Annotated in this window: 47 protein-coding genes and 1 other RNA gene (2 of these 48 only partly in view); 25 read left to right on the top strand and 23 right to left on the bottom strand. The window is 56.7% G+C overall.

Annotated features, from left to right (window positions below; translation table 11 throughout):
- From LCM31_RS14565 to purM, 9 genes are all read right to left on the bottom strand, one after another.
- Positions 1-665: the 5' portion of a type IV pili methyl-accepting chemotaxis transducer N-terminal domain-containing protein gene (locus LCM31_RS14565; RefSeq protein WP_224871247.1), read on the bottom strand. Its footprint begins 163 nt before the window's first position; the window shows 665 of its 828 coding nt (coding positions 1-665); its start codon is at positions 663-665; its stop codon lies beyond the left edge, outside the window.
- 152 nt (positions 666-817) lie between these two features.
- On the bottom strand, positions 818-2,041 hold the full coding sequence (locus tag LCM31_RS14570; protein WP_224871249.1) for an alginate export family protein: 1,224 nt from the start codon (positions 2,039-2,041) through the stop codon (positions 818-820).
- 142 nt (positions 2,042-2,183) lie between these two features.
- A complete protein-coding gene (locus LCM31_RS14575; RefSeq protein WP_224871251.1) occupies positions 2,184-3,062 on the bottom strand; it encodes an ABC transporter ATP-binding protein in 879 nt (292 codons plus the stop codon).
- 41 nt (positions 3,063-3,103) lie between these two features.
- Positions 3,104-4,093, bottom strand: a complete 990-nt coding sequence (locus LCM31_RS14580) for an ABC transporter permease (RefSeq protein WP_157520374.1) — start codon at positions 4,091-4,093, stop codon at positions 3,104-3,106.
- Between the two features lie 121 nt (positions 4,094-4,214).
- On the bottom strand, positions 4,215-5,591 hold the full coding sequence (locus LCM31_RS14585; RefSeq protein ID WP_224871253.1) for a CmpA/NrtA family ABC transporter substrate-binding protein: 1,377 nt from the start codon (positions 5,589-5,591) through the stop codon (positions 4,215-4,217).
- 761 nt (positions 5,592-6,352) lie between these two features.
- On the bottom strand, positions 6,353-7,819 hold the full coding sequence (locus LCM31_RS14590; protein ID WP_224871255.1) for an OmpP1/FadL family transporter: 1,467 nt from the start codon (positions 7,817-7,819) through the stop codon (positions 6,353-6,355).
- Between the two features lie 235 nt (positions 7,820-8,054).
- On the bottom strand, positions 8,055-8,840 hold the full coding sequence (locus tag LCM31_RS14595; protein ID WP_224871257.1) for a DUF3108 domain-containing protein: 786 nt from the start codon (positions 8,838-8,840) through the stop codon (positions 8,055-8,057).
- A gap of 70 nt (positions 8,841-8,910) precedes the next feature.
- Positions 8,911-9,576: a phosphoribosylglycinamide formyltransferase gene (gene purN / locus LCM31_RS14600; RefSeq protein ID WP_224871259.1), complete on the bottom strand. Its 666-nt coding sequence runs from the start codon at positions 9,574-9,576 to the stop codon at positions 8,911-8,913.
- A 6-nt stretch (positions 9,577-9,582) separates the two neighbouring features.
- On the bottom strand, positions 9,583-10,644 hold the full coding sequence (purM, locus tag LCM31_RS14605) for a phosphoribosylformylglycinamidine cyclo-ligase (RefSeq protein WP_224871261.1): 1,062 nt from the start codon (positions 10,642-10,644) through the stop codon (positions 9,583-9,585).
- Positions 10,645-10,944: 300 nt separating this feature from the next.
- On the opposite strand from purM, the gene LCM31_RS14610 reads away from it, so the two are divergent.
- Together LCM31_RS14610 and hda are read left to right on the top strand one after the other, a co-directional pair.
- Positions 10,945-12,039, top strand: a complete 1,095-nt coding sequence (locus tag LCM31_RS14610) for a DUF2066 domain-containing protein (RefSeq protein ID WP_224871262.1) — start codon at positions 10,945-10,947, stop codon at positions 12,037-12,039.
- A 5-nt stretch (positions 12,040-12,044) separates the two neighbouring features.
- Entirely contained in the window at positions 12,045-12,779 is a 735-nt protein-coding gene (gene hda, locus LCM31_RS14615) for a DnaA regulatory inactivator Hda (protein WP_224871264.1), read from the top strand.
- On the opposite strand, the gene LCM31_RS14620 is transcribed toward hda, so the two are convergent.
- From LCM31_RS14620 to LCM31_RS14635, 4 genes are all read right to left on the bottom strand, one after another.
- Entirely contained in the window at positions 12,769-14,094 is a 1,326-nt protein-coding gene (locus tag LCM31_RS14620; protein WP_224871266.1) for a catalase family protein, read from the bottom strand. The two genes, hda and LCM31_RS14620, sit on opposite strands and share 11 nt — an antisense overlap.
- Complete coding sequence (locus tag LCM31_RS14625; protein WP_224871268.1) at positions 14,091-16,112, bottom strand: di-heme-cytochrome C peroxidase; 2,022 nt, start codon at positions 16,110-16,112, stop codon at positions 14,091-14,093. The genes LCM31_RS14620 and LCM31_RS14625 overlap by 4 nt, the downstream gene beginning before the upstream one ends.
- Before the next feature lie 310 nt (positions 16,113-16,422).
- Positions 16,423-18,327: a DUF885 domain-containing protein gene (locus LCM31_RS14630; protein ID WP_224871270.1), complete on the bottom strand. Its 1,905-nt coding sequence runs from the start codon at positions 18,325-18,327 to the stop codon at positions 16,423-16,425.
- A gap of 208 nt (positions 18,328-18,535) precedes the next feature.
- The gene (locus tag LCM31_RS14635) at positions 18,536-19,117 is read right to left on the bottom strand and encodes a superoxide dismutase (RefSeq protein WP_010131551.1); all 582 of its coding nucleotides are present in this window, start codon (positions 19,115-19,117) and stop codon (positions 18,536-18,538) included.
- 351 nt (positions 19,118-19,468) lie between these two features.
- Between LCM31_RS14635 and LCM31_RS14640 the strand changes: the two genes are divergently transcribed.
- The 7 genes from LCM31_RS14640 (at position 19,469) to LCM31_RS14670 (ending at position 25,233) form a co-directional block, all read left to right on the top strand.
- Positions 19,469-20,230, top strand: coding sequence for a hypothetical protein (locus LCM31_RS14640; RefSeq protein ID WP_224871273.1), 762 nt, complete (start codon positions 19,469-19,471; stop codon positions 20,228-20,230).
- Between the two features lie 195 nt (positions 20,231-20,425).
- Positions 20,426-21,934 (top strand): fumarate hydratase, encoded by a 1,509-nt coding sequence (locus tag LCM31_RS14645; protein ID WP_224871276.1) that lies wholly within the window; start codon positions 20,426-20,428, stop codon positions 21,932-21,934.
- A 189-nt stretch (positions 21,935-22,123) separates the two neighbouring features.
- Positions 22,124-22,435 carry a transposase gene (locus LCM31_RS14650; RefSeq protein ID WP_224871278.1) on the top strand — a complete coding sequence of 104 codons (312 nt, stop codon included), beginning with the start codon at positions 22,124-22,126 and terminating at the stop codon, positions 22,433-22,435.
- A 622-nt stretch (positions 22,436-23,057) separates the two neighbouring features.
- Positions 23,058-23,267 (top strand): cold-shock protein, encoded by a 210-nt coding sequence (locus tag LCM31_RS14655; protein WP_224871281.1) that lies wholly within the window; start codon positions 23,058-23,060, stop codon positions 23,265-23,267.
- A 199-nt stretch (positions 23,268-23,466) separates the two neighbouring features.
- Positions 23,467-23,988, top strand: a complete 522-nt coding sequence (locus tag LCM31_RS14660; protein ID WP_224871283.1) for a GNAT family N-acetyltransferase — start codon at positions 23,467-23,469, stop codon at positions 23,986-23,988.
- Positions 23,989-24,426: 438 nt separating this feature from the next.
- Positions 24,427-24,756: a hypothetical protein gene (locus LCM31_RS14665; RefSeq protein ID WP_224871285.1), complete on the top strand. Its 330-nt coding sequence runs from the start codon at positions 24,427-24,429 to the stop codon at positions 24,754-24,756.
- 117 nt (positions 24,757-24,873) lie between these two features.
- Positions 24,874-25,233, top strand: coding sequence for a DOPA 4,5-dioxygenase family protein (locus LCM31_RS14670; protein WP_224871287.1), 360 nt, complete (start codon positions 24,874-24,876; stop codon positions 25,231-25,233).
- A gap of 100 nt (positions 25,234-25,333) precedes the next feature.
- Here the strand turns inward: LCM31_RS14670 and mnmH are convergent, their stop codons facing one another.
- Both mnmH and selD read right to left on the bottom strand, forming a co-directional pair.
- Positions 25,334-26,446: a tRNA 2-selenouridine(34) synthase MnmH gene (gene mnmH, locus LCM31_RS14675; RefSeq protein ID WP_224871289.1), complete on the bottom strand. Its 1,113-nt coding sequence runs from the start codon at positions 26,444-26,446 to the stop codon at positions 25,334-25,336.
- Complete coding sequence (gene selD / locus LCM31_RS14680; RefSeq protein WP_224871291.1) at positions 26,443-27,510, bottom strand: selenide, water dikinase SelD; 1,068 nt, start codon at positions 27,508-27,510, stop codon at positions 26,443-26,445. Before selD ends, mnmH begins: the two co-directional genes overlap by 4 nt.
- A gap of 214 nt (positions 27,511-27,724) precedes the next feature.
- On the opposite strand from selD, the gene LCM31_RS14685 reads away from it, so the two are divergent.
- Positions 27,725-29,806, top strand: a complete 2,082-nt coding sequence (locus LCM31_RS14685) for a protein-disulfide reductase DsbD family protein (protein WP_224871293.1) — start codon at positions 27,725-27,727, stop codon at positions 29,804-29,806.
- 52 nt (positions 29,807-29,858) lie between these two features.
- Complete coding sequence (locus LCM31_RS14690; protein ID WP_224871295.1) at positions 29,859-30,476, top strand: thioredoxin family protein; 618 nt, start codon at positions 29,859-29,861, stop codon at positions 30,474-30,476.
- Positions 30,477-30,565: 89 nt separating this feature from the next.
- Here the strand turns inward: LCM31_RS14690 and bioA are convergent, their stop codons facing one another.
- The 3 genes from bioA to LCM31_RS14705 all read right to left on the bottom strand — a co-directional run bounded on the left by bioA (position 30,566) and on the right by LCM31_RS14705 (position 35,232).
- Complete coding sequence (bioA, locus tag LCM31_RS14695; protein ID WP_224871297.1) at positions 30,566-31,837, bottom strand: adenosylmethionine--8-amino-7-oxononanoate transaminase; 1,272 nt, start codon at positions 31,835-31,837, stop codon at positions 30,566-30,568.
- Positions 31,838-32,038: 201 nt separating this feature from the next.
- On the bottom strand, positions 32,039-34,492 hold the full coding sequence (locus LCM31_RS14700) for an ABC transporter permease (RefSeq protein WP_224871300.1): 2,454 nt from the start codon (positions 34,490-34,492) through the stop codon (positions 32,039-32,041).
- On the bottom strand, positions 34,492-35,232 hold the full coding sequence (locus LCM31_RS14705) for an ABC transporter ATP-binding protein (RefSeq protein ID WP_224871302.1): 741 nt from the start codon (positions 35,230-35,232) through the stop codon (positions 34,492-34,494). Before LCM31_RS14705 ends, LCM31_RS14700 begins: the two co-directional genes overlap by 1 nt.
- 84 nt (positions 35,233-35,316) lie before the next feature.
- Here LCM31_RS14705 and LCM31_RS14710 point away from each other — a divergent pair, with 84 nt between their 5' ends.
- The 6 genes from LCM31_RS14710 to LCM31_RS14735 all read left to right on the top strand — a co-directional run bounded on the left by LCM31_RS14710 (position 35,317) and on the right by LCM31_RS14735 (position 40,703).
- Positions 35,317-35,991, top strand: coding sequence for an arylesterase (locus tag LCM31_RS14710; protein ID WP_318247452.1), 675 nt, complete (start codon positions 35,317-35,319; stop codon positions 35,989-35,991).
- 260 nt (positions 35,992-36,251) lie between these two features.
- Complete coding sequence (gene ttcA / locus LCM31_RS14715; RefSeq protein ID WP_224871375.1) at positions 36,252-37,208, top strand: tRNA 2-thiocytidine(32) synthetase TtcA; 957 nt, start codon at positions 36,252-36,254, stop codon at positions 37,206-37,208.
- A gap of 298 nt (positions 37,209-37,506) precedes the next feature.
- Positions 37,507-37,701 carry a hypothetical protein gene (locus LCM31_RS14720; RefSeq protein ID WP_224871307.1) on the top strand — a complete coding sequence of 65 codons (195 nt, stop codon included), beginning with the start codon at positions 37,507-37,509 and terminating at the stop codon, positions 37,699-37,701.
- A 297-nt stretch (positions 37,702-37,998) separates the two neighbouring features.
- Positions 37,999-39,474, top strand: a complete 1,476-nt coding sequence (gene putP, locus LCM31_RS14725; protein ID WP_224871309.1) for a sodium/proline symporter PutP — start codon at positions 37,999-38,001, stop codon at positions 39,472-39,474.
- 66 nt (positions 39,475-39,540) lie between these two features.
- A complete protein-coding gene (locus LCM31_RS14730; RefSeq protein ID WP_224871312.1) occupies positions 39,541-40,053 on the top strand; it encodes a macro domain-containing protein in 513 nt (170 codons plus the stop codon).
- Between the two features lie 185 nt (positions 40,054-40,238).
- On the top strand, positions 40,239-40,703 hold the full coding sequence (locus LCM31_RS14735; protein WP_224871314.1) for an Mpo1 family 2-hydroxy fatty acid dioxygenase: 465 nt from the start codon (positions 40,239-40,241) through the stop codon (positions 40,701-40,703).
- An 84-nt stretch (positions 40,704-40,787) separates the two neighbouring features.
- On the opposite strand, the gene LCM31_RS14740 is transcribed toward LCM31_RS14735, so the two are convergent.
- Entirely contained in the window at positions 40,788-41,273 is a 486-nt protein-coding gene (locus LCM31_RS14740; RefSeq protein WP_224871316.1) for an Lrp/AsnC ligand binding domain-containing protein, read from the bottom strand.
- Positions 41,274-41,525: 252 nt separating this feature from the next.
- On the opposite strand from LCM31_RS14740, the gene ald reads away from it, so the two are divergent.
- Positions 41,526-42,671, top strand: coding sequence for an alanine dehydrogenase (gene ald, locus LCM31_RS14745; RefSeq protein ID WP_224871318.1), 1,146 nt, complete (start codon positions 41,526-41,528; stop codon positions 42,669-42,671).
- Between the two features lie 246 nt (positions 42,672-42,917).
- Here ald and LCM31_RS14750 read toward each other — a convergent pair whose 3' ends face one another.
- Both LCM31_RS14750 and LCM31_RS14755 read right to left on the bottom strand, forming a co-directional pair.
- The gene (locus LCM31_RS14750; RefSeq protein WP_224871321.1) at positions 42,918-43,634 is read right to left on the bottom strand and encodes a 16S rRNA (uracil(1498)-N(3))-methyltransferase; all 717 of its coding nucleotides are present in this window, start codon (positions 43,632-43,634) and stop codon (positions 42,918-42,920) included.
- A gap of 4 nt (positions 43,635-43,638) precedes the next feature.
- Positions 43,639-44,493, bottom strand: coding sequence for a 6-carboxytetrahydropterin synthase (locus LCM31_RS14755; RefSeq protein WP_224871323.1), 855 nt, complete (start codon positions 44,491-44,493; stop codon positions 43,639-43,641).
- Positions 44,494-44,820: 327 nt separating this feature from the next.
- On the opposite strand from LCM31_RS14755, the gene ffs reads away from it, so the two are divergent.
- The 3 genes from ffs to LCM31_RS14770 all read left to right on the top strand — a co-directional run bounded on the left by ffs (position 44,821) and on the right by LCM31_RS14770 (position 47,833).
- Positions 44,821-44,917, top strand: an RNA gene (ffs, locus tag LCM31_RS14760) — signal recognition particle sRNA small type.
- A gap of 259 nt (positions 44,918-45,176) precedes the next feature.
- Positions 45,177-47,114, top strand: a complete 1,938-nt coding sequence (locus tag LCM31_RS14765) for a M2 family metallopeptidase (protein WP_224871325.1) — start codon at positions 45,177-45,179, stop codon at positions 47,112-47,114.
- Between the two features lie 248 nt (positions 47,115-47,362).
- The gene (locus LCM31_RS14770) at positions 47,363-47,833 is read left to right on the top strand and encodes a Dps family protein (RefSeq protein WP_222232926.1); all 471 of its coding nucleotides are present in this window, start codon (positions 47,363-47,365) and stop codon (positions 47,831-47,833) included.
- Between the two features lie 72 nt (positions 47,834-47,905).
- Here the strand turns inward: LCM31_RS14770 and LCM31_RS14775 are convergent, their stop codons facing one another.
- Complete coding sequence (locus tag LCM31_RS14775) at positions 47,906-48,820, bottom strand: LysR family transcriptional regulator (protein WP_224871327.1); 915 nt, start codon at positions 48,818-48,820, stop codon at positions 47,906-47,908.
- 274 nt (positions 48,821-49,094) lie between these two features.
- Here LCM31_RS14775 and LCM31_RS14780 point away from each other — a divergent pair, with 274 nt between their 5' ends.
- A complete protein-coding gene (locus LCM31_RS14780) occupies positions 49,095-51,068 on the top strand; it encodes an acetoacetate--CoA ligase (RefSeq protein ID WP_224871329.1) in 1,974 nt (657 codons plus the stop codon).
- A gap of 140 nt (positions 51,069-51,208) precedes the next feature.
- Here LCM31_RS14780 and LCM31_RS14785 read toward each other — a convergent pair whose 3' ends face one another.
- A complete protein-coding gene (locus LCM31_RS14785) occupies positions 51,209-51,364 on the bottom strand; it encodes a DUF3149 domain-containing protein (RefSeq protein WP_222232923.1) in 156 nt (51 codons plus the stop codon).
- Between the two features lie 340 nt (positions 51,365-51,704).
- Here LCM31_RS14785 and LCM31_RS14790 point away from each other — a divergent pair, with 340 nt between their 5' ends.
- The 3 genes from LCM31_RS14790 to LCM31_RS14800 form a co-directional block, all read left to right on the top strand.
- Positions 51,705-52,091, top strand: coding sequence for a hypothetical protein (locus tag LCM31_RS14790; protein WP_222232922.1), 387 nt, complete (start codon positions 51,705-51,707; stop codon positions 52,089-52,091).
- A gap of 257 nt (positions 52,092-52,348) precedes the next feature.
- Positions 52,349-54,091: an autotransporter assembly complex protein TamA gene (locus LCM31_RS14795; RefSeq protein WP_224871331.1), complete on the top strand. Its 1,743-nt coding sequence runs from the start codon at positions 52,349-52,351 to the stop codon at positions 54,089-54,091.
- Between the two features lie 3 nt (positions 54,092-54,094).
- On the top strand, positions 54,095-57,671 hold the 5' portion of the coding sequence (locus LCM31_RS14800) for a translocation/assembly module TamB domain-containing protein (RefSeq protein WP_224871333.1). The gene runs 404 nt beyond the window's last position; the window shows 3,577 of its 3,981 coding nt (coding positions 1-3,577); its start codon is at positions 54,095-54,097; its stop codon lies off the right edge, out of view.

Below are 57,671 nucleotides of genomic sequence, written 5' to 3' on the forward strand. Positions count from 1 at the left end.
TGCCCCTGGGTCTTCAGCAGGTTGCGGGTAATTTCGGTGGTATTGAGCGGGCTGTCCAGCAAGAAGGTCAGCATCTGCTCAAATTCCGCGAGGTCCTCGTACAGTAAGCGCGTGCCCTCGCTGCCCGCCACACCCCAGTATTGGGCTACATAATTCTTTGCGATGCGCTGGGACAGCATGCGCTGGCGGCCGGAAACGTTCACCAGTTCGGCACTACTGTGGTTAGCCAGTGCCTGCAGGCGCATTACATAGGTGTGTGCAGCGGGTAGCAGCGTATTACTGCGTCGAAATAGCTCTGCCGCGTTGAACTTGCTCACGGGTTCGCGCGCAATTTCTGCGAAGCCTTTCCATTCCTCCTGTACCAACCTCAGCGTACTGATTACCGGTGCTGCCGGTTTAAAGTTCGCCAGCTGGTTCAGGTTGCGCTCAAACTCCGACATCGAACGCTCGAATACCTGGCGGTGCTTTTCTACGGAAGGCTGAATACCCTGCAGGATATAGGTTTGGGTGATGCGCTGCGAAAGCATGCGCTGCCTGCCGGCGATGTTGATGGCATCGCCCATATTGAATCCTGGCGTTGACGTCGCGTACTCGGGGTCTGCACTTGCCGCGAGTTCGGCACCGCTGAAAATAACGAGCAGGATCAGGGATAAAGCGAATTTCATAGTCACTTTCCTGAATCGGAGGTTTGATTGGGAGAAAAAGCCCCGGCCTTGCGGCCGGGTAAGTGCTCAACGTGTGGGTATGAACCCAATAGTCAAATCAAAGGTGGGCTCCGCATCCATGTTGAGCATACGGAGCCACCTGAAAGGCCGTCTTAGAATTTAGCTGCAGCGGTCAGCCATAGTTTGTCGGTGTCTACGCTGAAGTCATCCGCACTGTAGTTGCTGTACTTCATGCTCAGGTTTACACCGGCCAGCTTGCCTGCAACCAGGAAACCGGCTTCGCTGCCAAGTTTGTCCATGCCGGATACGCCGCTGTCATTGGAGCTTAGCTGGTGGTAGTTGAAAGCCAGTTTCACACCACCCAGGCTGGTGCCGACAGACAGGTAAACGTCTTCAACACCGCCGGCAATGTTGCCGGTACCACCACCGAGAAGCTTGTCATTCCAGCCTTGGAACTTGTGCAGAGTGGCCAGCGGGGTGATGAACTGGCCGTCGGCACCATCAGCACCCAATACTTCGTAGCCGCCGGCAATGTTCACGGAACCCAGTTGGTAGCTGCCTTCTGCCAGCAGGTAGTCGGCATCGTAGTCGGCCGGGTTATCCGCTGCGGAGGACTGCGTGGCGTATTCCAGCGCATATTTCAGACCGCCCTGGCCACCGGCAAAGCGCATACCGTAAGTATCGGTAGAGAAGTGGATGGCATCTTCATTGTCGATCAGGTAGGCATAGCCACTCAGGGTGCCCGCGGAAAGGCCTGCATATTTTGCGTTCAGCAGGTAGGTGTCATTGGTGTGGTCGCCGAGCGGGCTGTCTTCACCAAAAATACGATTCACGTTGTTTACGTGAGCCAGGAACAAGGTGGTGTCTTCCAGGCTGGTATTGGTTACGCTGAAGGCGTCGTAAGTCTGCTCATTCTGACGGAAGCCTACGCCACCAACAAAGCGCTGGTTGTCCAGCAAGATGCGCTGGCGACCGTATTTCACACTGGTGTCGCCGGTAGCGTAAGCGATGTACGCCTGGTTTACTTCGGTGCCTTCCGGATCGGCAACGCCGCCTTCAAAATCGGTGATGTGGGTGACATCGTCCATTTCTACCAGGGTACTGAAACCTTCGTAAGAGGCAGAAGAGAAGGTCAGTCGGGTTTGCAGGCTGGTGAGATCAACGTCAGCGCCATCAACGTCTACCATTTCGGTGCGTGCACGCAGGCCCAGAGTGACGTCGGCTTGCGCCAGGGCATCGGCAAAGCTTGCAACTTGCGGGGCCTCTTCTTCGGTCATTTCCTGAGAGAATGCCGGTGAGGCAATCAGGGCACCCATGGTCAGAACCAGCAGGTTTTTGGTCAGAAGCGGTTGAATGGAAGGTTTTTGGTTTTTCATATTGTGTTCCTATCAAGGAGAGTAAAAGTGTTTGGTGATTGCCCTGAGGAAACGTTACCGCGTGTTAACTTTTGGGCTCCCACTCAGGCACTGCAAAAGCCTGGGCGGGAAAGCGAAACTTCTTTGCTGTTACAAGGCGGATTCAGGCCGCGTTATCGACGGTTTCTTTGATATCCCCGGCTGTTTGCGCTGGTGCAGTATTTGGCTTGGCCGGTACGGATTTCTTGGTCGGCACGTCCGGTTTACTGTGTCGTTCGTGTAGGAACTTCAGCACCTTGGCCCGGTATTGGTTGTAGAGAGGGTCATCTGCCAGTTCCAGGCGATGGCGCGGGCGCTCCAGGTCCACCTGTAGAATTTCACCGATGGTGGCGGCCGGGCCATTGGTCATCATTACGATGCGATCAGAAAGCAGTACCGCCTCATCCACATCATGGGTGATCATGATGACGGTATTATTGAGTTCCGCCTGGATTTCCATCAGCGAGTCCTGCATGTGGGCACGGGTCAGTGCGTCCAGTGCGCCAAATGGCTCGTCCATCAGCAAAACTTTGGGCTGCATGGCCAGAGCACGGGCGATACCGACTCGCTGCTTCATACCACCGGAAATTTCATCCGGCCGTTTGTGCATGGCGTGGCTCATGTGAACGAGATCGAGGTTGTGTTCGATCCATTCGCGCATTTCAGCTTTGGATTTGTTTTTACCAAATACCTGCTTTACCGCCAGCTCCACGTTTTCATACGCGGTAAGCCAAGGTAGCAGAGAGTGGTTTTGGAATACGACAGCCCGCTCCGGGCCTGGCTCGGTTACTTCTTTGCCGCTCAGGATGACGCCGCCCCGGGTCGCTTGATAAAGGCCCGCCACAACATTCAAGACTGTTGATTTACCACAGCCGGAGTGGCCGATGAGGGACACGAATTCGCCCTGGGCAATCTTCAGGTCCACATCGCGCAAGGCGGTAAACGGACCCTTCGGGGTCGGGAATTCCATGTCGATGTGGCTAATGTCCAGAAGTACGCTCATTGTCTCGTTCTCCTTAAAAATTGATTCGTCTGGTGCCGGGGTTAGTTCGCTGTTTTGTCCCAGGAAACCAGCTTTTGCAGTGCCAGCATGCCGCGGTCGAGCAGGAAGCCAATCAAGCCGATGACCAGTACTGCGGCCATGATGCGGGCCAAAGAGTCGGAGCTACCATTCTGGAACTCGTCCCATACGAATTTTCCGAGGCCGGGGTTCTGCGCGAGCATCTCCGCGGCAATCAGTACCATCCAGGCCACGCCGAGGGAGAGACGCATGCCGGTAAAGATCATGGGTACGGAGGCTGGCAGAACAATTTTTTGCACGTGTCGCAGGGCGGGCAGGCGCAGTACTTTACTCACATTCACCAAGTCTTTATCAATACCGGCAACACCGACCGCGGTGTTGATAACCATTGGCCACAGGCAGCACAAGGTTACTGTGATGAGTGAATTCAGAAACGATTTGGCTACCAGTGGGTCTGGCGACGTATACAGTGCGGAGACCACCATGGTCACCAGCGGCAGCCAGGCCAGTGGCGATACCGGCTTGAAGATCTGAATGATCGGATTGATTGCGTTGTTCAGCGCCTGGCTCAAACCAATGGTGATACCCAGTGGAATGGCGATAGCTACTGCCAGCAGGAAGCCGCTCATGACGGTTACCAGACTGGTAATGATCTGATCCAAGAAGGTTTCTTTACCTGTGTAGGCGCGGATTTTGGGCTGGTAGTTTGGGTCTTTTGCTACACGTTCCGCATTGCGCTTTTCCTGGCGCTCATAGAAGGCCTGCTCTTTTTCGCGGGAGCGCTGGTGCTCATCATGCAGGGCATTGAACTGCTCCATGACTGCAGCGGGACCGGGAAACTTACCCAATGATGTATCAATATTTTGTGCAGTGACGGACCACAGCAGCAGGAAAGCGAGTATGCCTGCGGCGGGCAGTGCCACCAGTCGGATGGCATTGCTGAAAAAGGTTCCGTCCAGTTGCGGCAGCTTTAGGCCGCTGAATTTTGTGGCGATTACAGTAGCGGTATTCATTCCTGTTACCTCAGCACACGAGTTGAGCGTTAGGGTTGAGCGTTAGACAGAAGCCTGAAAAATTTATTGTTTTGAGGTAGGCACTGGCCTGTTCGGCAGGCCAGTGCTTTTCGAGGCTTGATTACAGTTTTTGTCCGGACTTCAGGCCAATATCGAATTTCTCGATGTAAGCATTTGGCTCTTTGCCGTTGTAGACGATACCGTCGATGAAGTGGGTCTGCGGGTTGCGGAAGCCATCTTCGGTTTCGAAGTCTGGGAATTGCGCTGCAGTAGCCAGCTTCTCTTCAATCAGGGACTTGGCGGCTGCCTGGTAAATGTCAGGGCGGTAAACCTTGGCTGCCAACTCCTTGTACCAGTCGTCAGGCTTGTCTTCGGAGATCTGGCCCCAGCGGCGCATCTGAGTCAGGTACCAGATAGCGTCGGAGTAGTAGGGGTAGGTCGCGTTGTAGCGGAAGAACACGTTGAAGTCTGGTACTTCGCGCTTATCGCCTTTCTCGTATTCAAAAGTACCGGTCATGCTGTTGGCAATTACGTCATAGTCAGCGCCCACGTAGTTAGACTGGGAGAGAATCTTTACCGCTTCCGGGCGGTTCGCGTTGTTGTTCTCGTCCAACCACATAGCGGCGCGAATCAGAGCGCGGGTAACACGAACGGTGGTGTTGGGGTATTTCTCAGCAAACTCTTTGGTGATGCCGAAAACCTTTTCCGGGTTGTCTTTCCAGATTTCGTAGTCGGTTACTACTGGTACGCCAATGCCTTTAAATACTGCCTGCTGGTTCCATGGCTCACCTACGCAGTAGCCGTAGATGGTGCCGGCTTCCAGAGTGGCTGGCATTTGCGGTGGTGGAGTTACGGAAAGCAGGGCGTCTGCATCTATCTGGCCGGAAATGTCGCCCTTGTGCGGTGCGTAGTAGCCCGGGTGGATACCACCAGCGGCGAGCCAGTAGCGCAGCTCGTAGTTGTGCGTGGATACCGGGAATACCATACCCATGTTGAAGGGCTTGCCTTCATCTTTGTATTTTTCAACAACCGGCTTCAGCGCGTCTGCCTTGATCGGGTGTACCGGCTTGCCATCCGCCTGCTTGGGGATGTTTGGCTTCATCTCTTCCCAGATGGCATTGGAAACGGTGATGCCGTTACCGTTCAGGTCCATGGAGAAGGGGGTGATGATCTCGGCTTTGGTGCCGAAGCCCATGGTCGCGGCGATTGGCTGACCGGCGAGCATGTGGGCGCCGTCCAGGCGCCCATCGATTACGCCGTCCAGTAATACTTTCCAGTTGGCCTGTGCTTCGATGGTTACATAAAGGCCTTCATCTTCGAAGTAGCCTTTTTCGTAAGCAATGGCGATGGGGGCCATATCCGTCAGTTTGATAAAGCCAAACGTCAGTTCTTCTTTTTCCGGGTAGCCGAGCTCCTCGGCGGTAGCAGGCGAAATACTGAAGCCCACTGTCAGCGCCAGAGACGCTGCAAGAGTTTTAAATGGCTTGTTCCAGGTCATGGTTAGTTTGCTCCAAGTTTTGTCAGCGATGTAGTTGTAAAACTCTGTATTGAGTGGCCAATGAATCTGGTGACTGCAATTCAGGCCAAAAAAAAGCGCTCACCGACTGCCCGTTACTTTTGACGGGATCGGTGAGCGCCTCTGCTCAAAGACAAGCACCGAGGTGCCTTGTCTGACTAATTTTTTCTGAGCTATCGGTAGCTCGTTGACTGGCAGCTGGATGTGAGCAGCCGGTCATTTCTGGTGCGCGTGGTTAATTACGCGCTCACCCTGACCGTTGCAGACTCCGTGCCAACTTTTCCCACGGTATGTTTATCCAGTCGGAAATTTGGTGGTTTTTGGGGAGGATATATTTGGGGTAAGGAACTACTCGCATCCGTTCAAAGTCCTTGTTTTTACTGGGCTTACTGAACTGAATGCGCCGCAAACTATTTGGCAGCAGAGTGCTGCCTGCCCAATTTTTTAGGCGATTGAGTTAAAGGGAATGCTGCGCCACTGCGTCAGACGTTATGTGTACTTGGGGTTTTGGCCGGTTTGGCTCAGGCGACCGTTTCAGTGCAGGGGAGCGAATGCGGGGATAGATTTGGTGCAGGCTGTTGATCGTGGAGGGGCACAAACGGTGCGCGGGTGGGATTGTTTTGGTGCGAGTGCCTAATCGTTGCACATCCCGGGGTGGGCTGGCTCGAGGCGTTTTAACTGGGAATAAAAAAGGCCGGGTGCTGCCACCCGGCCTTTTGAACTTTCAAGTTCTAATCGAGGGATTAGAAGCTGTAGTTCAGAGATGCGCCTACCAGCCAGGCTTCCAGGTTGGTGGTGCCACCGTCAAAGTAGGTGCCGAGGCCGATGTCTGGAGTCAGCGGCAGGGCCTGGAACTCCTTAATGGGCTCGTCGTCACCCCAGAGGTAGGCCAGGCCACCGTCGACGCTCAGCTGGTCGTTGAACTTGTAGGTACCGCCGAAGGTAACCCACTGACGATCGGCGTCCGGGATGGACAGGGTACGCCAGGTTACCGGCAGACCCAGGCCGCCATTCAGGCCCACAGCAGCGGATTCGATGCGGCCATCTTCGTTAAAGCCGTCGCGGGCTGCACCATTGTCATAGGCATAGCCTACACGCCAGGTGATTTCTTCACATGGGTAGTATTCGGCACCCAGGCTGTAACGCCAGCCGCTCTGGAAGTTTTCTTCCTTGATCAGCAGCGGGTTGTAGCGGTCTACAAGCTCGTCGTTGACGCGCTGATCCGGGAAGAACGCCTGCAGGCGCTCGAAGTCGTCCCAGTCGGTCCACAGAGCGCCCATGGCGATACCCCAGTGCTCATCGAAGCGGTGGTAGACACCGATTTCCAGAGTGTCGGGGAGGTCCAGAGTCAGTCGCGCGCGCTCGTTGTCAAATGGACGTCCATCGACAAAAGAGGGCAGTAGATCGGAGTTTACGTCCGCGTCGATTTCTGGACGCAGCTCGGACTGATAGGAAACACCCACGTGGGTGTGGCCATCCTTACTGCGCCATAAGCCGCCGATGCTCCACCCTACATACCAGTCATCGCCATCGGCATCGAGGATTTTGGCATTGGAGACGGGGAAGCCCAGAAGCTGCTCGGCAGCATCTTCCAGTACGAAATTGTTCGGCACCTTCGTCTTCAGTGTGGCATCGCCATACAGGAAGTTCGCAGAAAGCCCGATACTGAACTGGTCGGCGAAGTCAAATGCAACGGATGGTGCGATAGTGACAGACAGCAGTTCAGTTTTGTCGGCAATATGTGTTACCGGCCAGCTGGAGTTGAAGTCGGTTTCCAGGCCGTAGTCGGTATTCATGGCAATGCCGAATGACCAGCAGTCGTCCAGCGGAATCGCCAGATAGGCGTTAGGCACAAACGCGGAGCTGGCGTAATCGTCTGCCTTATCGAAAACAGACGCTGCCAGCACAGGGCCTTGCTGGGTCAGCAGGTAATAGTCGGTGTTGCCCGCGGCATCAATTTCCGGGTTTACGTAGGTCACGCCTACGGAGAAAGCCATTTCATTGAACAGCGCAGAACCTGCCGGGTTACGTGCCAGAATGGCGGCGTTATCGCCAATGGCATTTTCCGCGGCAAACGCGCGGCCCAAACCGGAGGTACTGGATTCCTGGAGGGCGAAACCAGCTGCAAATGCACCACTCGAATAAGTACCGGCGGTTACGGAACAGATCGCTGCGGCTAATGCGGCTTTACGCAGAGTTTTAGTGTTCATGAGGTCCCACTCAATTACTGAAATGAATGCCAGTTGGTGTGGAAGCCCACTCCGAAACTTGGCTGAGAATCTATTCCGGAAAAAGTTTGCATGCAGCAAACATGTTCCTAGTAGATGGAGTCTAGCAGTGTCAAATTTACCTACTAGATAAATGCGGCGTCTTTATAGAGACGAATTGCGGAAAAATCTACGCTTTGACGTAATTTTTTTGGAGAGTGTGGGAAAGTTTTAAAAATTATTTTTTGTTGGAAATTTCTTTGCCATCAATGAGTAATTTTGTCAGGGTGATCTGGTAGCTTTTGCCATTTTCTTCGCGTTGCATCAGTTTTACGAGTGCATAGTTCCACTCAGGCGCGAACCATATGTTTGTGGCGCGCTGTGCACCTTCGTCGCGAATGCGTTGCACCTTTATTGTTTCGATGTCGCCCATCGGTGTTTTGACGGTTTCCTTGCCTGCCACTTCAAATTCGTACTCGCGAATTTTTTTTCCATCGGCCACCAGATACTTCAAAGGTTGCTTGCCATTGGCAACGTCAATGGCCAATTGCATCTGATAACTTATCTTGTCTTGAATATTTTCCGGTGCTTTTTCGATGCTGCGGGACTTGTTGTAAATATTCACGACACGCTTGCCGTCATCTTCAAAGCTGAGCGCAGTGTGCCGATCGCGGCCGAGGCCGGATTTTTGATAATCGTAGTGCTGTGGTATCAGGCGCAGCCCTTCTTGTGCAAAGCGGGAGTACTCTTCGATTTTTGCAAACATGGAGTGAGCGGAGAAATCCAGGCGCCAGCTTTGCGGGTTGCCGCTGAGTGTGCGTTCCGCCTTGACGGCAAAGCCGCTGAACTTGGCTTCGTAGGTGGCAGTGAAGGGAAGTAGTACGCGGGGTGCCGCAGGCTGTGCGCTTGTCTCGGCAACAGTCGTCAGGCTGCCCAGCAGGAAGGAGGTGAGTACGATAGTAAATAAAGGTAAACGGAGAGAAGTAGACGCAATAGAACGAATAATGCGGGCGCAACGATTCAAGAGATAACCTCCGGCCTGTTATTGGACTTCCATCGATATGGATGCTCTCAGGCCGGAAGTTGTTCCGGCCTTACAACCGCAACCCGCTGCGAGGTAATAGTTCTCCGTCGAATTCGGCGCGGTCGCCGATCATACGAAGACGCCCCTGGGCAAACCACTGGGCTACCTGCGGGTAGATTTTATGTTCCTGCACCAGCACCCGTTGTGCAAGCACCTCGGGCGTGTCACCGGCCTCGATGGGGACGGCAGCCTGTAAAATAGAAGGACCGCCATCCAGCTCCTCGGTGACAAAGTGCACGGTGGCGCCGTGTTCATCGTCGCCAGCCTCCAGTGCACGCTTGTGCGTGTGCAGGCCCTGGTACTTTGGCAGCAAAGATGGATGAATGTTCAATAGACGTCCACTGTAGTGGCGTACAAAGTCCGGGGTAAGGATGCGCATAAACCCGGCCAGTATTACGAGGTCCGGTTCGTAGCTGTCGATCAGCTCGACCATGGCTTGGTCAAAACTGTCGCGGTCGGCAAAACCCTTGTGGCTCAGAACCTCAGTTGCCACACCCGCGTTTTGCGCGCGGGTGAGTCCGTAGGCATCGGCTTTGTTGCTGATGACAGCTTCAACGGCGTATTCGCATTCCGCGTTTGCCGCCGCATCGAGGAACGTCTGCAGGTTGCTGCCGCTGCCCGAAATAAGGACGACGGCGCGACACTTGCGTGTAGGGGAGGAAGAGTCGGCAGACATATAAGATTACAGGCCCGCCAGCTCAACCGCTTCGCCACCGTCGGCGGCTTCAATGCTGCCGACGATGAAGGCGTCTTCACCCAGTTCCTGCAGCTTGGCAACGGCCTTGTCGGCCTGCTCAGCGGGAACGCAGATCACCATGCCCACACCACAGTTGAAGGTGCGGTACATCTCGCGGCTTTCGATGTTGCCGGCTTCCTGCAGCCAGCGGAATACCGGGGGCAGGTCCCAGCTCTTGGTGTCGATAACGGCACGGGCGTTGTCCGGAAGTACGCGCGGCAGGTTTTCCAGCAGGCCGCCACCGGTAATGTGGCTCAGTGCATTTACCTGTACTTCCTTCATCAGGGCGAGCAGGCTCTTCACATAGATACGGGTCGGCGCCATCAGGGATTCGGCCAGGGATTTGCCTTCCAGGTCCTTATTCAGGTCGGCACCACTGATTTCCAGCACCTTGCGGATCAGGGAGTAGCCGTTGGAGTGCGGTCCAGAGGCGCCGAGGCCAATTAGCTTGTCACCGGTCTTAACCTTGCTGCCGTCGATAATTTCGGACTTTTCCACCACGCCCACGCAGAAGCCTGCGAGGTCATAGTCTTCGCCCTCGTACATACCGGGCATTTCGGCGGTCTCGCCGCCCACCAGTGCCGCGCCGGCCAGTTCACAGCCTTTGCCGATGCCGGTGACCACATCGGCGGCGATGTCGACGTTCAGCTTGCCGGTGGCGTAGTAGTCGAGGAAGAACAGCGGCTCAGCGCCGGCTACTACCAGATCATTCACACACATGGCGACCAGGTCGATACCGATGCTGTCGTGGATGCCCAGATCCATGGCCAGGCGCAGTTTGGTGCCGACACCGTCGGTGCCGGATACCAGTACCGGCTCTTTATAGCCGCTGGGCAGCTGGCACAGGGCGCCGAAGCCCCCCAGACCGCCCATGACCTCCGGGCGCGTGGTGCGCTTGGCCACGTGCTTGATACGCTCAACCAGAGCGTTACCCGCGTCGATATCGACACCGGCGTCTTTATAGCTGAGAGAAGGGCTTGTGGAGGAGTTGGGCTTGGAGTCGCTCATGGTTCAACCTGATAAGGGCCTAGATAAGAAGGGCGCGTATTCTAGTAGAAAATTACCTGAATGTGCGAACTGAAGGCTGGGAGAAACAGCCGACACTGATACAATAGCCGGTAATTGAATGCCGAGGTTCGTCTTCGGCGTGGGAACGCACTGCGAGATTGCCCCCCTAGGCAGCGAATTCTGCTGAGGGATGACGACCAAATGTGCGTCTGATATGTAATAACATGTCTGGACCAGTATTAACGTCTGTGACTAAAGAGTGTCTGTGACATATAAAGAGGTAAAGGGGACCGCGAGCCAATGCCATCGATCATAACCCCCCGGGTATTACTCTGTTTCGCTTTCATGCTGGCGGTATTACTAGCCCTGCCAGCGTCTGCCCGCGTCATGCCAGACCTCTACGATGTCAGTGAGGCGGTTGCCAGCCGCGGTGCCAGTGACCGCGCTAGCGCCACAGCGCGTGCCCTGGAGCGAGTATTTATCCGGGTAACCGGCGATCTGGAAATTGCCAACAATCCCAAGATTGGTCCGGTACTCAAACAGTCCCAGAAGCTGGTGCAGAGCTACCGCTACGAAAGTGATGGCAACCAGCTGTACCTGAACCTGGCGTTTGACCCGCAGGCGGTCGGCGACCTTGTGCACAAACTGCAATTGCCGCTGTGGCCCAACAATCGCCCGGGCACCCTGGTGTGGATGGCGGTGGATACCCTGCAGGGCGGACGCGATGCCCTGCGCCAGGAAGACTACCCGGAGCTGTTCGGCCTGCTTGACGGTCTCGCCATGGAGCGCGGGCTACCTCTCGACTTTCCCGTCATGGATTTGAACGACCAGCGCAGCATGCCGCTGGGCAGTCTGTGGGCACAGGACGAAGGTGCCGCCGAGCGTGCCGGCGTGCGCTACCGCCCCGATGCCACCTTGATGGGCCGCCTGCTACAGACTTCCAGCCAGCGCTGGCAAGCCAACTGGCTGTTGATCCACGGTGGTCGCAGCTATGCGTTTGATGCCAGCGGTAGTTCCATGGAAGAAGTGGCGTTGCGCGGTGTGAACGGCGCGGCCAATTTGCTGGCAGAGCGCTATGCGGTGCGTAGCTCTGATACTGGCGTAACCAGCGCGGTGCTGGTGGAAATCTCCGGTATCCGCAGCTTCGCCCAGTACTCCGCGGCGACTTCCTACCTGCAGGGCCTGGCCCAGGTCAGCAGTGCAGACGTGCTCGCCGTGAATGGCGACCGCCTGACCCTGGCGTTGACCACCAGCACCCAGCTGCAAACCCTGCAGAATGTCCTCTCCCTGAACCGCAACCTGCAGTCGGCTCGCGACGACGGACTGGTCGATCTCTCCGGCTACCGCGCGCCGCTGGGCAGTGCGCAGAATCCATTGCGATACAGCTGGCAGTAAGATTCGTGGCAGGTAGCAGTCAATCCGGTGGTGTGCCGCAGCAGCTCCCTTTGGGGGTCTCCCTGCGCGACGACGCCACCTTTGCCAACTTTTTCCAGTCGCCGGACGATGGCAATCGTCAGGTGGTGGGTATGTTGCAGGCCTTTGCCAGTGGGCAGAGTCCGGAACAGGCAATGTACCTCTGGGGCGAGTCTGGCAGCGGGGTGACGCATTTGCTGCAATCTGCCTGTCAGGTGGCCGAGGCCACCGGGCGCCGTTTTCAGTACCTGCCGTTGACGGATCTTATTCACGCCGACCCGGAGCCGATTGTCGAAGGGCTGGAGAATCTGGATCTCGTATGTATCGATGATCTGCAGGAGATCGAGGGCCGCGCACATTGGCAGACCGCGCTGTTTCATTTATACAACCGCCTGCGCGATAGCGGCCGACAGCTGTTGCTGGGTGCCCGGCAGTCGCCGCGCGGTCTGAATCTTACCCTGGCGGACCTGAAGTCCCGCCTACAGTGGGGCCTCACCTTCCAGTTGCATCCCCTGAGCGACAGCGACAAGCTGGGCGCATTGATCCAGCGCAGCAAGCTGCGCGGGTTCGACCTGCCAGAGGATGTGGCCCAGTACATCCTGCACCGCGCGCCGCGGGATACCCGCGCCCTGTTTGCCTGCCTGGAACAGCTCGACCGCGCCTCTTTACAGGCGCAGCGCAAGGTCACCATCCCTTTCGTCAAGCAGGTCCTTAATATTTGACCGCGCCGTAGCCTTCACACTGGCTACTGACCTCACTGCCATCCTCCGGGCGGAAGTGCCCATCGAAGCACCGCGGTAGCGGCCAGCGCGGCTTGCGAATGCGCAAGCCCAGGGATTCGTCGCAGGCTTGATCGCCCCTGTTCAAACACCAGTTGCCCGGCTCCGCTCGCGGTGCGTCATTGCGCTGATGGCGAAACTGGGAAACCGCGTTGTATACCAGTCGGCGCGCCCGGTTCAGGCTGCCCAGTGGCTCCCACGCGCCAACGCCACGCCAGGGGTTCATCGACAGGTTTTCACAAAACGCCTGCTGGGCCTCGCCGGTAAATTCCTGTGGCGGAATATGTACGCGGGCCACGGGAATAAACGGAGATTGTGATTGCTGCCAGATCACGGTGCCGTCATCCAGCGGCATGTCTGCCTCGCTCGCCCCTACAACTTTTGGTTGCAGCATAAATTCGAAGCAGGCACTGCCTGTGTTCAGGGTGTCGGCCATCTGCTCGGTAAGAAAATTGTCGTCACTCTGCTGAACGGTGACAGGGTAGCGGCTGCCAGGACAGGGGCGTGAGGAGAATTTTACCGGGGTATTCCCCAATCGATAGGGCAGCATGGAAAAGTACTGCGCATCCAGCGGGTTATTGATGGTCGAGGATACGGTCTGGTAGGCACGCAGGGTTTCGATTGGGTGAAGCCGCGGCGGCCATAGGCCCATAAACCAGCCGCCGCGATCCATCTTCGCCAGGTACTGCATATTGTCCGCGTAATCGAAAATGTTGCGATTAAAAAACGCCGGCATGTTGGTCATGATGAAATCCTGGTTGGTGCTGCCTGCATCCGCCAGTTCCGGCGCAATGGGCGTGCCCGGGGTATTCATCACTTTCACCGCCATACCGCGGGCGTCACCTTCTCCATCGGACTGTACCTGCATGTCGCCATTGGAGAAGCGAATCCACGCACGGTAACTGCGGCCGGGTTCACTGAAAATGGAGTGGCGGAAGCGCGGTGGGATATCGCCGTTGATCTCGAATTCCGCGCGCACGCAACCGGTGGCTTTGGCGTGGGCGTCTCTCCGGTAGTGGTTCCCGTAGCGCGGGCTGTTGAGCGCGTGCGCTGCTTTAGAAATTTCCCTTGCCGATTGAATTGCCGACGCAATGGCGGCCTGCTCGGCGGCGGAGATTTCCATTCCCAACGTATCCAGCTTGGCAGGCTTCACTTCATGCGCAGTTTCTTTAGCGGAAGCGAATAATGTTGTGGACGCGCAAAACATCGCGGCGAGTATTGGTGCAGTAATACCTTTGTGGGAGCGCAGTAACCTCATCGTGTTACCTCGCTCTTGGCAAGTTGCGGTGCCGCATCGTGGCGGAAGGGGGTGCACGCCTGGTCGCCGATGGCACTGGCCGGCGGTTCCGGGTATTGATCCCAGTTTTGTGGGTCGCCACCTAAGCGTTCCGAGAAGTCCGGATTGCCCATCACCTTCAGGTACTCCAGCAGTGCCAGTCGTTCGCCCTCCTTGAAGCGTCGACCGATACGCCCGGGCACGTCGGCATCGGTGAACTGGTGGCCGCTATTACTGTTACCTTTTTGCGTGGTATCAAATTCGAAATTACCGCGGCGCATCTCGGTCATATAGCCCAGCTTCTGTGGATTGTATTCCCGGTGGCCGACACCGAAACGTACCGGGCGGACCTCTCTCGGTGAGAGCAGGTCATAAATAGTGGGCACCGAGCCGTTATGCAGGAAGGGCGGGGTGGCCCAGACACCGTGCAATGGGCGGGCCTTGTACGCGGCTTTATTGACGATGCGGAAGGGCACATTCAGCCCGTCGTAATCGGCGATGCCATTGGCGTCGCTGGATATACCGCTGTTTTCGTACAGCACCGGCACCAGTTCATTGATGAGCAGTTGCAATCCGTCACCGGCATTCACACGACGGTTAACGGTGTCGTCCGGGTCGTTTGGATTTTTGGCCACCAGTGGACCTGGGTCGTAGGTGTGATCGACAAAGTTGTTCGCTGCGGTGGGGTCGGTTCCGATCACTTCCACATCAATCCAGGGCACCGCCCAGATGGACTCGCGCCAGTCTTCGCGCAGCGGGTGGTCTTGCTCGTCATAACTGATCTGGCCCGACATATCCCACTGCCAGTTTACGTCGCGCTGCTTGCCGGGGTTGTCACCGGGCTTGGCGGCGACCGCCCACTGGTATGGCTTGGATGGGTGCGGGCCGTGGCAGTGGGCACACTGATCGGCGAACAGTTCCTTGCCTTCGCTGGCCTGAGCGATATCAATTTCACCCAACACATCTTCCGGCCACTTGGGCGGCCGCAGTTTGCGCAGGGTGGTTTCCACACAATGCATACCCTTCACATCGATGGTGGTTTGGCCGAATTCGCCCTCGGGAAGTAGGTTCCCTTCTTCGTCCACCAGTTTTACCGGCGCCATCACCCCGAGGCCTTCGCCCACGTTGCGCGCCATGGCCTGGTTGGTAAAACCGGTATATTGCACCCAGTCAAAACGCCATATGTCCCACAAAAACGGGTAGCTCACCGGTGCATCTGCCGGCTGATAATTCTCTTCAATATTCAGGTTGTAGCCGAACACCACATTGCCGATACGCCCCACCGCATCGGTGCGGCCGCGGCCTTCGGTCACCGGGAAGTTTGCATCGCGCCCCGGGCCTTTGGCGAATTCAAAGAAGCGTTTGCGGTATGCGGAAAAATCCTGCTTTAGCTGTGCCCGTGCCTGTTTATCATCGCCGGCGACTTCATCGGCAAAGCGCGACCACTTCAGGGGATTGAACGCTGTTTCCAGTGTGGTGGCACCCAGGGAGAAAATGAATTCCCCGGGGGCACTTGTGGACATGCCGTGAATAGCTTGGCCGCCATCTACGCGCAGCGCGGTACCCTTGTAGTGCAGTTCACCGGTGTGGCACAGGGCGCAGCCCAGGTCCAGGCGCTCGGAATCGTCAAAGATATTGGTGTGGCTGCCCATACCTACCGGGTAAATACTGCCAGCGTTGGATTTGGGGCTGAAGGTGGGGTCGATAATAAAACCCCAGCCACGCATGTTTTCTTCGCTGGCCAGCTTTTCTTTGGAAAATGGTTGCTCCAGTGCCTGCAGCCACTCGAAGTGCAGCCCCTGCAGTTCCGTTCCCTGTGGAGTGTTGTAAAACAGTTGGCGGTCTTCGTCCGTCCACCCCTGGTCCAGATAGCGCACTTCAGAAATATTTTCTTCGGTGATATTGGGTTCAAAGAACTTGTGCGCGAGGGTGCAGCCGGTCAGAGTGAGCCCGCAAATAGCAGACAGGGCAAGGGGTAACTTGAGACGACGAAAATCCATTTGCGTGTATTCCCAGTGAGAGCAATCGAGTTGTACTTCGGCGGTGGCGGCGTATCAGCGAAGTGCAGAGCGCGACCGCAAAGCCACACATTGTAAATTGCGCCAACGGAAATAAAAGAGGGGAAAAGGGGGGAAAGGGAGAAAAGGGGCGTGCTACCGCTTAAGGTGCCCAAGAAATGTAAAAAGAGTGCAAGGAAGAGGGAAGAAAGGGGGCTTGGAGTGGGGGAGTGTGAATCAATGTCACAAATGGGAGTTTGTCGGCAGTGCGGCCACCGCCACCCGGTGGGGGTGACGGCAGCGCACGCAGGGCTTAGTCCGCCTGTTTGCTGTTTACCCAGTCGGTAACCAGCTCTTCCAGCACGTCCAGTGGTACCGCACCGTTGGCCAGCACCACATCGTGGAATTCGCGGATATCGAATTTATCGCCCAACTGCTGTTTGGCGTTTTCGCGCAGTTCCAGGATTTTCATCATGCCGATCTTGTAGGCGGTGGCCTGACCAGGCATCACGATGTAGCGTTCAATGGCTTTCACTACATCCTCTTTGGGGTTGGGGCTGTTTTCTGCCAGCCAATCAATGGTTTCCTCGCGGGTCCATTTCTTGCTGTGCAGGCCGGTATCCACCACCAGGCGGCCAGCGCGCCACAGTTCCATCGCCAGGCGGCCGAAGTCGGAGTAGGGGTCCTGGTAGAGACCAATTTCCTTGGGCACCAGTTCGGAGTACAGACCCCAGCCTTCGGTGTACGCAGTGTAACCACCGAACTTGCGGAAGCTCGGAACGTTTTCCAGTTCCTGCATGATGGACAGCTGCATGTGGTGTCCTGGAATGCCTTCGTGGTAAGCGAGCGCTTCCATCTGGTACACCGGCATGCTGCTCATCTTGTACAGGTTGGCGTAGTAGATACCGGGGCGAGAACCGTCCGGCGCCGGACGCTGGTAGAAGGCTTTACCGGCTGATTTTTCACGGAAGGGCTCTACCGCTTTTACGACCAGGTCTGCCTTGGGTTTGGTGATGAACAACTCATCCAGGCGCCCTTTCAGGTTGTCGATCATCGCAGTCGCTTCTTTCAGGTAGCGCTGCTTGCCTTCCTCGGTTTCCGGGTAGTAGAACTCCTTGTCGGTACGCATGAACTCAAAGAATTCCTGCAGCGTGCCTTCAAACTTCACCTTGGCCATGATCTCGCGCATTTCATCGTGAATGCGCTTCACATCTTCAAGACCCTTCTGGTGGATCTCTTCGGCGGTCATATCGGTGGTGGTGTACACATTCAGGCGGTGCTGATAGAAAGCATCGCCGTCGGGGAGTTTCCAGGCACCATCGTCGGTGGTGGCTTTCTGTTCCAGTTCGCCCAGGTAACCGATGAGTTTTTCATAGGCCGGCTTTACGCTGTCGAGCATCGCGGTTTTTGCTTGTTCTATGAGCGCGGTTTTTTCCTCGTCGCTGATTTCCAGCTTGTCCACCTTGCCCTTGAAGTCGGCGTACAGGGTGCTGTCTTCGCCATCGTCATAGGGCGCGCCGGTGATCAGGTTTTTACCGTCACTGATAATGTACGGGAATACAAACTTGGGCACGATCACGCCCTTGTCGGCGCGGGCCTGCAGGTTTTCGATCAGCTGGTCGAAGTGTGCGGGCAGGGCGTTCAGGCGGGAGATGTAGGCTTCCGCATCGGACGCATCGTCGATGCGATGCTGGTTGATCAGCATGGATGCCACGCTGGTGTGAGCGGCGTACATCTGGTTTACCGGGTAAGTATGCAGTCGCCACTTCCAGCCCTCGATATTTTGCTCCAGGTTGCGGATGGCAAGGTCTAGAGACAGGCGGGTCGCCTTATCGAGTTTGTTCGGGTCGATCTTTTTCAGCGCTTCCAGCTGGCTCTTATAGATCTCGTGGGTTTCTTTTTCAAACTCCGGCGAGAGATTGTCCCATTTGCCGTAATCTTCTTTCATGCCCAGGAAGGTTTTGAATTCCGGGCTGCGGCTTACGTGTGTCTGGAACTGTTGTTCAAACAGTTCATTGGTCTGCTGGATAACCTCGGCGTCGCCCTCAGATGCCGCAGCACTGGTTGCAGTTTCTGCGCTCTCGGTAGCTGCCTGCTCGGTTACCGGTGCGGTCTCGTTAGCAGCAGTGTTCTTCTCTTGACCGGCTTGTTCACGGTCACAACCTGTCATGGCCAGCGCGCTTATGGCGGCTGCTAGCAGAGTCAGCTTGAGCTTCATGGTATGTCTCAATGTTAATGGATGAAGGGTGGAACGAATTTTTAGCGTTCAGTGTTTTAACGAGAAGGGGCGCCAGTTGCAAATTTTTGTGGCGTTCTGGTCACTTTTTGCGCGGAGGGGGTGTGGTAGGAGTGGGAGTAAATATGTATCGGAAATAAAAAACGGGCCCTTAAGGCCCGTTATTCGCATCACTGGGTTGAGTCAGTGATTAGGCAAAGTTCTGGTTCACGAAGTCCCAGTTCAGCAGTGCCCAGAACGCTTCCATGTACTTTGGACGCGCGTTGCGGTAGTCGATGTAGTAAGCGTGTTCCCAAACGTCGCAGGTCAGCAGCGGAGTAACGCTGCTGTCGGTCAGCGGGGTTTCGGCGTTGGAAGTGTTTACGATGGCAACGGAGCCGTCGGACTTCTTCACCAGCCAAGTCCAGCCGGAACCGAAGTTGTTCACAGCGCTTGCGGTGAATTCTTCTTTGAACTTGTCGAAGGAACCGAAAGCGGCGTTAATGGCTTCAGCCACGGCGCCAGTGGCTGCGCCGCCACCGTTGGGGCTCAGGCAGTTCCAGTAGAAGGTGTGGTTCCAGATCTGGGCTGCGTTGTTGAAAACACCACCGGAGGAGGACTTGATCACTTCTTCCAGGGATTTGTCAGCTTCCGGGGTACCGTCCAGCAGGCCGTTCAGCTTGTCGACGTAGGTCTTGTGGTGTTTGCCGTAGTGGTATTCCAGGGTTTCCTGGGAGATGTGCGGCTGCAGTGCGTCCATAGCATAGGGGAGTTCGGGCAGAACGTGTGCCATGTGGTATTCCTTCCTTTGTCTGGGACCCATACCGACCCAAGTACGGTAGTAGGTCAGTTATTGATGGGCCGCATTCTACACCTGCTTGATGTCATTATTAAGCCATCGGGCAGGTCAAAAGACTGCATTTGGGGTCTAACACACGACGATTTTTCTGTGGATAAGCCAATTCACCGCAATTGAGCCTCGATGACGGCTCGGTCGTGGATTGTGCGACGGCGGGGTTTTCCTCCGGGTATGTCCTATTCTGATAACTGGACCCGCTTACTTTTTCGTCAATTTTTGGTATAACTGCCGCAGTTTTCATCTTTACATTCGGTCGCCCAGACCGAGCCAACGCAGGACAACAGCATGCAACGCAGAGAGCCCACATTTGATGGCAACAGTTCATCCTCTATGGACCCTCAGATCCCGAACGGTCCCATTGGTGGCCGTCGACACGCCCCTGCCCAGCCGACCGCGCCGTCTGCGGCACCTGCTGAAGAGACCAGTGGTGGTGGCGGTTCTTCGTTCCTCGCCATTGTTGCGCTGATGCTGGCACTGGCCGGTCTCGGTGGTGCAGGCTTCCTGTATACCCAGTGGCAAGCCACGGTCGCGCAGCTGAAAGATGCCGATGCCCGTATCGTGCAGCTGGAGAAGCGCTTTGAAATGTCGGGTGAAGAGTCTGCCGCGTCAGTAGAAGTACTGAATGCGAAGGTTAAAGAAAACGCCTCCGAGATCCGCAAGCTGTGGGGTGTTTCTTACGATACCAACCGTAAGAGCATTGCCGCCAACAAGGCATCTGCTGCTTCTGCCAAGAAAGAAGTAAACGCACTGGCCAAGAAGGTCAGCAGCGTTGAGACCACAGTTAAGAAACTGGTTGGTCTGGAATCCGAGATCGCTACCCTGAAGGCGTCGACGGTGAACGCTTCCCGCGAGACCAAAGACAAGGTGGCCAGCCTGGAGCGTCAGCTGAACTCTGTGCGTTCCGATCTGACCGCGCGCGTGGGTGCGAACGAAGAAGCGGTGGAATCTATCGACAGCTACCGCCGTACCGTGAACAAGGACCTGGTCCAGCTGCGCGACGCTATCCGCAGCCTGCAGTCCAGCTCCAGCACCGCTTCGGCACCCTGACCTGAGCTAACTGCTTCAAATCAGTGATTAGCGGCGAAGTTTTTCGCCGCTAATCATTCTCATTCCTATCTGTGCTCACTGAATTTCCACAAAGAAATTCGCTCTCCGCATCTCCTACCTGCGTCCTATCCAACACCCAAAGATAATTCGTGTAAAATCGCCGCCTTCGAGACGAGACGACAACCGGAGCCGGCAATGACGATTATCCGCCAGGACGACCTGATCGACAGCGTGGCCGACGCGCTGCAGTTCATTTCTTATTACCACCCACAGGACTTTATCCAGGCCCTGAACCAGGCTTACGAAAAAGAAGCCAACCCGGCGGCGAAGGACGCCATGGCCCAGATCCTGATTAATTCCCGCATGTGTGCCCAGGGCCACCGCCCCATTTGTCAGGACACCGGCATCGTGACCGTGAAACTGAAAGTGGGCATGAACGTGCAGTGGGACGCGGACATGAGCGTGACCGACATGGTCAACGAAGGTGTGCGCCGCGCCTACAACAACCCCGACAATGTCCTGCGCGCTTCCATTCTGGAGGACCCGGATGGTGCCCGTAAGAACACCGGCGACAACACGCCGGCGGTTATCCACTACGAAATCGTGCCCGGCGACAACGTCGACGTATACGTAGCGGCCAAGGGCGGCGGCAGTGAGGCGAAGAGTAAATTCGCCATGCTGAACCCGTCCGACTCCGTGGTGGACTGGGTACTGGAAATGGTGCCCAAGATGGGCGCGGGCTGGTGTCCGCCCGGTATGCTGGGTATTGGCGTTGGCGGTACCGCTGAGAAAGCCATGCTGCTGGCAAAAGAATCCTTGCTGGACCCGATCGACATCCAAGTCCTGCAGGAGCGCGGCGCCTCCAATCGCGCCGAAGAACTGCGTCTGGAACTGTTCGACAAGGTCAACAAGCTGGGCATCGGCGCCCAGGGGCTGGGCGGCCTCACCACCGTGCTGGACGTGAAGGTGAAAGACTTCCCGACCCACGCGGCGAACAAAGCGGTTGCGATCATTCCGAACTGCGCGGCTACTCGTCACACCCACTTCACCCTGGATGGTTCCGGTGCAGCGCGCCAGACACCGCCGAAGTTGGAAGACTGGCCGGAAATTACCCGTGCCGCCGGCGGCAACACGCGCCGGGTGAACCTCGACGAAGTGACCGCCGAAGACGTACTGGAATGGCAGCCCGGTGACACCTTGCTGCTCAACGGCAAAATGCTGACCGGCCGCGACGCGGCGCATAAGAAAATGGTAGACATCCTGGCCAAGGGTGAGAAACTGCCGGTGGATTTGACCGGTCGCTTTATCTACTACGTGGGCCCGGTAGATCCGGTGCGCGAAGAAGTTGTTGGCCCGGCGGGCCCAACAACCGCAACCCGCATGGATAAGTTTACCCGTACCATGCTGGAAGAAACCGGCCTGTTGGGCATGATCGGTAAAGCTGAGCGCGGCCCCACCGCCATCGAAGCCATCCGCGATAACAAAGCGGTGTACCTGATGGCCGTGGGCGGTGCAGCGTACCTGGTTGCGCAAGCGATCAAGGATGCCAAGGTTATTGCCTTCCCGGAACTGGGTATGGAAGCCATCTACGAATTTGAAGTAGAAGACATGCCGGTAACCGTTGCGGTAGATAGCCAGGGCGAATCGGTACATAACACCGGCCCGGTTATCTGGAAGCACAAGATCGAAGAGGGTAGTGTGTAAGCAGTTAATGCTTTCTACTTTTCGAAAAACGGCGCCCTGGGCGCCGTTTTTCATTTAGAGCGTGAGTCACATTAAGTTGATTTGTGTGTGACCCCCCTAGTTCGAGCCGACCGATTCGCGAAGTGTAGTGGTTTACTAATCCCGGACATGAATTTAGGTGGTAAAGTTGCTGCCTGAGACAGAGGTGTAATGAGTAAACAAGGTTGTTCCTTTTCTCCTGAGTTCAAGCTGGATGCTGCCCACCTAGTCGTTGATCAAGGGTATCCAATATCGGAGGCCGCCCGTTCGCTGGATGTCGGCACTACCGTAATCCGCCGATGGGGGAAGCAGTTAGAGTCTGAGCGCAGTGGTGAAACGCCCGCGAACAAAGCCATCACCCCGGAACAGCAAAGAGTCCAAGAACTCGAAGCCCGAATCAATCGCCTGGACCGGGAGAAGGAGATACTAAAAAAAGCTACTGCTCTCTTGATGTCCGACGAGATAAATCGTACGTGCCAATAGGCCGATTAAGTCAGCAAGAGCCTGTCGAACTGGTCTGTGAAGCGTTTGATGTACCTCGATCTTGCTACTACGAGTACAAGATCAGAAAAAACGTTATTGATACATCGAGGGTTCAGCTGCCGGCCAAGGTTAATGACGCCTTCAAGCGTAGCCGTAGTGCCGCTGATAGCCGAACAATCGTGGGTTTACTCAATGATCAGGGCATAACTATCGGGGGGCAAAGTGCGCAGCTTGATGCGCGAAGCTGGCCTGATCTGCAAGCAGCCGGGTCCTCACAAATACAAGAAGGCAACAGTTGAGCGGCCTGACAAACCCAATGAGCTTGATCGGCAGTTCAATGTGGAGATGCCAAATCGAGTTGTAATCCCAAATTTGCACAAAACGTCTACAGCATTGGTCGCGCCTGTTACCGGCGCTATGCGTAAGCACTCTGATAAATAGATTGACTTCAGCTGGTATTGTCTATATCTTGATCACAGCTAAAAAGTAAGTCTCTTTGTTGTATCCTCCATTTCGTCGCAATACCTTAATTCTTCGTCCTGTAGTTTCTAATTTTCAGTCCCTTTTCCGCTATTCACGCCTCATGAAGGCACACCTATATCTATCTACAGGCTAATTTGCTATGTCTAATGTAACTACCGGTATTGTTAAGTGGTTTAACGAATCTAAAGGCTTTGGTTTTATCGAACAAGAGTCAGGCCCAGATGTTTTCGCTCATTTCAGCGCCATCACCAGTTCAGGCTTCAAAACCTTAACAGAAGGCCAAAAAGTTGAATTCACTTTAGGCCACGGCCAGAAAGGTCCTCAAGCAGAGAATATTATTGCGCTCTAATATTTAGACCGCAGCAAAAAGGCAGGCTTTTTAGCCTGCTTTTTTTTGCTTAAAATTCGACACATAAGAAACAGGTAGTCATGTAACAAGTTGCTGTATTCGACCGCCTACACTCTGCTTGCTTTGTGCCGTACGCTACGCTAGCACAAAGCGAGCAGATCAAGGCGGCCAAGCAAGGCGTTATGCATAAAAAATACACATGAAAATAAGATTAATTGCAGTTGATGATGCCTTTCGATTGTCGAAGTTCTACGAGGTCAACCAGATACATCTGCAACCCTGGGAGCCATGCAAGTCAGAGGAGTACCATTCTGAAGCCGCCTGGGAAGCGCGTTTGCTGGAGTGGTGCTCGCCGACGGAAAGCGCCGATTCCTTTCACTTCATTTCAATTGAGCCGAGTAGTGACGAAATAATTGCTACGTGCTCGCTCACGAATATCGTCAGAGGTCCGTTCGAGGCATGTTATATGGGGTACGCGGTTGACCATCGTTACGAGGGTAAAGGTGTGATGAAGACACTTTGTCGGTACGTCATCGAATATGCGTTTAAAGAACTGTCGTTAAATCGAGTTATGGCAAACTACATGCCGAGAAACGGTAGGTCGGCGATACTGCTCAAGAGCCTTGGTTTTGTCAAAGAGGGTGAGGCGAAGCGGTATTTGAAAATTAATGGGATTTGGGAAGATCACATTCTAACGTCACTGCTAAATCCCGCGAATTGATAATGTGTATATGAAGTCCTTCAGAATAGGAAGTAAGTTTCAGCTGTGGAAACTTTTTTGGCTATGTATATTGCCAGTAGTAGTGCTGTATCAAGTATCTTGGTATATGTTTTTTCAAGATGCCCCCAGTTCTATTTGGGTTGATGGGACGTCGCATCGGTTAATTGCGTCAAAGTTGTTTGGGGAGCTTATTCTTTATTCGATAGCAGTTTGGCTCGTTGCTGGGTATAGCTTATTCAGATACCATTTTTTTCATCGGCTGACTTGCCTGATTATACTGGTGGTAATCGGTGTCACAACACACGGTCTGTATAGGGAGCTAGCGAGCTTGTGACAATCCAGCGTACTGGATCAGCACCTTTGTGTAACTAGGCTATTTGACTTGGTTGCTGCTGTTCAGGCCTGTGTTTGTCAGGGTTAAGGAGTGGAGTCGGTACTATGAGTCAACAACCATTTATCGGTCCCTTAATGCTGATTCTTCTAGGTGCTATTCCACTAATAGCATTTGGCTATGCCATAGCCGTTAAGAAGAAATATCATTTGATCGTCGGCTGGAAAGAGGGCGATAAGCCAAAACATCCAGAGTTGCCGAATACCATAGGTCGATCCCTGATTTATGCGGGTCTTGCGGTATTGTTTGCTGCTGTGGGGAGTTATCTAGATTTCATTAGTGATGCTTGGCTGGTGGCGGTTTGCGTGGCCGCGGGGCTGTATGTCGTTCTACGGTCGGTATATGCCGGGGTCAGGTTTTCGAAGAAAAGTTCCTAGTGATTGACAGGGGCATGAAGGTATCTGCGGGTAGTCGCGCAATGTAAACTGCCCGGGGCATCTAATAGTTGTGCGGATGCAAGATGGACTCTGATTTTTTGGATTTCTATGAATCACATGTCTAAGGCAACATATCCTATTAACCAGCACGATGCATACCATGCGCATGTTTACTTTGATGGAGACAGCGGGGTATTCGCATCACAGCTCCGCGACAGTATTCAGCAGGTGTTTCCACTCAAGGTGGGGCGCTTCCATGGGCAGCCTGTCGGTCCACATCCGGTGGGTAGCTTTCAGGTCATCTTTGGGCGTGCAGATTTCTCGGACTTTGTACCCTGGCTGGATTCCAATCGGGGAGAGTTGAGCGTGCTGATTCACGCCCTGACGGGTGATGACCTGAAAGATCATACGGACTATACCTATTGGCTTGGCAAACCGTGGGATCTAAATCTCGCTTTATTCAAAAAGACCGACTAGCCGTGCTAAGCGTCCTAACACGGTCGGCGTTTTTGGCGAATTGACGGTGTCCCCGCTTACGATGGGTTGAAGCATCCAGCTGGTCGTACGGGAACAGTCACTACGCTGAAGCGTGTTCCCACAAATATTCCACCACTTCCTGCTGTGTGCCGCGAAAGATAATGCGGTCCGCATTTTTTTCGATTTGGTAGTCGTACATTGGGTCGTAGTAATCTTGCAGCAGGCTGCTGATCCAGTCCCGGTGTCGCTCGACATTGCCGGTGGTAAGCTGTTGCTCCAGGGCCTGGTCCATCATTGCGGCTAACTGGCGATAACGCTCACTGCCGAGGCGTTTGGTGATATTGGACAGGTTTTGCTTGAGTGACGTGGCAAATATTTCTGGGCCCTGTTCCTCACCGTGTTCGGTGACAAATTCTGCACACAGGTCGATGACATAGTCCCCGAGGATGCGCTCAACCCGGTTTTCAAACGCATCATCCAGCCATACGAGCGGATAGCTGCGCATTTGCTGATGTAATGAGAGGGGCACGGAACAGCGACCGATCAAACGGCTTTCATCCTCCAGTACGAAGTGGTGCTGGCCTGCGGCGCGACGTTTTAAAAAATCGATAGCCAGGGCATTTTCGAATCCGATCTGCGACGGTTGCGGTGTAGCGCGTTTTCCGAAGGTGGAGCCGCGGTGGTTGGCGTGCTTCTCGAGATCTACCGCATTGGCGAGCACGTTGAGCACTTCGGTTTTGCCGGTGCCGGTCATACCGCCCACGAGGGTAAACTGGCATTCACTGACGGCACTTTCTATTTCATTCAACAGGAAAGTGCGCATGGCTTTGTAGCCACCCTGTATTCGAGGGTAATCGACGCCTGCCTCATGCAGCCACTGCTGGCTAATCTGTGAGCGCAGGCCACCGCGGAAGCAAAACAGGTAGCCTTCCGGATGCTCGCGGGCGAATTCGGCCCAGGCGTTTACCCGCTCTTCTTTGATCGCGCCGCTGACCAGTTGGTGCCCCAGTTTTATGGCGGCATCCTGGCCCTGTTGCTTGTAACAGGTACCGACCTTTTGCCGTTCTGCATCGGTCATCAACGGCAGGCTGGTGGCGCAGGGGAAGGAGCCCTTGTTGAATTCAAGTGGGGCGCGGGTGTCAATCAGCGGCCGGTCGCTGAGAAAGATTTCCCGGTAATCTTTGCTGTCTGGTCTGCTTTGGGCGCCACTCATTCCACAATCACCGCAGGGCCTTGTTGTGCACCCTCAGGGTGTGGCGCTACCAGTTCGCCGATCGGTTGCAGTTCCAGCCCAAATTCCGCGGCCGCGGCGAGAAACTCGGCCTCCTGTTGTGGCGCAACCGCAACCAACAAACCACCGCTGGTTTGCGGGTCGGCAAGTAGCTGTTTTTGATCGTCGCTCGACAGGCTGACCCGGTGCCCGTAACTGTCAAAGTTTCGACCAGTACCGCCGGGTACGCAGCCCTGCTGCAGGTAGTGGTCGACTCCCGGGATGCGCGGTACCGCATCGTAGCGAATACGTGCGGTGAGGCCACTGCCATCGGCCATTTCCACCAGGTGCCCGAGCAGGCCAAAGCCGGTAACGTCGGTCATTGCGCTGACGGCGTCCATACGTGCGAAGCGGCTGCCTGGGCGGTTCAGCGTGCACATGAGGTCACGGGCTGTGCCGGCATCTTCCGGGCGCAGCTTTTCCTGCTTTTCAGCGGTGGTCAGGATGCCAATACCCAGAGGTTTCGTAAGGAACAGTTTATCGCCGGCGCGGGCGCTGTCGTTGCGCTTCAGGCGCTGCTTTTCCACCACGCCTGTCACTGCCAAACCGAAGATGGGTTCTGGGGCATCGATGGAGTGGCCGCCCGCCAGGGGAATGCCGGCGTCGGCACACACCGCGCGGCCGCCGCGAATCACTTCACGCGCTACTTCAGGCGGCAGCAGATTTACTGGCCAGCCGAGGATGGCGATGGCCATCAGTGGGTCGGCACCCATGGCGTAAATGTCACTGATCGCATTGGTGGCGGCGATACGCCCGAAATCGTAGGGGTCATCTACGATGGGCATAAAGAAATCGGTGGTGGAAACCACGCCCAGCTGCTCATCCAGGCCGTATACGGCAGCGTCGTCCCGGGAGTGGTTGCCAACCCATAGATTCGGGTCCATTTGCGGCGCATCGCTATTGGCGAGAATCTTGTCGAGCACCGCAGGCGAGATCTTGCAGCCGCAACCAGCGCCGTGGCTGTACTGGGTGAGACGTACTGGGGTTGATGGTGTGGAATCGCTCATGGGGGCTCCGGGAATTGCGTGGCGGCAATTTTACCAGCCGCGGCCTGCGGAAGCATGTGTCCCCGTTGAACTTCTCATCTTGGTCCTTTCTTAGACGCCTTCTGTCGAGACTGAGCGTCAGGGACTTGCGGAGGTGTGGGCAATCCATTTAGATAGTTGGTCAGTATAAAAAGGATCCGGTCCGCCGGATTACCACGGCAAGTTGGAGTTGCATTTGTTGCTTTCGATCGTTAACCGCACTGTATTTCTGGCCTCAGTGCTGCTGATGGCCTGTTGGAGCGGTTTATCTGCTGCTCAGGAAACCGCCAGTGGCGATCACGTCAAGGTGCGCTGGCTGGTGCCCGATACTTTTGGCCCGGGTGCCGAAACCATTGGTTTCTACTTTGAAGTAGACCCAGGTTGGCACGTGTACTGGCGCAATGCTGGGGATTCCGGCGCCGCGCCACGCTTTGATTTTGCCGGTGCCACCGGTGAGGTGGGGCCTATCCAATGGCCATTCCCGGTACGCCTGCCCATCGAGCACCTGACCAACCTCGGCTACGAGGGCGATGTCGCCTATTTGTTTGAGGTGACCCCAGACGCTGCGGCGATGGATATCGTAGTGAATCTGGAGTGGTTAGTGTGCAAGGTGGACTGCATTCCCGGCTACGGCATCATGACCCTGTCGCGGCCCGTGGGCGAAGCAGCGAGCTGGCAGCCACAGGATGTGCTGCGCGACCGCTTTCTGGCGATGGTCCCGGCTGAGGCCACTGCGGAGAATTTTCCCTGGCAGGTTGCGGCGGTTACCGCTTCACCACACGCCGACACCCTTCAGCTTGAGCTGGCGCCGCGAGAAGCGGGAGTGGAGTTATCCACACCAGACGTTTTTCCCCTCGACGGCGGATTGCTGACGGCAAAAGCGCCAGAGGTGGCGCAGGCTGGCGAAAACATCCGCTATACCTTTGAGCGAGTTCCCGGTGCCCCCATGTCTCCAACCACCGGCTTTGTGGTGAGCGACGGCGAGCGAGCCTGGCAGCTGGATGATCAGGAAATTCAGGCTGGTGCGGCGAGTGCGTCTGCTGCTGCCGGTGCTGTGGCTTCCACGACTGGGCCAGCGAGTACTCAGCCGTTGTGGCTGCTGATTCTGGCCGCCATTGCCGGCGGTGCAATCCTGAACCTGATGCCGTGCGTATTCCCGGTGCTTTCGATCAAGCTGTTCAGTTTGGCCGGGCACAACGGGCAGGCGGCCCATCGAGTGAGGGAAGGGCTGCGCTATGCTGCTGGGGTGCTGGTGACCTTTGCCGCACTCGGTGCACTGTTGCTGGTGTTGCGCGCAGGCGGTTCTGCCATAGGCTGGGGGTTCCAGCTGCAATCGGCACCGGTGGTGCTCGGGTTGATTCTGCTGTTCTGGGTGATGGCATTGTCTTTCAGTGGCCTGTATGAATTTGGCCATCACCTGATGAATGTGGCGGGGCGCAGCCGCGGCGGCAGTTTTGCTACCGGTGTGCTGGCGGTGTTTGTTGCGGCCCCCTGTACCGGTCCCTTTATGGGCGCGGCCCTGGGCGCCGCTACCTTGTTGCCGGCATACAGTGCCATGGCGATCTTCTTCGGCCTGGGTATCGGCCTGGCGTTACCATTTGTACTGTTGTGTGTGTTCCCGGCGCTGCTGAACCGCTTACCGGCGCCGGGCCCGTGGATGGAAACTCTGCGCCAGGCGCTGGCCTTCCCTCTATACGCAACAGTGATCTGGTTGCTATGGGTACTGGGGCGTTTGGTAGGCGAGAGTGGCTGGCTGATCGGCGCGATGCTGATGCTGGTGATCGTATTCGCCTTCTGGTTAGGGCGCCACGCATTCCGCGGTAGCCGCTGGCTGGCCTGGGGATTGGTGCTGGCAGCTCTGGTGGCAAGCTTTAGCGCGGCCAACCGACTGCAGGAGCAGGGCGTTGTCAGTGGTAGCGTGCAGCAGCAGGAGGCCGCGGCGGGCTGGCAGCCCTACGACCGCAATGCGATTGCGCAGGCGCTGGCCAGTGGGCAGGCGGTATTTATTGATTACACCGCCGCCTGGTGCATAACCTGCCAGGTGAATAAAAAACTGGTGCTGGACACGGCGGAAGTTGCCGACCTGTTCCGCGAAAACGATGTCTATCTGGTGCGCGCCGACTGGACCAATCAAGACCCGGAAATTACCCGTGCACTGGGCGAGCTGGGGCGCAATTCGGTACCGGTGTATGCCTGGTACCCGGCGGGCGAGCGAACGCCGGTACTGCTGCCGCAGATTTTGCAGGTCAGCATGATTAAAGATTTATTTAGTGAGTAGTAACCCGGAACACTGTAACCAAAGAGGATGCACTGTCGTGATGAAACAAGGTATGCGTAGTAAACGTTCGATTGCTAAATTGCTGGGCAGCGCCGTGCTGTTTGCTCTGCCAACCCTGGCCCTGGCGGCTGCGGTACCGGGTGAGAAAGCCCCGGCATTTAGTGAAGTAGATGCCGCGGGAAAAACCCACAACCTGAAGGACTACGAGGGCCAGTGGCTGGTGCTGGAGTGGTTTAACAAAGACTGCCCTTACGTGAAAAAGCACTACGGTAGCGGCAACATGCAGGCGCTGCAGAAAAAGTACGCCGACGCGGATATCAATTGGCTGACCGTGATCTCTTCTGCAAAGGGCAAGCAGGGTTACCTGGAGCCGGCTGAGGCGCTGGACGTGGCGAAGAATCACAAGCTGCAAGCCAGCGCGCCGTTCCTGCTCGATAGCGATGGCAGCATGGGCCGTGCCTATGGCGCCAAGACCACACCGCATATGTTTATCATCAATCCCAAAGGCGAAGTCGTGTACGCCGGTGCCATCGATGATAACGATTCGGCGAACCCGGCAGTAATCCCGGACTCTGCCAACTACGTTGCGGCAGCACTGGATGCGTCATTGTCAGGCAAGGCCATTGAGGTGGCTTCCTCGCGCGCGTATGGCTGCAGCGTGAAGTACTGAATCACAGCCGCAGCTCTTAGCTAGAGAAAAGGCGCTGCCGGATTCCGGGAGCGCCTTTTTTTATGCGACCTAATTGTTTGTGGCTCGGCTTAAAGGGCGGACAGCGATTTGTTCATGGCGCCGGTTAATTGCGTGAGATCTTCAGAACTGATCACGTAAGGTGGCATGGTGTAAACCAGCTTGCCAAATGGGCGCAACCAAACACCCTGTTCGATCAGGCTCTCCTGCAGCGTTTTGTTATCCACAGGCTGCTGCATTTCTACCACACCAATCGCGCCCAGTGTGCGCACGTCGGCAACGCCTGGTGCATCTCTTAATGGCGCGAGCTCATTGTGCAGCTGCTGTTCAATATCGCTGATGCGCTGCTTCCAGTCGCTTTTAAGCAGCAGGTCGATATTGGTGTTGGCCACGGCGCAGGCCATGGGGTTACCCATAAACGTGGGGCCGTGCATAAATACGCCGGCTTCTCCGCTGCAAATGCCGTTGGCGACTTTGTCGGTGCACAGGGTGGCGGCCAGGGTGAGTACGCCACCGGTTAGGGTTTTACCCAGGGTGAGGATGTCCGGTGAGATCTCTGCGTGTTCGCAGGCAAACAGTTTGCCGGTGCGCCCGAAGCCGGTGGCAATTTCATCGGCGATCAGCAACACATCGTACTCGTCGCACAGTGCACGTACGCGCTGCAGGTATTCTGGCGAATAGAAACGCATGCCGCCTGCGCCCTGCACGATGGGTTCGAGAATGACGGCCGCGAGGCTCTCGTGATTCTGTTCGATCAGCTGCTGTATTTCTGCAGTGTCGCTGTCGGAACATTGCTCGCCGAATTTTGGTGTCGGTGCGGGGGCAAACAGGTGCTGCGGCAGCAGTTTGGCAAACAGGTGGTGCATGCCGGTGACCGGGTCGCAGGTAGCCATGGCGCCGAAGGTGTCGCCGTGGTAGCCGTTGCGCAGTGCCAGTAATTTACTTTTTTCTGGCTTGCCCTGGGAATGCCAGTATTGCAGCGCCATTTTGATGGCGACTTCGACGGAGACGGAACCGGAGTCTGACAGGAAGACTTTCTGCAGTGGCTCGGGGGTGAGCGCAACGAGCTTTTTGCACAGTTCGATCGCGGGCTCGTGGGTAAGGCCACCAAACATGACGTGGCTCATTTTCTCCATCTGATTCTGCATGGCGGCGTTCAGCTCGGGAACGTTGTAGCCGTGCAGGGTGCTCCACCAGGAACTCATTCCGTCGATCAGGCCACGGCCGTCTTCCAGATAGATTCGGACGCCTTCGGCGCGGGCGATGGGGTAGACGGGTGGTGGATTGATCAGGGAGGAGTAGGGGTGCCAGACGTGCTGTTTATCGAATTCGAGATCGATCATTTTTGTGCTTTGAATATCTTATGTGGCGGCAGTGAGCGGGGATTCATTTTCAGAACCGCTATAAATACATCCCTGTAAGCTGCGTCGGCGACGTCCATGTCGCCGACGCTTCTGAAAATGAATCCCCGCTCACCACCTTCGCATTTAACTTTTTACTTCGTTAGCCTTCTCTTTGTTTCGCGAACAGAGAAAGCTGAATTTTTAGGCGAGTTCGCGCAAGACCTTAAGCGGAGGCTGGCTAACCGCACTTCTGCACGCCAGCGTGCCGGCTGTGCCCACCAGCAATGCCCCGGCCAGCGGCCCAATCACCCACAGTCCCGGATGGAACTGGAAGGGCATGTCGAATACCCGTTGGGTGAGCACGGCCAGTGTGGCTTCGGTGCCGATGGATGCGAGCAGGCCGGCGGCAACGCCGAGCAGGCCAAACTCTATCATCAGGCTGCGAATCAGTAGCTGGCGACGGCCGCCCAGTGTGCGGATTACCGCGGCTTCCTGCAAGCGCTCGGCGATACTGGCGCGCACGCCGGCAACCAGTACCAGTACGCCGGCAACCAGCATCAGTGCGAGTACGGATTCCACGGCAATGGCCACCTGGCCAATGGTTTCGCGGATGTTTTCGAGAATCTTATCCAGTTCGATGATGCTGACGCTGGGGAAGTTTTTCACCAGTTCATTGACGAACAGTTTGTCTTCCGGCGGCAGGTAGAAGCTCTGGATGTACGTAGCCGGGAAGGTGTCCAGACTGCCGGGGGCAAACAGCATAAAGAAGTTGGGGCGCATGCTGTTCCAGTCGAGGGTGCGCAGGCTGGTGATGGTGGCTTCGGTTTCGAGGCCGCCAATGGAGAAGCGCAGCACGTCGCCAAGGTTCACGCCCAGTCGCGCGGCGACTTCCACTTCCACGGATACTCCGTCGTTCTGGTTCTCGCTCCACCATTCTCCGGCAACAATCTTATTGTCGGCGGGAACGGTATCTGTCCAGCTCAGGTTCAGCTCGCGGCGGATTGAACTGTCTTTTTGCTCGCGTTCATTCACCGGGGTGCCGTTTACCGCGATCAGGCGGCCGCGCACCATGGGGTAGAACTCGGTGCCCTCGAGGTTTTTGCCCTCAACCTTTTGTTTTACGCCGTCCAGTTCGTAGGGGGCGATATTCACCAGAAAATGGTTGGGGGCATTTTCCGGCAGCTGCATCTGCCATTCATCGATCAGCGCGGTGCGCGCATAGAACATGGCGAGCATGGCCAGAAGACCGGTGCCGAAGGCAGCAATCAGCAGGGTATTGAAGCCGGCGCGGCGCTGCAGGCTGCCGAGCGCGATGCGCCAGCTACCGCCCAGGGAGGCGAGGCGCCCGCGTACCAGTAGTCGGTTCACCACGGCGGCACCGGCAATCAGCAGGCCGAGGCCGGCAAGCAGCGCCAGGGTGATGGCGAGGCTGCCGGATAACCACCAGATCAGCAGCAGCATCGACAATGGGCCGGGAATCAGCCCGAGCCATTCGCGCTTGTCCGGGTTGCTCCAGTCCTGACGCAGGGTCTGCATGGGGTCGGTTTGGGCCAGACGGAACAGTGGCGGCATGGCGAAACCGATTACACAGGCGACGCCGGTAGCGAGGCCAACCCACAGCGGCTGAATACCACTGGGGGGCGGGGCAACCGGGAAGAAGCCTTCCAGCAGATTCACCGCCTGGGACTGAATCAGCGAGCCGATGGCCAGGCCGAGGGCGGTGGCAATCAATGCGAGTGCGCTCATCTGGCCGATATAAATACCGAGGATTTTATTTTTGCCGGCGCCGAGGCTTTTCATTACCGCCACATAGTTGGCGTGGCGCAGACCGTAGCGGCGTGCCGCGAGGCCGACGGCAACACTGGCGAGCAGCACCGCGAGGCTGGCGGCGAGGAACAGGAAGCTCTCGGCGCGATCCAGGGTGCGCGCTACCTGTGGCTGGCCGTCTTTGAGGTCGATGACGCGCTGGTGTTCGGTGAGTTGGGGTTTCAGCCAGTTGAAGTAGCTGTTGAGCGCGGCGTCATCACCGGAGAACAGGTAGCGATAGGTCACGCGGCTGCCGGGCTGCAGGATATTGGTCGCGGCGAGGTCCGACTGGTGCATCATCAGTCGTGCGCCCATGGAGAAGAGGTTCGCCCCGCGATCGGGCTCGTGGTCGAGGATGCGGGTAATCGCGAAGTCGCCATCGCCCAGCGCCAGCCGGTCGCCGATTTGCAGGTTCATCAGCGGCAGTAAGCGGGCCTCCAGCCACACTTCGCCGGGTGCGGGACCCTGTTGCACCGGGCGCGGCTCATCGCTGGCGTTTGCGCGCACTTCCAGGTGGCCGATCAGCGGGTAGCGGTCGGTGACTGCTTTGACCGAGGCAAACTGGAATTCATCGCCGGCGGAGAGCATGGAGGCAAATGCAGTGGTTTGTGCCTGCTCCAGGCCCAATTCGTCGGCTTTGCGCAACCATTCCTGGGGCACCACCTTGCTGCTCTGCACTACGCGTTCTGCCGCGAGAAAACTTTGCGACTGGATGTGCATGGCGCGGGTGAGGCGATCGGAGAAGTGCGCAATCGCGGTGACGCAGCTCACGGCGAGGACCAGTGCGGTGGCGATGAGGGCCAGTTCGCCCCCGCGCCAGTCGCGGCCCAGTAGTTTCAGCGGCAGCATCAGACAGACACCTCCGCCTGGTCGCCCAGGTAGTTGTCGGGGATATCGGCGGTGGTGATTTCGCCGGCGGCCATGCGCAGGTGCGCGCCGCACCGCTCCGCCAAGCGCTGTTCGTGAGTGACCAGTACCAGGGTGGTGTTGGTCTCTTCGTTCAGCTTGAACAAGAGGTCAATCACCTTTTCGCCGTTGTGGGCATCCAGGCTGCCGGTGGGTTCGTCGGCGAACAAAATACCGTTGTCGGCGGTCGAAGAGTCATTGGCAATACTGCAGAAGGCACGGGCGATGGCCACGCGCTGCTGTTCGCCGCCGGAGAGCTGGCGCGGATAGTGGTGCAAACGGTGACCGAGACCAACGCGCTCAAGGAACTCCTGCGCACGCTTGCCGGCGTTGCGTTCACCGCGCAGTTCACTGGGCAGCATGACGTTTTCCTGCGCGGTGAGGCCGGGCAGCAGCTGGAAAGTCTGGAACACGAAGCCGACGCAGCGGGCGCGCAGCGCCGCGCGCTGTTCTTCGTCCATGGCGGTGATTTCTTCGCCGGCCAGCCAGATCTTGCCTTCGGTGGGGCGGTCGAGTCCGGCCAGCAGGCCCAGCAGCGTGGATTTACCGGAGCCAGAGGCGCCGGTGATGGCGAGGCTCTGGCCGGTGGGGAGTTGCAAGGAAATGTCGCTTAGCAGGGTCAGTGGGCCCTCACTTGTGCTGACTCGGTGGTGTAGGTTTTCGGCTTTTAGCATCACTGACATGGCAAGTCCCTGGAATTTCTGCAAAATGCGCTGTAGATGAATAGTGGAGAGTATGACATGGCGGCGGTTTTTTTCCGGAGTCTTGTGCCCGGTTTCATCTCGCGTGGCCTGCTGTTGATCGTTTTAGTTTACGCGGCAGCAGTCAAAGCGGATGAGCGGGGTGCTATGGAGGCAGGCACTTTGTTGGTGCTTGGGGACAGTATCAGCGCGGCCTATGGCATTGATGAGCGCGACGGCTGGGTGCAGCTGTTGCGCGACCGTCTGGCGGAGCAGGATCTGGCGGTGAAGGTGGTGAATGCCAGTGTGAGCGGTGAAACGTCTGCGGGCGGCCTGGCGCGTTTGCCGCGGTTGTTGAGTGAGCACGGCCCTGACTGGTTGGTGCTGGAGCTGGGTGGTAATGATGGTTTGCGTGGTTATCCGCCGCGGATGTTGAAGCAGAACCTGGTGCGCATGGTGGAGATGGCGCGGGAGCAGGGTGCCGAGGTGCTGCTGCTGGGTATGCAAATGCCGCCGAATTACGGTAAGGCGTATACCAAGGCGTTTGCCGAGGTTTTTCCGAAGGTGGCGGCGGAGCAGAAGGTGCCGCTGGTGCCGTTCTTTCTGGAGACGGTGGCGTTGTTGGATGGCGCTATGCAGACCGATGGTATTCACCCGACGGCGAAGGCGCAGCCTGCGCTACTGGACCAAGTGTGGCCCTGCCTGGAAATCCTGTTGAAAGGCAATGTGGATACCCGGTCCGATAGTTTGTGCACTTCTTGATCGGAAAGCGTACAATCGCGGCCTGATTTTCGTCGGGCCTCGCTTTGGTAGTGGGGCTCCGTAGATGGTTCCGGGGCGGCACTGCCACCGGGGAAGCCACTGCGGGACACGCTACGAGTTCATCTATGAACGCTCGGCTGTGGCCATCTCTGGCCACAGACGGTCCCGCACTGGCTTCCCCGGTGTCAGCGCCTGCGCATGCAAGTATTCACTTCTGTCTGACCCCGGGTAATACCGCACGTTATTTTCGAGATTTACCGATGTCTGACCTGGAAAACCGCCGCGACCGGCTGGAATTCAACAAGCTGCAAAAGCGCCTGCGCCGCAATGTGGGCAAGGCGATCGCCGACTTCAATATGATTGAAGAGGGCGACAAGGTGATGGTGTGCCTGTCTGGTGGTAAGGATTCCTACGCGATGCTGGAAATCCTGATGAACCTGCAGAAGACCGCACCGGTGCACTTTGAGTTGGTGGCGGTGAATATGGATCAGAAGCAGCCGGGCTTCCCCGAGCACATCCTGCCGGAGTACCTGCAGTCCATCGGCGTGCCGTATCACATCGTGAACAAAGATACTTACAGTGTGGTGAAGGAAGTGGTGCCGGAAGGCAAGACGACCTGTGGCCTGTGTTCACGCCTGCGCCGTGGCACTTTGTACGGTTTTGCCGAAGAGATCGGTGCGACCAAGGTGGCGCTCGGTCACCACAAGGACGACATTGTTGAAACGCTGTTTTTGAATATGTTTTACGGTGGCCGTCTGAAAGCGATGCCGCCGAAACTGCGCGCAGACGATGGTCGCAATATCGTGATTCGCCCGCTGGCGTATTGCCGCGAGACAGACCTGATTGCGTTTGCCGATCACAAGCAGTTCCCGATTATTCCGTGCAACCTGTGTGGTAGTCAGGAAAACCTGCAGCGTCAGGCGATCAAGGGCATGTTGAATGAGTGGGATAAGAAATATCCCGGTCGCAGTGACAATATTTTCGCTGCGTTAACCCGGGTATCTCCATCCCAGCTGGCGGATCGCGACCTGTACGATTTTGAAAGCCTGGAACTGGATCGTTCTAAACCCGCGCCTGCGGTGGACGCGCGCGCGATTGAGCAGTATGTGGATTCCTGGATTCCTGAAGACGCTCGCGATGAGGAGCCGGAAGTTTCTCCAGCAGCTTCTCAGGAGGAGCCGGTGCAGCCGCTGTATATTGAGGCGCGGAACCTGTAGGCGACTCGTCCTCAATCAGTAGTGTATCGGCTCTTTGAACAGCCGCGGTTTGTACCGCGGCTGTTTCGTTTTCGGGTTCCGGTTCTAGTTCTGGTAGGGCATTTTCTGACGGTCTTACCAGCTTGGAGTAGCTGTCGACGAAGTCCCGCAGGCGCGCGCTGGGGCCGTGGTGAAAGTGCTTTTTCCACAGTTTGGCCATACGCGGTAAATCGGAGGTTTCCACGCGCTCTACACCCGCAGCGCGGTAAATCAGCCACGCGATCGCGGTGGCGTAACGCAAATTAGTAGCGAGTTCCGTGTGGGGGTGCTGCAAAAAGTCGCGCTGGCTGGCGAGCCCGCGCACCTTGGAAGCGAGCGGCGGGAAGTTGATCAGATATTTATCCCAGATCTGGCGGTGCGTGCTTGGCAGAATCTGGAAAATACCCATGCCGTGGCGACGCCCCTGCTTGAGGTGGAAGCCGAGCTGGGATTCCTGAGCGGCGGTGCCCAGTAACAACGCTTCCATGCCGGGGGTCCAGGCTCGGAGCTGCTTTAATGTGGGACGAACGACGAATAAACGCAGTTCATCCAGGCAAATACCCATAGTGTTTAATGTTTCCCTGTGTACTCAGTCTGAAACCGCCATCCGTGGTAGTTTGCACAAGCTGTACATATCCATGGTTTAGTTTGCGGATTGAGTAACCGCCAGTGAATGGGTAGATTTACGCGCAATAAAGACCAATAACGACGGAATCAGCCTAATCTTTCACCAAAAGAGGCTGGATCTGCCAATTCTGACGGGGAATTCCACATGTCTGGACAATGGCTTGTCGCCCTTACCTTCATTGCTTATCTGGTTCTCATTCTTGCGATCGGTGTCTATGCCTACCGTCGCACCAAGGATGCGAGCGATTATTTTCTCGGGGGGCGCTCATTGCCGCCGGCGGTGGCGGCGCTGAGTGCCGGTGCCTCCGATATGAGTGGCTGGTTGTTGCTCGGGTTGCCGGGCGCGGCCTACGCCAGTGGCCTGTCCTCCGCGTGGATTGCGTTTGGCCTGTTCGGTGGGATTGTGCTGAGCTGGACCATCATGGCGCGGCGCCTGCGTATTTACAGTTTTGCGCTCGATGATGCGCTGACGGTACCGTCTTATCTGCACCGGCGTTTCGACCTGAGCACGCCGTGGCTGCGCACCGTGTGTGCGTTTTTCATTTTGCTGTTTTTCCTTTTCTATGTGGCGTCTGGATTGATTGCCGGCGGTAAGCTGTTTGAAACGGTGTTCGGCTGGGATTACCAGTGGGCAGTGGTGATCGGTGCGATCGCGGTGATCTCGTACACCCTGTTTGGTGGCTTTCTCGCGGTGTCCTGGACTGACGTTTTTCAGGGACTGTTGATGAGCCTGGCGCTGCTGATCGTGCCCATCATGATTATTTCCGACGAGGGCGGAGTAGGTGGTGCTTGGGCGCAGATGCAGGCGGAGTATCCGGAATTGATGCATCTGATGGTGGACAAGTCTGGAACCGCACTGGGCTTGGCCGCGATTCTGAGTTCACTGGCTTGGGGGCTGGGGTATTTCGGCCAGCCGCATATCCTGGCGCGCTTCAAGGCGTTACGTCATCCGGATGATATGCCGGCGGCGGCGACGGTTGCTGCAATTTGGTCGCTCGCGGGTTTCCTTGGTGCTCTGAGTGTTGGCCTGTTTGGGCATCTGGAACTTACCCAGGCGCTGCCCGATGGGGAGCGTATTTTTATGGCCTTGGTGGAGGCCCTGTTCCATCCGCTGATTGCCGGTATTCTGCTCGCGGCAATTCTGTCGGCGATTATGAGTACCGCAGACTCGCAGTTGCTGGTGTCCTCTGCGGCCCTGGCGGAGGATATCTACCACGTCTGGTTCGGCAAGAAGGTTTCCTCAGAGCATCTCGTGGTCGTGGGCCGCTGGGCGGTGGTGGCGCTGTCGCTGATTGCGATCGGTGTGGCTATGGACCCGGATTCCAAAGTGCTGGATGTGGTCGCCTATGCCTGGGCTGGCCTCGGGGCCGCGTTTGGTCCTGCAGTACTCATTAGCCTGTATTGGTCGCGTATGACCGGCGCGGGTGCCATCGCCGGGGTGCTTGTTGGGGGTATAACCGTATTGGTTTGGAAACACCTCTCTGGTGGCATCTTCGATATATACGAGCTTTTACCGGGTTTTGTCCTCTCCGCAGCTGCTATTGTTTTAGTAAGTGCCGTGACGCATTGCCCCGAAGGAATTTCAACGCGCCACCGTCAAATACTGGGGCAAAAGCAGTAGTTCGATTGCGGTACAGGTGCAAGGTTGCACTTATTGATCGGTGGTGCCGCGGCTGGAGTAGTTAGAGTGATCGAAGTACACCTCGGTGATATCACTCGGTTGCATGTGGATGTAATCGTCAATGCAGCCAACCAGAGGCTCCTGGGTGGAGGCGGCGTCGACGGCGCCATTCATCGCGCGGCCGGTCCGGCACTACTGGAGGCCTGCCGCGTTATTGGCGGGTGTCCAGTTGGTGAGGTGCGGGCCACGCAAGGTTACGGTCTTCCGGTCAAACGCATTTATCACACGGTAGGACCCGTGTGGCGCGGCGGTAATTTGGGCGAGCCGGAGCTACTGGCCAGTTGTTATCGACAGTGCCTCAATCTCGCCCGCCGTGAACACGCCCATTCTCTCGCCTTTCCCGCCATCAGCTGCGGGGTCTACGATTATCCCCCTGAACTCGCTGTCGAAGTTGCTGTGGAGCAGGCGCAGCAGCATCTCGACCGCGATGGCGGTCCGCGCCATGTAATTTTCTGCTGCTTTGACGAAGATATGGCCGAGTTGTACCGCATGCAGCTGGATGCCTGCGTGCGTCGTTAGCCCGATTTTTTAACCAGCCGGCAGAATTTCCCAATGTTCTGCAGCCTCTCTCTTTTTTTGCGCCCGGCGCTGCCGGGCTGCACTTATCTCACAAAATAGATGTTTCGTGACCATTTGGTCTGGTTTGGTTCTAATGTACCATCTCTGAAAGCCAATCCATATAACAACCAAGGCGAGGGAAAACGATGCGTACAGCAGAACAATGGTTCAGCGAATACGGCGAGAGCCATCAGAACTCCACCAACAAGGCCATCCACTGGATTGCAGTGCCGGTCATTTACTTCACTGTTGTGGGCCTGCTTTGGTCCATCCCCCAGCCGGATTGGATGGCAGCGCTGCCGTGGCTGAACTGGGCGGTGGTAGCGATGGTGCCCACGATGCTGTTTTATGTGCTGATGTCATTCCCGGTGGCGCTGGGCATGATCGCGCTTTCACTGATTTGTCTGGGTATTTGCAGCGGGCTGGAAAGAGCCGGTTTGAGCGTGCTCTGGTGGTCTGTGGGCCTATTTGTGGTGATGTGGGTATTCCAGTTTATCGGTCACCATATCGAGGGCAAAAAGCCGTCTTTCTTTAAGGATCTGCAGTTCCTGTTGATTGGCCCTGCGTGGGTCATCGGCTTCCTATATCGCAAACTCGGTATCAAGTACTGAGTTTTGCCGGCGAGCACTACTGTCATCCGGGTGCTCGCTTCCTGTCTCCCTGTCTTTTCGCGGTTTTTTGTTACCGGTCTTTTATCACCGGTTGTAGTGCACCGGTACCTCCAGCGTTTCTTTTACCTCTTCCATAACCACATAGCTGGTGCATTCCTGAACCTCCGGCAGGGTCAGTAGAGTCTCGCCATAAAACTTCCGGTAGGCGCCCATATCGGCCACCCGGGCTTTGATCAGGTAATCGAAGCTGCCCGATACCAGGTAGCACTCCTGCACCTCCGGTAGCTCCGCAACCGCGTTGCGAAACGCTTCAAAGGCATCCTGGGCGGAGCGGTTCAGGCGGATTTGCACGAACACCACCAGCGCGGCATCCAGGTACTCTGGGTTGATCAGCGCGGTGTAACCCTGAATCACCCCATCGCTTTCCATCTTCTTGACCCGCTCGACGCAAGGGGTCGCCGTCAGGCCCACCTGACGGGCCAGTTCTGCGTAGCTGGTGCGCCCGTCTTTCTGCAGTACACGGAGAATATTGCGGTCAATGGTGCTGAGTTCGCCGGCGCGTCTCTTCATCTGAATCTCTCGAAAACTGCCCGATCTGGCCTGCTGCGGCACGGGAACTGGGTGGGCTTGACTTGGCCACTGATTAAAAAGTGGTTCTGACTGGCTGAAAAGTAGCCTTTCATCGACTTTTGTAGTGGATTCCACTAATCATAATTAAATAACTATAAAAATCCACTTTATATAGGTGCCTATACTGCGGGAATCCAACAAGAATGTAATGCGCACTCGATGGCGCTGACAGAGTAATTGAGGAGATTCGCTATGTTGATCGGTGTCCCAAAAGAGATTAAGAACCACGAATACCGCATTGGCCTGACGCCTTCGAGTGTTCGCGAACTGATTGGTCATGGTCACGAAGTGATCGTGCAGAAAGACGGTGGTGCGTCCATCGGCTTTACCGATGAAATGTATGTAAGTGCCGGCGCCAAGATCATCGATACTCCGGAAGAGATCTTTGCCACTGCCGACATGATCGTGAAGGTAAAAGAGCCTCAGCCGCACGAGTGCGAAATGCTGCGTCCTGGCCAGCTGCTGTACACCTACCTGCACCTCGCCCCAGACCCCAAGCAGACCGAGCTGCTGGTGAAGTCCGGTGCAACCTGTATTGCTTACGAAACCGTAACCGACCGTTTTGGCGCGCTGCCGCTGCTGGCTCCGATGTCTGAAGTTGCCGGCCGTATGTCCGTGCAGTGTGGCGCACACCACCTGGAAAAAGCTCAGGGTGGCCTGGGTGTGCTGCTGGGCGGCGTACCGGGTGTAGCTCCAGCCAAAGTACTGATTATCGGTGGTGGTGTCGTAGGTACCAACGCAGCCAAGATGGCACTGGGTATGGGTGCCGATGTAACCATTCTGGATCGCTCCCTGCCGCGCCTGCGTCAGCTGGACGACATTTTCGGTGGTGCGGTACGTACCGAGTACTCTACCGATGACGCGATTGAATCCCACGCGCTGGAAGCGGACCTGGTTGTCGGTGCGGTGCTGATTCCGGGCGCTGCTGCGCCGAAACTGCTGACTCGCGACATCATCAGCCGCATGAAGAAAGGCGCGGTTGTGGTCGACGTGGCGATTGACCAGGGCGGTTGTTTCGAAACCTCCAAGGCAACCACGCACCAGGAGCCGACCTACGTAGTCGACGGCGTTGTGCACTACTGCGTTGCCAACATGCCGGGCGGCGTTGCGCGTACCTCCACCATGGCCCTGAATAATGCGACTCTGCCGTTTGCAGTTGCTCTGGCGAACAAAGGTGCCAAGCAGGCGCTGCTGGACGACGCCAACCTGCTGGAAGGCCTGAACGTGCACGCCGGCATGGTGACTTACAAGGCTGTTGCCGACGTACTGGGCTACGAATACGTGGATCCGAAACTGGCACTGCAGAAGTCCGCGGTTGACGCGGGTGTTGCCGCTTAAGCCAATCTATTCATTGTCACGTGATGGAAATGGCTGGAGCGGGGTGTGAGATTTCAAATTAGGGAAGTCTCAGCCTCACTCCGCAACAGGTTCTCTTCTGGGGCAGCTTCACGCCCCACTCTGTGAGACCCGGCAGTATTGTTACTGCCATTATGGCCGCGCTATTTAGCGCGGCTTTTTTATGCCTGCTTTATGCCTGCAAGTTGAGGAATAAGAGTTGGGGAAAAGCGCTTGCCTGTTGCAGTGCTATCGAGCGGGAAACAGGCGGCTGAGTAGTACCGGCAAAGCGGTTTCGACGCGCAAAATACGCGGCCCCAGGTGGACCGACTGAAACCCGGCTTCCTGCAGCTTTTCCACTTCGTAGGGGATAAACCCGCCTTCGGGGCCGACGGCGAGCGTGGTTTGCTGCTCGATATCCACAGGGCAGGGGGCGTCCGTCACCGGGTGTGCAACCAGCTTGAGAGACTGATTGGCGATTTCGGGGAGTTCGTCTTCGACGAAGGGCTTGAAGCGCTTGCGCAATTGGATTTCCGGCATGGCGGTATCCACGGCCTGCTCGAGTCCGAGCACACACTGTTCCCGCAGCTTTTCTTCAGCCAGCCAGGGGCTTTGCCAGTAGGACTTTTCTACGCGGTAGGCGTTGAGCAGATAGAGCTTTTTTACCCCCAGTGCGGTGGCGTGCTGAATCGTGCGCTTGAGCATCTTGGGGCGGGGCAGGGCGAGGATCAGGGTCAGTGGCAGCGCCGCCGGAGGTTCTGCCACAAGTGACACCGTCATGGCGATGTGATTTTCGCTGCGCTCGGTGATTTCGCCTGCACCAACCTGGCCGTTCACCACGCCAACTTTGAGGCGGTCGCCAACATCGGCGCGCTGTACTTCCACCATATGCTGGAAGCGACGGCCGCGCAGTACTACCTGGCTGGAGGATTGAAAATCCTCGGGCTCCAGTAAGATCAGATTCATGGAGTTAGCGCCCGGCGAACGCTACCGCGCCTTTGCCGATACCTTCGTAGGCACGCACGGTAATTTGTTTGTCGGCATTTTCTGCGGAGAGCACATCGGCGATGTACTGCGCGAGCTGCTCCACGGTGGTGTCGCAGTCGAGAATTTCACAGCGGCTCGCAGGAATCGTCAGGGTGAATTCACCCTGTTGTGCCTTGTAAGCAAAGTGCAATTGTGTGGTTTGGCCCTGCGTATCCTCGCCTGTGAGGTCCTCTCTGGTGCCGAGGTAGATGTCCGCCCAGCGTTCCGCCCACTGGGATTCCAGCGCAGGGCTGCGTTCGCTATCGATGTCGATGCGGATGCGGGAACGGTGGCCGTGGGCAATACGCTGACAGTTACCATCGTGCTTTTTCAGGCCGTGACTGTAGTGGTAGAACGGACTGTCGATGGACTCCACGCTAAAGCTCAGGCTGAGTTTGTCCACGCTGGTGGGGAAAATCCCATCCAGTTCATTTACACACCAGGCCGCTACCGACTCCGGGGTGATGGACTCCACCGCAACCAGGGCGAAGGCCTGCGCCGGACCGCCCACGGTGATGTGCTCGCCGTCGGGCAGGGCCCATGTCAGCTGAATCTGGTCGCCATCCTGCTGCATGCTCAGGTGCGGTGAGCGGGTCGGTACCAGCAAGCGGTGGTCCAGCTCGTGATCCAGCCAGTTGCGCAGGGTCTTCTTGACGATACCGAAGTCACACACCATACCCTGGTGGTCCAGAGCACCGTCGAGGGCGGCATTGGCCAGCCAGGTTTCACCGACAACACCGCGGGTGTGGTGGAGATAGCTGAAATCCACATTGGTGAGACTGTCGACGAACAGGTGCATAGGAGACTCGGTAATTTCGCTTGAGTAATCGCTAGATTAGGGTAAACGCTGGAAATGGGCCCGGATCGGGCGCGGCACATTATAGCTTTTTTATGCACGCAATTTGACCTGTCCCCGGCACAAAATGACGCGTGTCTATCAAGGGGGGAGGCAAAGGTGAAAGTAAAGGTGAAAGCAGAGGCGAAAACAAAGCCGAAAATAGGGGCTGGAACCTGGCGGCAGGAGTCTCTATAATCGCGCCCTCTTCGAGCGCAGTGGTGTGTATTTGCGATTCTTGCAGTCACAACCGCCAGTGCTAATCTGAGTGCTCGAACGTTGTGGCGGCCCTTCCGGTCTCCTCGCAATGATCAGCTGTGAACCCCGCCAGGCCCGGAAGGGAGCAACGGTAGCAGTGACATCATGTGCCGGGGGTGTGCTGGTTGGGCTGCCTCCATTTCTCCTCCGCTCCTCCTGTCTGCTTCCCAGTCCTGCTTCCCGGTTTCCTCACCGCTTGCTACGGCAATATTTTTCTCTGTTTCTGCGGTTCTTTGGGGAATTTGGTGCCGTTGTGTTGTGCGACGCGCGCGCTGAACCTAATTCGTGGCTGGGTGTGTGCTATAAAACGACGACAATCTTTGCTTCATTCCACTCGCTTGGCCGGGTAGAGATCCCAAATAACACCATAAAATGATCCGAGGAAGTCGATGAAAAAGCTCGCGCTAATAATCGCTGCTGCCACTTTCACCCTGGCAGGCTGTGACCGTGACTCTACTGAAACCGAGGCGGCAGTCTCTGAGAGTGCCACTTCTGAAACCGTGCAGGGTGCAGCGGAAAACACAGCGGCCGCCAATGCGGAGATGAACACCGCCGACAGTAATGGGCAACCGAGCGCGGAGGATGCCAAGGCATTCCTGGCTGACGCCCAGGCCCGTCTGGAAAAAATGGCCCAGGAAGCGAGCCATGCGAGCTGGGTAGCCTCTACTTATATCAATCTGGATTCCCAGTACACCGAAGCCCTGGCGATGGAGCGCTATACCGCGCTTGCGGTCGAGCTGGCCGGTGAGGCGGCCAAGTTCGATAACGTGGATCTCGACCCCGAAACCCGCCGCATGCTGACCATGCTCAAGCAGGGCCTGGTTTTTCCCGCCCCGAATGACCCGGAAATGACCGCGGAGCTTGCGCAAATTGGTTCCAAAATGCAGGGCATGTACGGTGCCGGCAAGTACTGCCCCGAGGAAACCGCGGGACTGGATCCGACCGTCAAGGAAGAAGGCAAATGCTTCACCCTGACGGAAATGGGCCAGATGATGGCCAACAGCCGCGACCCCAAATTGCTGAAAGATCTCTGGGTTGGCTGGCGCAAGGTTGCGCCGCCGATGAAGCCACTCTACGAGCGCCAGGTTGAGATCGGAAATGCCGGTGCCAAGGATCTGGGTTACGACAATCTCAGCGTGATGTGGCGCTCCAAGTACGACATGCCGGCGGACGAATTTGCCGCAGACATGGACAACCAATGGAACAAGGTGAAGCCCCTGTACAAGGCGCTCCACTGCCACGTACGCGCAAAACTGAACGAGCATTATGGCGATAAAGTAGCGCCGGCAAGCGGCAAAATTCCGGCGCACTTGCTCGGCAATATGTGGGCGCAGGAGTGGGGCAACATTTACGATATCGTCAAAGATGACGATATGGAGGCACCCTACGATCTCACCGAGCTGGTGGTAAATTCCGGCATGACCGAACAGGATATGGTGAAGACCGGCGAGAAGTTTTTTACTTCACTCGGCTTTAAACCGCTGCCGGACACCTTCTGGGAGCGCTCTCAGTTTGTGCAGCCAAAAGACCGCGATGTGGTTTGCCATGCGAGTGCCTGGAACCTGGATGGCCAGGACGATATCCGCATCAAGATGTGCATCAACAAGACCGGTGAAGACCTGATCACCGTCCACCACGAGTTGGGGCACAACTTCTATCAGCGTATCTACAACCAGCAGCCGTTCCTGTACAAAGAAGGCGCCAATGACGGCTTCCACGAGGCGGTGGGGGATACCATCGCGCTGTCCATCACACCCAAGTACCTGAAAGAAATCGGCCTGATGGATGAGATCCCCGGTGAAGACAAGGATCTCGGTTATCTGATGCAGCAGGCACTGGATAAGATTGCATTCCTGCCGTTCGGTCTGCTGGTGGATAAATGGCGCTGGCAGGTGTTCAACGGCGAAGTTGCCCCCGGTGATTACAACAAGGCGTGGTGGCAACTGCGCGAAGAGTATCAGGGCATTACCCCGCCGGTAGAGCGCAGCGAAGCGAACTTCGATCCGGGTGCCAAGTACCATATTCCAGGAAATACGCCATACGCCCGCTACTTTTTAGCGCGTATTCAGCAGTTCCAGTTCCACCGCGCGCTCTGCGAGGCCGCCGGTGAAACCGGGCCGTTGCACCGCTGTTCCATCTACAAAAACAAAGCGGCCGGAGAAAAGCTGCGCAACATGTTGGCCATGGGCGCAAGCAAGCCGTGGCCGGATGCTATGGAAGCACTCACTGGTGAGCGCGAACTGGATGCCACCGCGATTGTGGATTATTTCCAGCCGCTGATGGTGTATCTGGAAGAGCAAAATAAAGACCGCGACTGTGGTTGGTAATCGCTAGTAATCGCTGGTCTTTCCTGTTGCATGAGTCTATTGCCTGACCCTATTGGCCGCTTAGAAATTGCCAATGGGGTTAGGGGTTTGAATCAGAATTTGTGACCTTAGAATGAGTCAAGATTTGTTGTAAGTCGGGTGGGGTGCTTTTGCCTGCAATCTATCCGGCCCGGTAACCGCGATCGTTCATTCGAAGCGCTTTACCGGCTCAAACGGAATGTAATCGATTCACACAAACGAGGTTGCTAATGAGCAATATTGATATCGGTATCGGTGAAAAGGATCGCGAAAAAGTAGCAGAGGGTTTGAAACGCCTTTTGGCAGATTCCTACACGCTTTATCTGCAAACCCATAACTTTCACTGGAATGTTACCGGGCGCCTGTTCAGGGAACTGCACCTGATGTTCGAGGAGCATTACACCGAATTGGCGACAGCGGTGGACGACATCGCGGAGCGCATTCGTACGCTGGACGTTATCGCCCCCGCTACCTATAAAGCGTTTGCGGAACTGAGCTCGGTTAAGGAGGTGGAAGACGTACCTGCAGCAGAGGAAATGGTGCGAATCCTTACCCAGGGGCACGAACAGGTGGTGAAAACCTGTCGCGATGTGTTGAAGGCCGCGCAAGATGCGGATGATGAATCCACTGCGGCGCTGGTCAGTGACCGTATGCGTGTGCATGAGAAAACCGCGTGGATGTTGCGCGCCACCTCGCAGTGACCTCTGTATGTTTTCGAAAAAACCGGCCCATGGCCGGTTTTTTTATGTCTGCGGTTTATGTGCTTGTGCGGACTAATCTGCGCCCGGTCGCTGGTGTTCGCTTAACGCAATGGCTGCAAACGCCTGGGCCGGCGCCGAGAGTGCGCCCACTTCCCGCGCCAGAATGCCCACCGGGTGGCAGACCACCGGCTCTGCGAGTGGTTTGCATACCAGCCCATAGGATTGCATCTGTCCGATACACAGACTGGGTGCGGCACTGACGCCGAGCCCGCTTTTTACCAGCCGGCCGATGGTGCTGAGTTGGTAGGCTTCACACAGTAATCGCGGGGCCGCGTCGCCGGCGGCTCCGCTTTGCGAGAACGCGGCGTCGGTCCAGCGGCGCACTGCCGACCCCCGGTTCATTGCGATAAATGGCTCCCGTGCCAGATCCTGCCAGCGCACCAGGTCGTTGTTTTCCAGCGGGTGCCCTTTGGGTAGCACGGCGACAAACCGATCATCGCCGATGGGGGTAAATGTGAGACTGCCGAGATCATCTGGACGAAAGCTGAACCCTAACTCGGCGCGGCCTTCCTGCACGGCGCTGATTACCCGTTCCATCACAATATCCTCCAGCACGATATTGATATCCGGATAGCGTTGGTGGAACTCGCGCAGTAGTTCCGGCATGTGATTCAAGGCAAAGGCAGGGATGGCGGCAATCGACAGCTGCCCCTGCTGCAGGCGGAAGCGTTGCTGCACTGCGTCCAGGGTGTTATCCCAGTTGTGCAGCAGCTGCTGTGCGCGTTCGACAAAGGCCGCGCCCTCCGGTGTAAGCACAAGCTGGCGCCCATCACGACTGAACAGGGTGCCACCCAGGGATTCCTCCAGGCTGCGGATTGCAATGGATATGGCCGGCTGCGACACATGCAGCTGGGCGCTCGCTTCCGCCAGGCTGTGGGTTGTGGCCACGGCGACGAATGCGCGCAGTTGTTTGATGGTCGTGCTCATGGATAGCCGGGCTTACGTCAAATATAAGTAAAAATTAACAAATATTAAGAAGTTTAAATTAGTTTAAAGTGTTAGACCAAGGCATGATTGTGTACATGGCGAGACCGCGAATAATGGTCAACCATTCATACGGGCGCTGACAGCGCGCGCGAGCTCCGCAATACAGCTCCGTAACTTGGCCCCGTAACTTGGCCCTTATCAAGGCCCTGAACCCACACCGGTGGGGCGGGGTGAAGCAGAACGTCGGAATAGAACAACGAGAGAAACCGCCGCAATGAATAACCCCGTGCAACCCCTTTGGCAGCCCACCGCGGAAGCGATTGCCGCTACGCAGATGGACCAGTTTCGCCGTCAGGTAAACGAACTGCACCAGCAGTCGCTGCCGGATTACCACGCCCTGCATCAGTGGTCTGTGGATAACCGCGAAGCCTTCTGGAACCAGCTGTGGGATTTTGGCGAGGTGATTGCCAGTGAGCGCGGTGAGCGCGTCCTGGGTAAAGACACCATGCCGGGGGCGGAATGGTTCCCCGACGCACGCCTGAACTTTGCCGAGAACCTGCTGCGCTTCCGCGACGACAAGGCGGCGCTGGTTGAGCGCCTGGAAAATGGTCGCCGCCGCGAACTCAGCTACCGCGAGCTGTTTGCCGAGGTGGAGAAACTGGCTGCGGCGCTGGCCAATGCGGGTGTGGGCAAGGGCGATCGTGTTGCCGGCTTTATGCCGAACATTATCGATACCGCGGTGGCCATGCTTGCCACCACCAGCCTGGGTGCCATCTGGACCTCCTGCTCGCCGGACTTTGGTATCAACGGTGTGCTGGACCGCTTCGGCCAGGTGGGCCCCAAGGTGCTGTTTGCCTGTGAGGGCTATTTCTACAACGGCAAAACCATCGATTCGCTGCCGCGTCTTGAGCAGATCGTCGACCAGATCGAATCAATCCAGCAGCTGGTAGTGGTGCCGGTGGCGCGCTCGCCAGAGCAAACAGAAGCTGATATTTCCGGTTTGGATCGCGCAGTCAGCCTGCGTGCATTTGTGGAAAACGCGCCTGCGCGACCACTTACCTTCGAGCAGACCGAGTTTAATCACCCGCTGTACATCATGTACTCCTCCGGTACCACCGGTGTACCCAAGTGCATTGTGCACGGGGTGGGCGGCACGCTGCTGCAACACATCAAAGAGCATCGCCTGCACACGGATATTTCCCGCAGCGACACGCTGTTCTACTTCACCACCTGTGGCTGGATGATGTGGAACTGGCTGATTAGTGGACTAACTTGTGGCGCAACCCTGGTGCTCTACGATGGCTCGCCGTTCTACCCGGCGGCCGAGTGCCTGTGGGACATGGCCGATGAGGAAAGTATCAGCGTGTTTGGCACCAGCGCCAAATATATTGCCGCGCTGGAGAAGGCCGGGTGCAAGCCCCGCGAGAGCCATAAACTCGAGCGCCTGCGCGCGGTGTTGTCCACCGGCTCACCGCTGGCCCACGAAGGCTTCCGCTACGTCTATCGCGACATTAAATCCGCCCTGTGCCTGAGTTCGATCTCAGGGGGTACCGATATCATTTCCTGCTTTGCGCTGGGCAACCCGACACTGCCGGTTTACCCGGGGGAACTGCAGTGCCGCGGCCTGGGTATGGCGGTGCAGGTATGGAGCGACGATGGCAAGCCGGTGCTGGAAGAGAAGGGCGAGCTGGTATGTGCGACGTCCTTCCCCTGTATGCCGATCGGTTTCTGGAACGATCCGGATGGCAGCAAGTACCACGGCGCTTACTTTGACAGCTGGCCGGGTGTCTGGGCCCACGGTGACTATGCAGAAATCACCGAGCACGGTGGCGTGATCATTTACGGTCGTTCCGATGCTGTGCTGAATCCCGGTGGCGTGCGTATCGGCACCGCGGAAATCTACCGTCAGGTGGAAAAGGTCGAGGAGGTGCTGGATAGCATCTGTATTGGCCAGGAGTGGCGCGACGACGTGCGCGTGGTGTTGTTCGTGGTACTGCGCGAGGGGCTCACGCTGGATGACGACCTGATCCAGAAAATCCGTACCACCATCCGCGCCAATACCACGCCGCGCCATGTGCCGGCAAAGGTGATTCAGGTGGCGGATATCCCGCGTACCATCAGTGGCAAGATTGTGGAGCTGGCAGTGCGCAACGTGGTGCACGGTAAACCGGTAAAAAATCAGGAAGCACTGGCGAACCCGGAAGCACTCAAACTCTACGAAGATCTTGAGGCGCTGGCCGGCGAGTAAGTGATATCGGCGGGATAAGCGAACAAGGGAGGGCGCTATACTGCGTTCTCTCCGCTAGCCGAATGTTAAACAGCACATTGCCGGGCTAAAGGAGATTGGCCCGGCATTTTTTTGCTGGTCATGAGTAGGCAGGTATGGGATCAGGCCGCTTGCTGTTCCGCCTGCTGTGCGAGTTCCTGATCCATTTTGCGAAACGCCATACGGGTGAAGTAACCGCCCATCAGGCACACAAAACCGATGATGCCGAGGCTCAGTAGGCCAGAAAAGCTGGTGAACAGGTCGATCAGTGCGTCCATTTTCTACTCCTATTGCATTGCTGCTCTCTCTTGATTGATTCCAGTGTATGCAGCCGCCCAAGTGAGTACTTGATTTGGATCAATCGCCCCGCAGGTTCTGGTTTTTGCTGGGTTCCCGGGCGGGCATTACGACAAACTTCTGAAACAACCCATCAACGCAGTGATTTCTCCCGCCGCGATGCCGCGCGGATTCATTATTTTCGTGTCTACTCGGTATCGTTCTGTTGCTGCCCGCGTATTGAGCTGGGGCTTGCCCTGGACATGTCTGATCCGCCAAACTGCGCTACCCTGTGGGGTAATGATACCCCGCTAATAAACCATAAATTCACGGAAGATCTGCATGATTACCTATCTGTATTGGGCCGCAGTGATCGCACTGGTGGTCTTGAGCTTGTTTGCCGGTGGGCGCCTGGGCAGCCTCAGCAAAGGCGCGATTGTCGCAGCCATCATTTTTTTGGTGGGTTGGCTCGCCTATTACTTCCATTTCGAACAGGTGTTTGTAAAACGCTTTGGTGGCGTGATGTATATCAGCGTGCCGTCTGGACAACGGCATCTCGGGGCCACCTGGAAGGATGACAACCTGTGGGTTGAGAATTACGACCCCGAATCCAATGAGTGTATTTTCACCGAGTACTCCAAGGGCAATCTGCTGGAAGGCCGCGTGGTCATCAAAAATTGCAATCCTTTGATCGAGGCAAAAGAGCGCCCGACGATCCCTGCCCGCTAGAAAATGTATTTGGAGGTGTCTGGAGAGCATTGAAAGGGGAGGACTCATCGCCCGGGGCAGGATGCGGCCGGGTATTAAATGGTTAAATTGTGGTGAATACCGCAGGCGTCGTTGAGACGGAAGCAACTTTTTTCGTTTCGCGGCGTCGCAGTAGGAGTGGTTGGCAAACGGATTTGGTCTTGCGCGATTCTCTTCCCGCTCGCGGAGCGGAATTTCTTCGATACATCTCTGTTGTTCTTTTGTCGGTACTTTTTTTGATGCCGCACCCCACTGTTGCACTTCCATTTTTTGACCGTCTTCCTAAATTCAAAGTGCGCGTACTGGAAAACGCCGAACTGCAGGAGTGGTTGAAAGACCAACTCAATGAACAGCGTAAATCCAGCAGCGTACTCAAGTCTTACGACGATCCTCAGGATGTGGCGCGCTATGAGCGCGGCACTCTGGAAAAGTTGCTGCGCTCCCGCGGTTATTACGATGGTCGGGTTCGACAGACGGTAGACAATGACGAGATTCTGTATCGGGTGGTGCCGGGGCAGGTTTTTCGAATCAAGTCGCTGCAAATCGATATGCCCCCTAGGCTCAAACCCGGTTTCCCCGGTGTTGGGCTGCAGGTCGGTGATCCATTGGAGGCAGTGAAGGTCACCGAGGGCGTCAAGAAAATAGAAACCTACCTGGCCGAAAATGCGTGTCTGCTCGAACTGGATGTGGACTACAAGGCCACGGTTATCCATAGCGAACATGCCGCACGGTTAGAGTACCGGGTTGCGCCCAGCCCAGAAGTCCGTATAGGACAGCTGTATGTGGAAGGCGTCACCAGTATTAATGAGCCCTACCTGCGCAAGCGCCTGCAGTTATCGACGGGCGATTGCTTTAATCGCGCAAAACTCGATGCCGCCAAACTGCGCATGTTGCGCACCAACCTGATCGCAGGGGTGAATACCGAGGTCTCAGAGCCCTATGACGGTACGGTTGATATCACCTTCCTGCTGACCGAGCGCAAACACCGCACCGTACGTCTCGGCGTGGGGTATACCTCCGACGAGGGCGCAGGTGTTTCTGCCGGATGGGAGCACCGCAATATCCTCGGCCGTGGGGAAAAGATCGAGGTAGAAACCCGCGTCAACGAGGTCAAGCAGTCGATCAAGACCGAAATCCTGGTGCCGCGTTTCTTCCGCGACGACCAGAACTTCTCGGCCAAGGCCGAAGCGTCCAATGAAGAGCGCGACTCCTACGACGCCGAGTCCGTCACCATCGGCGGCACCATCTCTCGCCGGCATACCAAGCACCGCACCTTCAGTATCGGTAGCGAACTGAAATTCAGTGAGGTGCAGGAGGAGGGCGAGGAAAGTGAAAACTACAATCTGCTGTCGTTCCCTCTCGGCCTGAAGATCGATACCACCGATAACCTGCTGGATGCCCGCCGCGGTGCCACCGTCGCGTTTGAGGTGAAGCCCTATTTTGACCTGCGTAATAGCGGTACCCGCTTCGTCAAAAATACGCTGGTAGCCACTGGCTATCTCACCGGTGACGACGTGCGCTTTGACCCGACGCTCGCACTGCGCATCAAGGCCGGTGTCATCAATGGGATCGACAACCTCGAGATTCCTGCTGACGAACGTTTTTACGCGGGCGGCGGCGGCTCGGTGCGGGGCTACAGCTACCAGGCACTTGGCCCGCGCCGGCTGATCCCATCGACGGTTGCGGGAGAGCCACCGACACTTTCTGACCCCATCGGTGGTCGGGCGCTTAGTGAAGTTTCGCTCGAGGGACGGTTTCGCTTTACCGAGTCCTGGGGTGGGGTGCTGTTTGTGGATGGCGGTAATGCCTATGAGGATCCTCAGCCAAGTTTTGACGACCTCTACTGGGGTGTCGGGCTGGGGGTGCGTTACATGACCTCGTTTGCGCCATTAAGGTTTGATATTGCCTTCCCATTGGATCGTCGTGACGGTCTTGATGACAGCAGTTACCAGATCTATGTCAGCCTCGGGCAGGCGTTCTGAACCATGGTGGAATCAAGCCCCGCCAAATCAATGCGCAGGCAGCGATTGCGGCCCTGGCGCAACCGGCCCCGCCTGACTCTGCTGACGGTCTTGCTGCTACTACCACTGTGCTTTGCACTGATCTTTCTCGGCTCGGAAAAAGGTCGGGAAACCTTAACCCACGCTGGTCTTGCGGCTGCCCGCCATTACTTGCCCGATCTGGAAATTCATGAAGAGGGGGTGCGCAGCCCGCAGTGGGGCAAATGGTATTTTGAATTACTGCGGGTGCGCTACAAGGAGCGCACCCTACTCGAGGGGCAGAAGCTTACGCTGTATGTCGACCTGTGGTCGCTGTTGCGTAAGCAGGTGCATATTCCCGAAGTAACGGCTGAGAAACTGCTGTTTGATAACACGGTATTGCAGGCGTACCTACAGCAGCACGCAGGGGAAGGTGATGACGTACCGTCAACACAAAGCGGCGAAATTTCCATTCCTGCGATCTGGCTGGAGAAGCTGGCGATCAATCGCCTGACGATTATTGACGAAGCGGTTGAGGGATTACCCACCGTACGAGTGGATGGACGGGCAAGTTATCAGTGGCCCGGAGAGCCGTCGGCGCTGTCGTTGGAGGTTGCCGAGCATCAGGGGCATCAGCTGCACCTGCGTCTCGACGGGCAGATGATATCGGAGCAACAGTACCGGTTAACGCTGTCTGCCAGTGAGTTATCCGGCGGCTTCCTTGGGCGCTCCTTGCATCTCCCAGACGGGGAAGCTCTGGATGCGAAAGGTCGTGTGATATTACAGGTGCGCGACGAAAGCAATGCGCAAGTCACAGTAGAGCAGTTTTCCTTGCCGCTGGTGAATCACCGCTTTGGCCTGCAGGGAACCGCGGAGCTGGCCCTGTCACCCTGGTCGGTCGCCACTCGCGATCTCACTTTGCGGGTGGACGATACCTACCACACCGTGCGCGGTGAGGTCGATGCTGAATCTGTTGATTTAAAGGTCCGGTTAAATCGCTTACCCGTCGCCATTTCGCAGCCGTTTCAGAGTTTTCTCGAAGGGGGCTGGTTGTCGGCCAAGCTCGATATTCAGGGGCCGCTGAAGTTGCCGAATGCCAATGGCACGCTGGAACTGCGCTCTACCTTTCAATCCCAGCCGCTCCGCTTCAATGGTGAAGTGGAAACCATTGAGGACGACATTCATATCCGCAGTGCTCAACTATCACTCGCGGATGCCAAAGCTGCCGTTGCGGGTGTAGTGGACGTTGAAGGGAAGTCCATTGATGTAGAGGCGTCCCTCGAACAGCTGTCGATTGACGAAGTCCGCGAGATACTCGGGGGAATCGAACAGGCGCAAAATGTGGCGATTCCAGACGGCATCGCCGGCACTGTCGAGCAATTGCGTGTTACCGCCAAAGGCCCTTGGGACAACCCGAATCTCGCTGCGGAAGTCACAAGTGCGCTGCAGTATCGAAGCTTTGAGGTGGACGCGCAGGCGCACGCCAGCGGCAATCTGGAAAATTTTGCCGTGCAGGATTTGTTGCTGGAAGGAGAGGGGCTCCGCGTAAGTGGCAGTGGCGAAGTGGCCGTGGAGAGTAAGACATTGCAGTTCCAGCTGGATGTCGCTGCGCGCGGGCTGCAACCCGCGGAACAGTTTAATGTACCCGTTGATCCCGGCACCCGGGTAGACCTGGATGCGGTGGTATCGGTAACCGGCCCCTGGGCCAACCCCAAAATGTCTGCCCGCATCACGTCCGATGGCGAGTACCGAGACTACCGCTACCGGCTCAGAGGCGGCGCCGCCGGCAATCTGGATGCGATTACCTTCGACCGTTTACGTCTCGATTTATTCAGCAGCAGCGCCGGATTACCGCGGCGGTCCAATCAGCAGTCCCTGCGCGCGGGTGAGGTGATCGATCCCGACGAAGAGTATCCGCTGCGTCAATCTGCCGAGCGGGTAGTGGGTACCCGGGCGCTGGCCCGGGATGCAGAGCGCGCCCGTGCAGAAGGCAGTGCCTGGCTGGAATTGAACGGCGTGCTGGAGCCGAAAGCACAGCAGGTCAATGGCAGCGTTGCCGGGCGCAACATCCCCATTGGCCTGGCGAAACTGGTGGGGGTGCCGTTGCCGCTTTCCCTGAGTGGTGAATTGAGTCTGGACGGCAACTTTACCGGCCCATTTACGTCGCTGGAAGCCAGTGTCAACGTGCTGGGGATGGGCGAGTTTCAGGGGGAGCCCTGGCAGGCGCAGGGGGATGTGAGCTATGGGCAAGCGGCCATCACCTTGTCCGAGGTGAAATTACTCTGGGCCGATCGCAACCAGCTCAATATCGATGGTGCCATGAGTGCCTCCGGGCTCGATCTGCAGGTGAATGCGCAGGCGGTGCTGGCGGATTTCAATACCTGGCTAAAAGCGGATATCAGCGATACCGGTGAGCTGTCCCTGCGCGCTACCGCATCCGGTACCCCACGCAACCCGGATCTTTCCGGGGAGCTGCGGATTACCGGGCAGGCGCCGGCTTTACAGGACGATGCGCTGGTGCAAGTACCGGTGATTCTGTCGCTGACCTGGGAAACCGTTGCGAAAGACCTGAAGATGCAATTGGGTGCTAGCCACGGAAGTCGCCAAGCCGCCAACGCCCGGGCCTCGCTCGCTATTGCTCCGATTCTTACGCAACTATTTAGTGACAAGACCGCGGCGGAGCGCCCGCCGCTGCCCATTGATTTCGAGGCGGGTGGTAGTGCCGATCTGGCGGCGTTGAGTGTGCTGTATGACCCGGAGATTCATACCTTGCGGGGCAACCTGAATTTTGATCTGTCGGCCAGGGGCACCAGTCGCAAGCCCAACCTGCGCGGCAATATCAACCTGCGTGACGGTTACTACGAACATCGTCCCAGTAACACACGCCTGCGGCGTGTTGCGTTTATTGCGGAGCTGACCCCAGGGGCCTGGCGGATCGTTGAGGCCAGTGCCCGCGACCGGGATCGCGGACGTGTGGACTTGACGGGGGCGGCCCGCTTTAACGCCCCGGAGCCGGCGACGCTGGATTTCACTTTGTCTGCCCGCAGGGCCCGTTTGCTCAATATGCCGGGTGCCAAAGGGGCGATCAATGGCGATCTGCGTCTTTCGGGCAGCACCGAAGATGCCTTGCTGGCGGGCACCATCAACTTGCGGCCATTGACCGTGCAGGTGGAGCACTTCATCGGTAGCAGTGTGCCAGAAATTGATGTGATTGAGGTGGAAGTCGATGGCGGGGAAGATGCATCCACAGGGTCGCGTCTGCTGGAAAATATTGGCTTGCAGATTGAGGTCGTGCTGGACCAGCAATCGGTCGTCAGGGGCCTGGGGCTGGATTCGCAGCTCAAAGGGGAGGTAGACATCAGCGGTACCGCGGCGAGTCCGGAAGCGGCGGGTACCATCACCATCGTGCGCGGCAAGTTCGATTTGCTGGGTAAGAAGTTTGATTTGCAGGAAGGCGAGGTGCAGTTCGAAAATAATGTGGCGGCGATTTATGTAAAAGGCGTACACACCTATACCGAAGGTGAGATCACTGCAGAAATATCCGGCACCACGGATGACCCAAAAATCGAATTCAGCTCGAACC

It is taken from the genome of Microbulbifer agarilyticus (assembly GCF_020171345.1).
Lineage (GTDB): Bacteria > Pseudomonadota > Gammaproteobacteria > Pseudomonadales > Cellvibrionaceae > Microbulbifer > Microbulbifer agarilyticus_D.

What these genes read in the sequence shown, in the direction of transcription:
- LCM31_RS14570 (WP_224871249.1), bottom strand. Translation starts at nt 2,041, where the DNA reads ATGAAAAACCAAAAACCTTCCATTCAACCGCTTCTGACCAAAAACCTG.
- LCM31_RS14575 (WP_224871251.1), bottom strand. Translation starts at nt 3,062, where the DNA reads ATGAGCGTACTTCTGGACATTAGCCACATCGACATGGAATTCCCGACC.
- LCM31_RS14580 (WP_157520374.1), bottom strand. Translation starts at nt 4,093, where the DNA reads ATGAATACCGCTACTGTAATCGCCACAAAATTCAGCGGCCTAAAGCTG.
- LCM31_RS14585 (WP_224871253.1), bottom strand. Translation starts at nt 5,591, where the DNA reads ATGACCTGGAACAAGCCATTTAAAACTCTTGCAGCGTCTCTGGCGCTG.
- LCM31_RS14590 (WP_224871255.1), bottom strand. Translation starts at nt 7,819, where the DNA reads ATGAACACTAAAACTCTGCGTAAAGCCGCATTAGCCGCAGCGATCTGT.
- purN (WP_224871259.1), bottom strand. Translation starts at nt 9,576, where the DNA reads ATGTCTGCCGACTCTTCCTCCCCTACACGCAAGTGTCGCGCCGTCGTC.
- purM (WP_224871261.1), bottom strand. Translation starts at nt 10,644, where the DNA reads ATGAGCGACTCCAAGCCCAACTCCTCCACAAGCCCTTCTCTCAGCTAT.
- LCM31_RS14610 (WP_224871262.1), top strand. Translation starts at nt 10,945, where the DNA reads ATGCCATCGATCATAACCCCCCGGGTATTACTCTGTTTCGCTTTCATG.
- LCM31_RS14620 (WP_224871266.1), bottom strand. Translation starts at nt 14,094, where the DNA reads ATGAGGTTACTGCGCTCCCACAAAGGTATTACTGCACCAATACTCGCC.
- LCM31_RS14625 (WP_224871268.1), bottom strand. Translation starts at nt 16,112, where the DNA reads ATGGATTTTCGTCGTCTCAAGTTACCCCTTGCCCTGTCTGCTATTTGC.
- LCM31_RS14630 (WP_224871270.1), bottom strand. Translation starts at nt 18,327, where the DNA reads ATGAAGCTCAAGCTGACTCTGCTAGCAGCCGCCATAAGCGCGCTGGCC.
- LCM31_RS14635 (WP_010131551.1), bottom strand. Translation starts at nt 19,117, where the DNA reads ATGGCACACGTTCTGCCCGAACTCCCCTATGCTATGGACGCACTGCAG.
- LCM31_RS14640 (WP_224871273.1), top strand. Translation starts at nt 19,469, where the DNA reads ATGCAACGCAGAGAGCCCACATTTGATGGCAACAGTTCATCCTCTATG.
- LCM31_RS14645 (WP_224871276.1), top strand. Translation starts at nt 20,426, where the DNA reads ATGACGATTATCCGCCAGGACGACCTGATCGACAGCGTGGCCGACGCG.
- LCM31_RS14650 (WP_224871278.1), top strand. Translation starts at nt 22,124, where the DNA reads ATGAGTAAACAAGGTTGTTCCTTTTCTCCTGAGTTCAAGCTGGATGCT.
- LCM31_RS14655 (WP_224871281.1), top strand. Translation starts at nt 23,058, where the DNA reads ATGTCTAATGTAACTACCGGTATTGTTAAGTGGTTTAACGAATCTAAA.
- LCM31_RS14660 (WP_224871283.1), top strand. Translation starts at nt 23,467, where the DNA reads ATGAAAATAAGATTAATTGCAGTTGATGATGCCTTTCGATTGTCGAAG.
- LCM31_RS14665 (WP_224871285.1), top strand. Translation starts at nt 24,427, where the DNA reads ATGAGTCAACAACCATTTATCGGTCCCTTAATGCTGATTCTTCTAGGT.
- LCM31_RS14670 (WP_224871287.1), top strand. Translation starts at nt 24,874, where the DNA reads ATGTCTAAGGCAACATATCCTATTAACCAGCACGATGCATACCATGCG.
- mnmH (WP_224871289.1), bottom strand. Translation starts at nt 26,446, where the DNA reads ATGAGTGGCGCCCAAAGCAGACCAGACAGCAAAGATTACCGGGAAATC.
- selD (WP_224871291.1), bottom strand. Translation starts at nt 27,510, where the DNA reads ATGAGCGATTCCACACCATCAACCCCAGTACGTCTCACCCAGTACAGC.
- LCM31_RS14690 (WP_224871295.1), top strand. Translation starts at nt 29,859, where the DNA reads ATGCGTAGTAAACGTTCGATTGCTAAATTGCTGGGCAGCGCCGTGCTG.
- bioA (WP_224871297.1), bottom strand. Translation starts at nt 31,837, where the DNA reads ATGATCGATCTCGAATTCGATAAACAGCACGTCTGGCACCCCTACTCC.
- LCM31_RS14700 (WP_224871300.1), bottom strand. Translation starts at nt 34,492, where the DNA reads ATGCTGCCGCTGAAACTACTGGGCCGCGACTGGCGCGGGGGCGAACTG.
- LCM31_RS14705 (WP_224871302.1), bottom strand. Translation starts at nt 35,232, where the DNA reads ATGTCAGTGATGCTAAAAGCCGAAAACCTACACCACCGAGTCAGCACA.
- ttcA (WP_224871375.1), top strand. Translation starts at nt 36,252, where the DNA reads ATGTCTGACCTGGAAAACCGCCGCGACCGGCTGGAATTCAACAAGCTG.
- putP (WP_224871309.1), top strand. Translation starts at nt 37,999, where the DNA reads ATGTCTGGACAATGGCTTGTCGCCCTTACCTTCATTGCTTATCTGGTT.
- LCM31_RS14735 (WP_224871314.1), top strand. Translation starts at nt 40,239, where the DNA reads ATGCGTACAGCAGAACAATGGTTCAGCGAATACGGCGAGAGCCATCAG.
- LCM31_RS14740 (WP_224871316.1), bottom strand. Translation starts at nt 41,273, where the DNA reads ATGAAGAGACGCGCCGGCGAACTCAGCACCATTGACCGCAATATTCTC.
- ald (WP_224871318.1), top strand. Translation starts at nt 41,526, where the DNA reads ATGTTGATCGGTGTCCCAAAAGAGATTAAGAACCACGAATACCGCATT.
- LCM31_RS14750 (WP_224871321.1), bottom strand. Translation starts at nt 43,634, where the DNA reads ATGAATCTGATCTTACTGGAGCCCGAGGATTTTCAATCCTCCAGCCAG.
- LCM31_RS14755 (WP_224871323.1), bottom strand. Translation starts at nt 44,493, where the DNA reads ATGCACCTGTTCGTCGACAGTCTCACCAATGTGGATTTCAGCTATCTC.
- LCM31_RS14765 (WP_224871325.1), top strand. Translation starts at nt 45,177, where the DNA reads ATGAAAAAGCTCGCGCTAATAATCGCTGCTGCCACTTTCACCCTGGCA.
- LCM31_RS14770 (WP_222232926.1), top strand. Translation starts at nt 47,363, where the DNA reads ATGAGCAATATTGATATCGGTATCGGTGAAAAGGATCGCGAAAAAGTA.
- LCM31_RS14775 (WP_224871327.1), bottom strand. Translation starts at nt 48,820, where the DNA reads ATGAGCACGACCATCAAACAACTGCGCGCATTCGTCGCCGTGGCCACA.
- LCM31_RS14780 (WP_224871329.1), top strand. Translation starts at nt 49,095, where the DNA reads ATGAATAACCCCGTGCAACCCCTTTGGCAGCCCACCGCGGAAGCGATT.
- LCM31_RS14785 (WP_222232923.1), bottom strand. Translation starts at nt 51,364, where the DNA reads ATGGACGCACTGATCGACCTGTTCACCAGCTTTTCTGGCCTACTGAGC.
- LCM31_RS14790 (WP_222232922.1), top strand. Translation starts at nt 51,705, where the DNA reads ATGATTACCTATCTGTATTGGGCCGCAGTGATCGCACTGGTGGTCTTG.
- LCM31_RS14795 (WP_224871331.1), top strand. Translation starts at nt 52,349, where the DNA reads ATGCCGCACCCCACTGTTGCACTTCCATTTTTTGACCGTCTTCCTAAA.